Annotated in this window: 43 protein-coding genes (1 of these 43 only partly in view); 23 read left to right on the forward strand and 20 right to left on the reverse strand. The window is 72.3% G+C overall.

The features are described 5' to 3' along the window. Window positions 1-2,163: the 5' portion of an NACHT domain-containing protein gene (locus ACFW5B_RS13885; protein ID WP_386438145.1), read on the reverse strand. Its footprint begins 519 nt before the window's first position; the window shows 2,163 of its 2,682 coding nt (coding positions 1-2,163); its start codon is at window positions 2,161-2,163; its stop codon lies off the left edge, out of view. Window positions 2,164-2,221: 58 nt separating this feature from the next. Further along, complete coding sequence (locus ACFW5B_RS13890) at window positions 2,222-5,461, reverse strand: NACHT domain-containing protein (protein WP_386438148.1); 3,240 nt, start codon at window positions 5,459-5,461, stop codon at window positions 2,222-2,224. 739 nt (window positions 5,462-6,200) lie between these two features. Between ACFW5B_RS13890 and ACFW5B_RS13895 the strand changes: the two genes are divergently transcribed. Next, window positions 6,201-6,872, forward strand: a complete 672-nt coding sequence (locus ACFW5B_RS13895; RefSeq protein ID WP_386438150.1) for a M23 family metallopeptidase — start codon at window positions 6,201-6,203, stop codon at window positions 6,870-6,872. Here ACFW5B_RS13895 and ACFW5B_RS13900 read toward each other — a convergent pair. Continuing rightward, window positions 6,854-7,465 carry a TetR family transcriptional regulator gene (locus tag ACFW5B_RS13900; RefSeq protein WP_386438153.1) on the reverse strand — a complete coding sequence of 204 codons (612 nt, stop codon included), beginning with the start codon at window positions 7,463-7,465 and terminating at the stop codon, window positions 6,854-6,856. The two genes, ACFW5B_RS13895 and ACFW5B_RS13900, sit on opposite strands and share 19 nt — an antisense overlap. Window positions 7,466-7,608: 143 nt before the next feature. Here ACFW5B_RS13900 and ACFW5B_RS13905 point away from each other — a divergent pair, with 143 nt between their 5' ends. Further along, window positions 7,609-9,261, forward strand: a complete 1,653-nt coding sequence (locus ACFW5B_RS13905; protein WP_386438156.1) for an MDR family MFS transporter — start codon at window positions 7,609-7,611, stop codon at window positions 9,259-9,261. 278 nt (window positions 9,262-9,539) lie between these two features. Here ACFW5B_RS13905 and cseC read toward each other — a convergent pair whose 3' ends face one another. The 5 genes from cseC to ACFW5B_RS13930 all read right to left on the reverse strand — a co-directional run bounded on the left by cseC (window position 9,540) and on the right by ACFW5B_RS13930 (window position 14,684). After that, window positions 9,540-10,844, reverse strand: coding sequence for a two-component system sensor histidine kinase CseC (gene cseC / locus ACFW5B_RS13910; RefSeq protein ID WP_386438160.1), 1,305 nt, complete (start codon window positions 10,842-10,844; stop codon window positions 9,540-9,542). An 8-nt stretch (window positions 10,845-10,852) separates the two neighbouring features. After that, window positions 10,853-11,563 carry a two-component system response regulator CseB gene (gene cseB, locus ACFW5B_RS13915; RefSeq protein ID WP_386438163.1) on the reverse strand — a complete coding sequence of 237 codons (711 nt, stop codon included), beginning with the start codon at window positions 11,561-11,563 and terminating at the stop codon, window positions 10,853-10,855. Between the two features lie 9 nt (window positions 11,564-11,572). Beyond that, the gene (locus tag ACFW5B_RS13920) at window positions 11,573-12,133 is read right to left on the reverse strand and encodes a hypothetical protein (protein WP_386438166.1); all 561 of its coding nucleotides are present in this window, start codon (window positions 12,131-12,133) and stop codon (window positions 11,573-11,575) included. A 412-nt stretch (window positions 12,134-12,545) separates the two neighbouring features. Continuing rightward, the gene (locus ACFW5B_RS13925; protein WP_386438283.1) at window positions 12,546-13,151 is read right to left on the reverse strand and encodes a SigE family RNA polymerase sigma factor; all 606 of its coding nucleotides are present in this window, start codon (window positions 13,149-13,151) and stop codon (window positions 12,546-12,548) included. A gap of 573 nt (window positions 13,152-13,724) precedes the next feature. Continuing rightward, window positions 13,725-14,684 carry an A/G-specific adenine glycosylase gene (locus ACFW5B_RS13930; protein WP_386438169.1) on the reverse strand — a complete coding sequence of 320 codons (960 nt, stop codon included), beginning with the start codon at window positions 14,682-14,684 and terminating at the stop codon, window positions 13,725-13,727. 232 nt (window positions 14,685-14,916) lie between these two features. Here ACFW5B_RS13930 and ACFW5B_RS13935 point away from each other — a divergent pair, with 232 nt between their 5' ends. The 4 genes from ACFW5B_RS13935 to ACFW5B_RS13950 all read left to right on the forward strand — a co-directional run bounded on the left by ACFW5B_RS13935 (window position 14,917) and on the right by ACFW5B_RS13950 (window position 20,413). Then, complete coding sequence (locus ACFW5B_RS13935; RefSeq protein ID WP_386438172.1) at window positions 14,917-15,672, forward strand: hypothetical protein; 756 nt, start codon at window positions 14,917-14,919, stop codon at window positions 15,670-15,672. Between the two features lie 361 nt (window positions 15,673-16,033). Beyond that, the gene (locus ACFW5B_RS13940) at window positions 16,034-16,846 is read left to right on the forward strand and encodes a hypothetical protein (RefSeq protein WP_386438175.1); all 813 of its coding nucleotides are present in this window, start codon (window positions 16,034-16,036) and stop codon (window positions 16,844-16,846) included. Window positions 16,847-17,204: 358 nt separating this feature from the next. Beyond that, window positions 17,205-18,191 (forward strand): NAD-dependent epimerase/dehydratase family protein, encoded by a 987-nt coding sequence (locus ACFW5B_RS13945; RefSeq protein WP_386438177.1) that lies wholly within the window; start codon window positions 17,205-17,207, stop codon window positions 18,189-18,191. A 545-nt stretch (window positions 18,192-18,736) separates the two neighbouring features. Continuing rightward, window positions 18,737-20,413 (forward strand): GAF domain-containing protein, encoded by a 1,677-nt coding sequence (locus ACFW5B_RS13950; RefSeq protein ID WP_386438180.1) that lies wholly within the window; start codon window positions 18,737-18,739, stop codon window positions 20,411-20,413. A gap of 128 nt (window positions 20,414-20,541) precedes the next feature. Here ACFW5B_RS13950 and ACFW5B_RS13955 read toward each other — a convergent pair whose 3' ends face one another. Continuing rightward, window positions 20,542-21,252, reverse strand: coding sequence for a response regulator (locus ACFW5B_RS13955; RefSeq protein ID WP_386438182.1), 711 nt, complete (start codon window positions 21,250-21,252; stop codon window positions 20,542-20,544). 281 nt (window positions 21,253-21,533) lie between these two features. Here ACFW5B_RS13955 and ACFW5B_RS13960 point away from each other — a divergent pair, with 281 nt between their 5' ends. Together ACFW5B_RS13960 and ACFW5B_RS13965 are read left to right on the forward strand one after the other, a co-directional pair. Then, window positions 21,534-22,823 carry a globin domain-containing protein gene (locus tag ACFW5B_RS13960; RefSeq protein ID WP_386438185.1) on the forward strand — a complete coding sequence of 430 codons (1,290 nt, stop codon included), beginning with the start codon at window positions 21,534-21,536 and terminating at the stop codon, window positions 22,821-22,823. A 148-nt stretch (window positions 22,824-22,971) separates the two neighbouring features. Next, window positions 22,972-23,478: a pyridoxamine 5'-phosphate oxidase family protein gene (locus tag ACFW5B_RS13965; protein ID WP_386438188.1), complete on the forward strand. Its 507-nt coding sequence runs from the start codon at window positions 22,972-22,974 to the stop codon at window positions 23,476-23,478. A gap of 40 nt (window positions 23,479-23,518) precedes the next feature. On the opposite strand, the gene disA is transcribed toward ACFW5B_RS13965, so the two are convergent. Together disA and radA are read right to left on the reverse strand one after the other, a co-directional pair. Further along, window positions 23,519-24,643, reverse strand: coding sequence for a DNA integrity scanning diadenylate cyclase DisA (gene disA / locus ACFW5B_RS13970; RefSeq protein ID WP_386438191.1), 1,125 nt, complete (start codon window positions 24,641-24,643; stop codon window positions 23,519-23,521). A gap of 125 nt (window positions 24,644-24,768) precedes the next feature. Then, window positions 24,769-26,181, reverse strand: a complete 1,413-nt coding sequence (gene radA / locus ACFW5B_RS13975) for a DNA repair protein RadA (protein ID WP_386438194.1) — start codon at window positions 26,179-26,181, stop codon at window positions 24,769-24,771. A gap of 221 nt (window positions 26,182-26,402) precedes the next feature. Between radA and ACFW5B_RS13980 the strand changes: the two genes are divergently transcribed. Continuing rightward, window positions 26,403-28,166, forward strand: a complete 1,764-nt coding sequence (locus ACFW5B_RS13980) for a sigma-70 family RNA polymerase sigma factor (RefSeq protein WP_386438197.1) — start codon at window positions 26,403-26,405, stop codon at window positions 28,164-28,166. A gap of 51 nt (window positions 28,167-28,217) precedes the next feature. Here ACFW5B_RS13980 and ACFW5B_RS13985 read toward each other — a convergent pair whose 3' ends face one another. Next, entirely contained in the window at window positions 28,218-29,126 is a 909-nt protein-coding gene (locus ACFW5B_RS13985; protein ID WP_386438200.1) for a hypothetical protein, read from the reverse strand. Window positions 29,127-29,203: 77 nt separating this feature from the next. Here ACFW5B_RS13985 and ACFW5B_RS13990 point away from each other — a divergent pair, with 77 nt between their 5' ends. From ACFW5B_RS13990 to ilvD, 4 genes are all read left to right on the forward strand, one after another. Next, complete coding sequence (locus tag ACFW5B_RS13990; RefSeq protein WP_386438203.1) at window positions 29,204-30,130, forward strand: Ppx/GppA family phosphatase; 927 nt, start codon at window positions 29,204-29,206, stop codon at window positions 30,128-30,130. Between the two features lie 171 nt (window positions 30,131-30,301). Beyond that, the gene (locus tag ACFW5B_RS13995; RefSeq protein WP_386438206.1) at window positions 30,302-31,126 is read left to right on the forward strand and encodes a sugar phosphate isomerase/epimerase family protein; all 825 of its coding nucleotides are present in this window, start codon (window positions 30,302-30,304) and stop codon (window positions 31,124-31,126) included. Further along, window positions 31,123-31,773, forward strand: coding sequence for a TetR family transcriptional regulator (locus ACFW5B_RS14000; RefSeq protein WP_386438209.1), 651 nt, complete (start codon window positions 31,123-31,125; stop codon window positions 31,771-31,773). The genes ACFW5B_RS13995 and ACFW5B_RS14000 overlap by 4 nt, the downstream gene beginning before the upstream one ends. A 197-nt stretch (window positions 31,774-31,970) precedes the next feature. Then, complete coding sequence (gene ilvD / locus ACFW5B_RS14005) at window positions 31,971-33,821, forward strand: dihydroxy-acid dehydratase (RefSeq protein ID WP_386438212.1); 1,851 nt, start codon at window positions 31,971-31,973, stop codon at window positions 33,819-33,821. A gap of 119 nt (window positions 33,822-33,940) precedes the next feature. Here ilvD and ACFW5B_RS14010 read toward each other — a convergent pair whose 3' ends face one another. Further along, a complete protein-coding gene (locus ACFW5B_RS14010; protein ID WP_386438214.1) occupies window positions 33,941-34,882 on the reverse strand; it encodes a LysR family transcriptional regulator in 942 nt (313 codons plus the stop codon). 374 nt (window positions 34,883-35,256) lie between these two features. Between ACFW5B_RS14010 and ACFW5B_RS14015 the strand changes: the two genes are divergently transcribed. Further along, window positions 35,257-36,189 (forward strand): ABC transporter ATP-binding protein, encoded by a 933-nt coding sequence (locus ACFW5B_RS14015; protein WP_386438217.1) that lies wholly within the window; start codon window positions 35,257-35,259, stop codon window positions 36,187-36,189. Between the two features lie 14 nt (window positions 36,190-36,203). Then, window positions 36,204-36,998 (forward strand): ABC transporter permease, encoded by a 795-nt coding sequence (locus tag ACFW5B_RS14020; RefSeq protein WP_386438222.1) that lies wholly within the window; start codon window positions 36,204-36,206, stop codon window positions 36,996-36,998. 70 nt (window positions 36,999-37,068) lie between these two features. Here the strand turns inward: ACFW5B_RS14020 and ACFW5B_RS14025 are convergent, their stop codons facing one another. Both ACFW5B_RS14025 and ACFW5B_RS14030 read right to left on the reverse strand, forming a co-directional pair. Next, on the reverse strand, window positions 37,069-37,281 hold the full coding sequence (locus ACFW5B_RS14025) for a DUF397 domain-containing protein (RefSeq protein WP_386438225.1): 213 nt from the start codon (window positions 37,279-37,281) through the stop codon (window positions 37,069-37,071). Beyond that, window positions 37,263-38,105: a helix-turn-helix domain-containing protein gene (locus ACFW5B_RS14030; RefSeq protein WP_386438228.1), complete on the reverse strand. Its 843-nt coding sequence runs from the start codon at window positions 38,103-38,105 to the stop codon at window positions 37,263-37,265. The genes ACFW5B_RS14025 and ACFW5B_RS14030 overlap by 19 nt, the downstream gene beginning before the upstream one ends. 171 nt (window positions 38,106-38,276) lie before the next feature. On the opposite strand from ACFW5B_RS14030, the gene ACFW5B_RS14035 reads away from it, so the two are divergent. Beyond that, entirely contained in the window at window positions 38,277-38,501 is a 225-nt protein-coding gene (locus tag ACFW5B_RS14035; protein WP_386438230.1) for a hypothetical protein, read from the forward strand. Window positions 38,502-38,658: 157 nt separating this feature from the next. On the opposite strand, the gene ACFW5B_RS14040 is transcribed toward ACFW5B_RS14035, so the two are convergent. After that, entirely contained in the window at window positions 38,659-40,965 is a 2,307-nt protein-coding gene (locus ACFW5B_RS14040) for a PQQ-binding-like beta-propeller repeat protein (RefSeq protein WP_386438233.1), read from the reverse strand. 257 nt (window positions 40,966-41,222) lie between these two features. On the opposite strand from ACFW5B_RS14040, the gene ACFW5B_RS14045 reads away from it, so the two are divergent. The 4 genes from ACFW5B_RS14045 (at window position 41,223) to ACFW5B_RS14060 (ending at window position 44,684) form a co-directional block, all read left to right on the forward strand. Next, window positions 41,223-41,543: a peptidase gene (locus ACFW5B_RS14045; protein ID WP_386438235.1), complete on the forward strand. Its 321-nt coding sequence runs from the start codon at window positions 41,223-41,225 to the stop codon at window positions 41,541-41,543. An 87-nt stretch (window positions 41,544-41,630) separates the two neighbouring features. Beyond that, window positions 41,631-42,215: a hypothetical protein gene (locus ACFW5B_RS14050; protein ID WP_386438238.1), complete on the forward strand. Its 585-nt coding sequence runs from the start codon at window positions 41,631-41,633 to the stop codon at window positions 42,213-42,215. Between the two features lie 172 nt (window positions 42,216-42,387). After that, window positions 42,388-43,425, forward strand: a complete 1,038-nt coding sequence (gene sigJ, locus ACFW5B_RS14055; RefSeq protein ID WP_386438241.1) for an RNA polymerase sigma factor SigJ — start codon at window positions 42,388-42,390, stop codon at window positions 43,423-43,425. 128 nt (window positions 43,426-43,553) lie between these two features. After that, a complete protein-coding gene (locus ACFW5B_RS14060; protein WP_386438244.1) occupies window positions 43,554-44,684 on the forward strand; it encodes an NAD(P)/FAD-dependent oxidoreductase in 1,131 nt (376 codons plus the stop codon). Window positions 44,685-44,789: 105 nt separating this feature from the next. On the opposite strand, the gene ACFW5B_RS14065 is transcribed toward ACFW5B_RS14060, so the two are convergent. From ACFW5B_RS14065 to ACFW5B_RS14075, 3 genes are all read right to left on the reverse strand, one after another. Beyond that, on the reverse strand, window positions 44,790-46,214 hold the full coding sequence (locus ACFW5B_RS14065) for a M1 family metallopeptidase (protein WP_386438247.1): 1,425 nt from the start codon (window positions 46,212-46,214) through the stop codon (window positions 44,790-44,792). 72 nt (window positions 46,215-46,286) lie between these two features. Beyond that, window positions 46,287-47,846, reverse strand: coding sequence for a SulP family inorganic anion transporter (locus tag ACFW5B_RS14070; protein ID WP_386438250.1), 1,560 nt, complete (start codon window positions 47,844-47,846; stop codon window positions 46,287-46,289). A gap of 230 nt (window positions 47,847-48,076) precedes the next feature. Beyond that, window positions 48,077-48,478: a hypothetical protein gene (locus tag ACFW5B_RS14075; RefSeq protein ID WP_386438253.1), complete on the reverse strand. Its 402-nt coding sequence runs from the start codon at window positions 48,476-48,478 to the stop codon at window positions 48,077-48,079. A gap of 294 nt (window positions 48,479-48,772) precedes the next feature. On the opposite strand from ACFW5B_RS14075, the gene ACFW5B_RS14080 reads away from it, so the two are divergent. The 3 genes from ACFW5B_RS14080 to proC all read left to right on the forward strand — a co-directional run bounded on the left by ACFW5B_RS14080 (window position 48,773) and on the right by proC (window position 51,433). Next, on the forward strand, window positions 48,773-49,597 hold the full coding sequence (locus ACFW5B_RS14080; protein WP_386438255.1) for an ABC transporter ATP-binding protein: 825 nt from the start codon (window positions 48,773-48,775) through the stop codon (window positions 49,595-49,597). After that, a complete protein-coding gene (locus ACFW5B_RS14085) occupies window positions 49,594-50,382 on the forward strand; it encodes an ABC transporter permease (RefSeq protein WP_386438258.1) in 789 nt (262 codons plus the stop codon). Before ACFW5B_RS14080 ends, ACFW5B_RS14085 begins: the two co-directional genes overlap by 4 nt. 241 nt (window positions 50,383-50,623) lie before the next feature. Further along, window positions 50,624-51,433 (forward strand): pyrroline-5-carboxylate reductase, encoded by an 810-nt coding sequence (proC, locus tag ACFW5B_RS14090; protein ID WP_386438261.1) that lies wholly within the window; start codon window positions 50,624-50,626, stop codon window positions 51,431-51,433. A 55-nt stretch (window positions 51,434-51,488) separates the two neighbouring features. Here the strand turns inward: proC and trpS are convergent, their stop codons facing one another. Then, entirely contained in the window at window positions 51,489-52,505 is a 1,017-nt protein-coding gene (gene trpS / locus ACFW5B_RS14095; protein ID WP_386438264.1) for a tryptophan--tRNA ligase, read from the reverse strand. Window positions 52,506-52,888: the final 383 nt, after the last annotated feature.

The raw sequence follows: 52,888 nt of genomic DNA on the forward strand, positions 1-52,888 counted from the left end.
ACGCGCCGCGGCCGGGGTATTGGGCCGCACCATGTCCCGGGTGAAGCGCTGCACCCGCGCCCGTACCGCCGGGTCCAGCTCGGTGGCGTGCTCCAGACAGGCCGCCGCGAGCAGCTTGCGGTGCCGGGCCTCGGACGCCTTCACCCCGGGATGCGGGGCGAGCAGCCCGTCCAGCAGCGCCGCGCACTCATCGGGGCGGGCCAGCGCCACGGCCATCCGGATGACGTCCTCCCAGTCGTCGTGGTGCGCATGCTCCAGGAGCAGCCCGAAATCGTGCCGCTGCACGGCCGCGCGGGCGGCGAGATAGTCCTGGAAGGTGCGGTGGACGAAGTCGACGGTGCCGGGGGTGGGCTCGCGCAGCAGCCCGGTGCGGTTGAGCAGATGCCGGAACACCTCCTCGGGACCGCCCTGGCGGGCCGCGTCCGGTATCGCGGGCAGATGCCGGCCGAGGGTGTCGACCGCGGTCGCCTGGTCCATCTCCGAACGGCCGTTGACCAGCATCCAGTGAGCCAGCTTCTGCAGCAGCTGGACCTTGGGCTGCCGGGTCAGCTCCACCCCGTCGGTGGGCACCATCGCCCGCTCCCGGTCCCGGCGCTCCAGCAGCATCGACAGCGCCGCGTCGTACAGCTCCTTCCGGCCGTGCGGCAGATAGCCCCGACGGTCGCGGTGCAGGGCGCACAGCAGCCCGCACATCAGCGGATTGGTCGCCAGCCGCCCCAGATCGCGGGTGATCCGTACGGCATTGAGCAGGGTGCGTTCGTAATGACCGAGCCGGTCGAGGTCGGCCGGGCACCGCTGGGCCGCGGCACGGTGCCAGCGCTGGATGAACGCGGCCACGTCCTCGCGGCTCATCGGGGCCAGCGACAGCTCGCTGAACCCGTCGCCGGCCAGCCAGTTGCCGGGGACCGCGGACGGCCGGGAGGTGACGATCCAGACGTTGTCCGGGTAGCGCGCGGTCCACTCGCCCAGTTTGCGGCGCACCTGTTCGCGCTCGCTCTCGGGGGCCTCGTCGATCCCGTCGATCAGCAGCAGCGCCCGCCCCGCCGCGAGCACCCGCTCCGTCCAGCCGTCCGGCGCCGCCCCGGCGTCCCGGTGGCCGACGGCGCTCAGGAACGTGTCCGGGGAGGGCAGGCCCTCACGGGCGAAGCGGCGTACGGGCAGCAGGAACGGCACCCGGCCGCGCAGCCCCGCCAGCGCCCCGGGCAGCTCGTCCCGGGCGGCGGCGACGGCCAGCCACTGCAGCAGGGTCGTCTTGCCCGAACCCGCCACCCCGCGCACCAGGACCTTGCCACGGCCGGACAGCGCCTGCTCCGCCGGGAGGGGCGGATCGTCCTGCCCCGCGGCACCGTCCGGAGTGACCTCGCCGTCCTGGGAGCCGGGCTCGACCTGCAGCCCCAGATAGGCGGCGTCGAGCGGCCAGCTGTCGGGGGAGTGCGTCAGATCGATCCCGAAGATCGTCAGGTGGTTGTGGAGGGCGGCGGTGTCGTGGGCGTAGCGGGTCTCGAAGGCGGCGTCGAGGACGGCGGGGTCCGGTGCGGCGGAGGGGGCGGCGGTGTCCTGGAAGGCGTCGGTGGCCTCGGCGGCTCCCTTGGCGGCCGGGGCCCCGTCGATACGGATACGGCGTGGCGGTACGACCGCGGCGGCGCCCGGTCCGTGGATCAGCTCGGTGAGGGTGCGGGTCTGCTCGACCAGCGTCCGGGCGACGAAGGGCGACCGCCGGGTGAAGTGAAACAGCAGGTGCAGGGCGGCGACGTCCAGCAGCAGGCCGTGCAGCCGGGCCCCGTCGGGCGTCAATGGCCGGGTGACCCCGGGCACCGTCGCGCAGAGCCGCCGGGCGAACTCGGCCGGGAGGAGACGCGCGGCATCGAGATCGTCCATCTCGATCTCGGCGAGGGCGCTCAGGGTGCGGGCCAGGGCGGTGGCGACGGCCTGGTGCTCGGCGTCCGTGCGGTCGGCCGACGCCTGCTCGACGAGGGACGCGGCGAGGCCGTGCAGCTCATGTTCGCTGAGCGTCGGTTTCTCGCCGGTGAAGGAGAGCAGGCGGGAGATCCGCACGGGCCGGTCGACCGGCCCGGCGACCGGCCCGTCGGGGGCGAAGAGCCTGCGGATCAGCGGGTCGACGGCATGGGGGGTGAGGCGGGCGAGGATGTTCGTGGGATCCATGGGTTCCCCGTAACTGCGGTGCTGAAGAGGAATGTTGGGGGATGCGCTCTCGGCCAGCCTATGTGCGGGGGCGGGGGTAGCGGGTGAGTTTGATGTGTGGGGGGAGGGGGTGGGCGGGGTCCGGGCGGACGCCGGAGAGATAGACCTCCTGCAGTTCTGGCAGGAGTGACGCGGAGGACAGGTCGATGGAGCCTGCGGTGACGCCGTAGAGCTGGAGTTTTCGGACACCTGGGAAGGCCGGGACGGCCGCGCTCAGCAGCCGGCTCAGCTCGGATACCGGAAGGCGCGCCGGGTTGAGGATGCTGAGCGTTTTCACCTGCGGAAGCTGCAGGCCGGCCGGCAGGTGTACGGGGACGCCTTCTTCCGACAGGCCGAACGAGAAATTCTCCAGTTCGCTCAGTGACGCCAGCGCACGCCATTCGGCCGCGCCGAAGTCATGGGTGAGACGAGGAAGTTGGATGCTCTGCATCCGCGGCCAGCGGGTGATCCCGTCGAATTCGGCGCCAACGGGCTGGGTGAGGGCCATGACGCGCAAGGGAGCATTCACCGGGAGCACTGCAAAGCCGTGCGGCGGAAGTGTGCAGTGGAGCAGCAGGGAGTGGAGGTGACGCAGGCGATGCAGCCCGTGCGGAAACGGCAGGGTCTTCTTGGGCGGTCCGGAGACGCCCAGAGTGCGGAGGCGAAGGTCCGCGAGCGGGGCAACGCTTTCGACCGCCGGGCAGTCCCAGAGCGTCAGCCACTTCAGCGCGGGGAACTCACGGAGGAAAGCGAGATCGGCGATCTCCGGGTTCTCCGTGATGTTCAGGCTTTCGATCCGGTCGAGAGGTAACGCGCCGAGGAGTTCGGCAGCCGTGAAGGGGCCGCTCACCGAGACGCGCGGCCGACCGAGTGCCCGGAGCGCGTGCAGTTCGGCGAGGGATTTCGCGGTGAGGGTCACGTCGGCGTCGAGATGCCGGAGAACCTCCCGGGCATACGCTTCGGTATCGAATTGCGGCCATGACGAGGCGAGTTGGTGGCGAGCTCCGACTGCCGGGTGATCCCGAAAACGCTTCATCACCTCCAGCCCCGCGTCCGACCCAATGAGCCCCGCAGTCGCCACCACTTCCTGCGCCTCATCGTCCGCCAGCCCCTCCGGCCCGGGCAGCAGTTCCAGTACGAGCGGCCCCACCTCGGCCAGCAGCGTCGATTCCTCGCGGCTGCGCGGCGGCAGAATCCCCCGCGCCCGCTCGTTCACCTCATCCCGCACTCGCGGATCGACCTCCGTCGCGTGCTCCAGACAGGCCATGGCGAGCAGGTCGACACGCAGCCGTGTGGGGCGGTCGGCGATCTCGTGGCCGCGTGCCAGCAGCCCTCGCAGGAGCTCCACCCGCTCCCGCGGCCGCGCATGGGCCACCGCCATCCGGATCACGTCCTCCCACTGGGAGTCCGCCGACTGCGCCACCAGCAGCCCGAAGTCGCCGTCCTCCACGGCCGCCTTGGCGCCGAGGTAGTCCTGGAAGGTGCGGTGGACGAAGTCGACGGTGCCGGGGGCCGGTTCGCGCAGCAGGCCGCTGCGCAGCAGCAGATGGCGGAAAATGGCCGTCGCGTCACCCTGCTCGGCCGCGGCGGGCACGGCCGGGAGCGCCTCGCCGAGAATGCGTTCGGCGCGCTCCCGGTCGAGTTCGCTGCGCCCGTTGCGGATCAGCCAGTAGGCCAGCCGCTGCAGGAGCTGGATCTGCGGCTCGTCGCTCAGCTCGATCCCGGTGGGCGCGGCCATGTCGCGTTCCTGGTCGCGGCGGGAGAGCAGCATGCCGAGGGCGGCGTCGTACAACTCCTTGCGGCCGGTGGGCAGATAGCCGCGGCGGTCCCGGTGCAGTGCGCAGATCAGGCCGCACATGAGGGGGTTGGTGGCGAGCCGGGCGAGGTCCTGTTTGGTGTGCACGGCGGCCAGCAGCGACTGCTCATAGGCGTCGAGGTGCGCGGGGTCGTCGGCGTCGCAGCGGGCCGCGGCGTGCCAGCGGCCGATGAACGCGGCGACCTCGGTGCGGCTCATGGCGGACAGCGTCAGCTCGCCGAAGCCGTCCGCGGCGAGCCAGTCGTCGCGGACCGCGGAGGGGCGGGAGGTGACCAGCCACAGGTTGTCCGGGAAGGCGTCGGTCAGATCGCGCAGCCAGCGGCGGGTGGCCTCGCGCTCCCGCTCGGGGATCTCGTCCAGGCCGTCGACCAGCAGCAGCGCCCGCCCGGAGGCCAGGACGCGGTCCGCCCAGCCCTCGGGCTGCGCGCCGGACACGGGGCAGCCGACGGCCGCCAGGAAGCGGCCGGGAGCGGGCAGCGGCGCACCGTCGCGGGCGAGGGTGCGCAGCGGCAGGACGAACGGGATGCGCCCGTAGAGGTGGGGGAGGGCCGTCTCACCGGGGGCCTTGGTGCAGGAGACGGCCAGCCACTGGACGAGGGTGCTCTTGCCGGAGCCGGCGACGCCGCGCAGGAGTACCCGGTCGCGGCCGGCCAGCGCCTGGTCGGCGGGGAGGGGCGCCGGGGCCGGCGGCCCTCCCCGGGGGCCGGTCTCCGCGTCGAAGGGGCCGACGGCGGCCTCGCGCGTCGCGGGTGCCGTCGCCTCCAGACTCATGTACGCCGCGTCCAGCGGCCAGCGGTCCGGGGAGTGGGTGAGATCGATGCCGTAGATGGTCAGCCGGCCGTGTTTGCGGGCGATGTACGCGAGATAGCGGCGCTCGAACGCGGCGTCCGCGGCCCGTGGGGACGGATGGCGTTCGAGGAACTCGTCGATGAGCGTGATCAGGCTGTCCAGGCTGCGGCTCTGCTGGACCAGGGTGCGGGCGACGAACGTCGACCGCTGAGTGAAGAAGTGCACGATGTGCAGGCAGGCGATGCCGAGCAGGGTGGCGTGCAGCTGCTCGCCGTCCCGGGAGAGGCCGCGGACGGCGTCCGGGCTCGCCGCCGCCAGGCTTTCGGCGAGCGCGGTGGAGCCCAGGCGGACGGCCTGTACGTCGTCCATGTCGAGGTTGCCCAGGCCGCGCAGCGTGGTGGCCAGGGCCTCGGCCACCGCCCGCTCCTCGTCCTCGCCCACGGGGCGCTCGCCGGGCCCGGCGGTCCGTACGGCTCGGGCCACCAGCTCCGCCGCGACCTTGTGCAGGTCCCGGTCGGACAGCGTCCGCCGTTCGCCCGTGAAGCTGACCAGCCCGGAGATCCGTACCGGCTTCGCCACCAGGCCCGCGCCCGGCCCGTCCTTGACGAAGAGCTTCCTGACCAGCGGTGCGACCGCGCCGGAGGCGAGCCGGACACCCACTGCTGACGGGTCCATGTTCTGGTCCGTCCTCCCCCGTGGCCGATGCTGCCGTCGGGCCAGGCTAGAGCGGCCGCCGGGGCGTCGGGTGCGGACCGGCCAGGTTCGTGCGGGCCACACGGGACGCGCGGCGGTGCGGCGGTGTGGCGGCGGTCACGGATTTCCGGGCTCGATTCACGGTTAATTCGGACATTTTGCGGACTCGGGTAACCCGGGTCACAAAGCCCGGGTAACCCGCGTCACAAATGCCGGGTAATCCATGCCACAAAAGGCGGGTAAGCCAGGTCACAAATCTCCGGACTGCACGCACGGCGAGGCTCCGCGACCCGGAATCCGTCCCTCGAAAGGGGTGCGGAAAGGCGTTGGATCTTGATTATCGGTGACATGGCACACAGCCGATTCCGGCCCTACTAAAAGAATTAGGGGATGTGCGCCGCGGCGGTACGGGGGTTTTCCGGGGCCCGGTCGGGGGTGGCGCCCCTCGTGCGGCGGGGGCGAGGTGCACCCCGTGCGGCCCATGGTGAAAAGGCCTGTTCAAGGGGTGTGCGGCCGGATCGCACGGGACTGCAAGATGTCCGTTTTCGGGGGTTTCGTACGGAGCTGCGAGGGGCACGCAAGGGCGTCGCTCACCCGGCATCCCGTACGGGCCGGGTTAGTAGAAAGGCCGCTTGGCGGGGCGGCGGAGGCGGGTTACCAAGGAATGGCGATCCCGGTCCGCAGCCGGGAAACCAATCAATTCACTGGAGGAAAAACCCGCATGTCGAAGTTCGCCGCTCTCCGTAATGCCAAGAAGTCCGCGCTGCGCAATCGCGTCGCCGTTGTCGCCGCCGGTGTCGGCGTTACCGCCGCCCTGGGCGCCGGTATTGCCACCGCCGCCGACGCGGGTCTGCAGAACCTCACCTCGGGTGTCGGTTCGACCGTGACCGCCCAGGCCGACGCGCAGGCCAAGTCCGCCGCCGACGCCAAGGCCGCCGCGGCCAAGGCCAAGAAGGACGCGGCCAAGAAGGCCAACGCCTGGGTCAAGCCGGTCGAGAAGTACACCCTGGGCTCGACCTTCGGTCTGGCCGGCAGCCACTGGTCGCACAACCACAGTGGCCAGGACTTCGTCGTGCCGACCGGTACCCCGGTCCAGTCCGTCCACAAGGGCACCGTCGTCAAGGCCGGCCCCTACGGCGGCGGCGACGGCCCGGCGTACGGCAACGCCATCGTGGTCAAGCACGCCAACGGCGTCTACACCCAGTACGCGCACCTGTCACAGATCAACGTGAACGTCGGGCAGCAGGTCGGCACCGGCCAGAACATCGGCCTGTCCGGCAGCACCGGTAACTCCACCGGCCCCCACCTGCACTTCGAGGTCCGTACCGGTCCTGACTACGGGACGGGCATCGAGCCGACCGGATTCCTGCGGGCTCACGGCGACGCCGTCTGAGCTGAATCCGGCCGGGCTGGCCGGCGGTTCGGCGGGTTTGCCGCCGTGACCAGTTCAGTGGCGACCTCGAGGATGGCCTTGCGCTTCTCCTCGGGGTCGCCCTTCAGATTCTGCATCGCGAACATGCCCGCGTGCATGGAGAACAGCGCGGTGAGGCAGCGCACCTGATCCGTCAGCTCCGACTCGGGCTCCCTGAGCAGCCCGAAGAGGGTCAGCATCCGCGACCTGAAGTGCTCGCCGATGCTCAGGTCCCGCACCGCGGCCTGGTTCTCCTGCATGAAACGGAAGAGGGGCTCCGCCGAGCGCAGTGACTCGCTGTAGCGGCGGATCAGCTCCTGCTTGGTCTCCAGCGTCCGCGGCTGCCCCTCGGCCCAGGCGATCAGCTCGTCGATGGGCCGGCCCAGGTCCTGGAACAGGCCGATGACGATGTCTTCCTTCGTCTTGAAGTGGTAGTACAGCGCCGCCTTCGTGACCTCGAGCTTCTCGGCGATCTCCCGTAGCGAGGTCTTCTCGTAGCCCCGTTCGGAGAACAGCTCCAGAGCGACGTCCTGGATGCGCTGGCGGGTGTTTCCCCTGCGCGCCTGTGTGCTCATGGTGCTCTCTCCTGCGTCGTCGGTACTGGTCAGAGGGCTGCCCCGTGGGGCTCCAGAGAAACTTACTTGACGCCCGGCTAGTTGCTCGCCTACCTTCCTCACGGTAGCGAACTAGCCGGGCGGCAAGTAAGTAGGAGTGAGTGATGGGGAAGTCGCAGCATGCGACCCCGACGGGGGACGGACAGGCATCGGCCGTGCTGGAAAAACCGGCGGCGGGCCAGGGAAAACCGGGCGCGGCCCCGGAGAAGCAGCCCGCCAGTGTGCGGGTGGTGCTCTTCGCACTGATGATCGCGATGTTGCTCGCGATGCTGGACAACATGATCGTCGGCACCGCGATGCCGACCATCGTCGGTGAACTCGGCGGAATGGACCACCTGTCCTGGGTCGTCACCGCCTACACCCTCGCCACGGCGGCCTCCACACCGATCTGGGGCAAGCTCGGCGACATGTACGGGCGCAAGGGCGTCTTCCTGACGTCCATCGTGCTCTTCCTGATCGGCTCCGCGCTGTCCGGCATGGCACAGGACATGGGGCAGCTGATCGGCTTCCGCGCCGTCCAGGGCCTGGGTGCGGGCGGGCTGATGGTCGGCGTCATGGCGATCATGGGCGACCTGATCCCGCCGCGGGAGCGCGGCAAGTACCAGGGCATGATGGCCGGCGTCATGGCCGTCGCCATGATCGGCGGGCCGCTCGTCGGCGGCAGCATCACCGACCACCTCGGCTGGCGCTGGAGCTTCTACATCAACCTGCCGCTCGGCGCGATCGCACTGATCATGGTCACCGCCGTCCTGCATCTGCCCAAGAAGCGGTCGCAGACCCGGATCGACTACGTCGGCGCCGTGCTGCTCACCGTCGGCATCACCGCACTCGTACTGATCACCACCTGGGGCGGCACCGAGTACGACTGGCTGTCCGGCCAGATCATCGGCCTCGGCGTGCTCGGCGTGGTCGCGCTCGCCCTCTTCCTGGTGGTGGAGCGCAAGGTCAGCGAACCGGTCCTGCCGCTGCACATCTTCCGCAACGGCAACTTCTCGCTGATCACGCTGATCGGCTTCCTGGTCGGCTTCGTGATGTTCGGGTCGATGACCTTCCTGCCGCTCTTCCAGCAGTCCGTGCAGGGCGCCTCGGCCACCAACTCGGGGCTGCTGCTGCTCCCGATGCTGCTGTCCATGATGGCCGTGTCGCTGATCGCCGGGCGGGTCACCACCACGACCGGCAAGTACAAGATCTTCGTCGTGGCCGGCGGGGCACTGATCACCGCGGGCCTGGCCCTGCTGTCCCTGATGGACACCGGCACCACCCGCGTCACCTCGGGCCTCTACATGGCGGTGCTCGGCGCCGGTATGGGCTTCCTGATGCAGAGCACGATGCTGATCGCCCAGAACAGCGTCGAGATGAAGGACATGGGCGTCGGCTCCTCCTCGGCCACCCTCTTCCGTACGATCGGCGGCTCCTTCGGCGTCGCGATCTTCGGCGCGATCTTCACCCACCAGGTGCAGACGACGATGGCCGAGCGGATCGGCGCGGCGGGCGAGAAGATGACCAGCGGCGGCGCCCAGATGGACCCGAAGGGCCTGGCCCAGCTCCCGCCGATGATCAAGGACGCCTACGCGCACGCGGTCGCCACCGGCACCCACCACGTCTTCCTGTGGGGCGCACTGGTCAGCATCATCGGCTTCGCCGCGGCCTGGTTCCTCAAGGAGGTGCCGCTGCGCGGCGCCCCCACCACCCCCGCAGAACGCCCACAGGGCGAGGACACCCCGGCGGACCGGGCAGCGGTGATGGAGGCCGTCTGACCTGACCCCGAAAGGCCGGTGGGGGTGCACACGAGCAATCACGTGCACCCCCACCGGCCCATTTCCATCCCCACAACGGGGAGGGGCCGGACCGCAGGACGAAGTCCGGAGGCCCGGCCCCGCAGCCGACCGGCCCCGCGCAGCGGCACCGGCCCGCCGCAGGCGCCATGGTGGGAGAGCCGACAACGCGGGGCGATCCGCCGACCGGCAACGGGCAAGCCCCACGGCGGGAAGCCCGACAACGCGGGAAGCCCCACCGAGCGCAGCGAACGGCGCGACTACCGATCCGGCAACTGAATCACCGGAAAGCTCCCCGTATTCGTCGGCGCATTCTCCGGCAGCCACAGGACGGACACGGCCCCCGTCGAACCGTCGGTCAACTCATCCGCGTTGCGGAACGTGAGCCGGGCGCCCAGCACCCGGGCCTGACCGGCCGCGATCGTCAGCCCCAGCCCGTGGCCACGGCCGGCCCGGTCGCTGCTGCCCGTACGGAAGCGGCTCGGGCCCTCCCGCAACAACGCCTCGGGGAAACCCGCACCGTGGTCGCGCACCCGCAGCACCCGGCCCTCGACGGTCACTTCGATCGGCGGCTTGCCGTGCCGGGCGGCATTGGCGATCAGATTGCCGAGAATCCGCTCCAGCCGCCGCGGATCGGTGGTGACATCGGCGTCCCGTACGACATCGATGACGATGTCCTGGCCCAGGGCACGCACCCGGCGGGTGACGAACTCCCCGAGCACCACGTCCTGCAGCTCCGCCCGCTCCGCATGGCCGTCGAGCCGGGCCACCTCCAGCACGTCCTCGACCAGCGTGCGCAGCGCCTGCGCCCGGTCGCGTACCAGCTCCGAGGGCCGGCCGGGCGGCAGCAGCTCGGCCGCGGTCAGCAGCCCCGTCACCGGGGTGCGCAGCTCGTGCGCGATATCGGCGGTGACCCGCCGCTCCGCCTCGATACGCTCCTGGAGCGCGTCCGACATGGCGTCCACCGCCCACGCCAGATCATCGGTCTCGTCCCGCACCCGGCCGGTGCCGACCTCGTCGCGGATACGGACCGCGGTGTCGCCGTCCGCCAGCTTCCCGGCCGCCGCGGCCGCCTTCCGCAGCCGCTTCGACAGCCGACCGCCGACCAGCACCCCCAGCGCACAGCCGCCGACCACCACCGCCGTCGAGCCGATCACCAGCGCCTGGTCCAGATCGTCCAGCACGGCGAACCGGTCCGGGAAGCGGTCGTGGATGGACAGCACCCGCCTGTTGCTGAGCGGCGCGGCGGCCCACACCTCGGGGGCGGTCTGCCCGGTGTCCTGCAGGTAGGTGGCGCGCTTGTTCTTGGCCACCTCGTCACGCAGCGCCTGCGGCAGCGCCGGATCGTCGATCTTCGCGCCGAACTGGAGCCGGTTGGTGGACTCGAAGATCTTCTGCGTGAAATTGAGCCGCTCGATCTGCACATCCCGGCTGTTGTCGAGCATGGAATGCCGGGCGGCGTTGTGCACGACAAGGCTCAGCGCGATCGCGACCAGCGCTCCCACGAGCGCGATCGCGGCGCTGAGCTTCCATCTCAGGCCCGTCCGCAGGGCCAGTCTGACCAACGGAGGTGTCAGCCTCTCAGTTTGTATCCGAAGCCGCGGACCGTCTCGATCCGGTCCTGGCCGATCTTGCCGCGCAGCCGCTGGACATGGACGTCCACCACCCGGGTGTCACCGCCCCAGCCGTAGTCCCAGACCCGCTCCAGCAGCCGGTCGCGCGAGAGAACCGTGCCCGGCGCGTTGGAGAACTCCAGCAGCAGCCGCATCTCGGTGGGCGTCAGCGCGACGTTCCGGCCGTCCTTGCGCACCTCCATGCCCTCGGTGTCGACCTCCAGATCACCGAAGCGCAGCACCGCCTCCGCGGGATCGTCCGCATCGGCCGCCGCCGAGCCCGCCCGGTCCGGGCCGCTGGCATGACCGAACCGGCGCAGCACCGCCCGTATCCGCGCGACCAGCACCGCACCGTCGAACGGCTTGGTGACGTAGTCGTCGGCACCGGCCTCCAGGCCGAGCACCACATCGATCGAGTCGGCACGCGCCGACAGCATGATCACGGGCACCGTCGACTCATCCCGGATCCGCCGGCACAGGCTCACCCCGTCGAGCCCCGGCACCATCACATCGAGCAGCGCGATGTCGGGACGGTTGGCCCGGAACGCCTCCAGCCCCGCGAGCCCGTCGGGCATCGCGGTGACCACGAAGCCGTCCCGCTCCAGCGCGAGCTGGGTGGCCTCGCGGATGACGTCGTCGTCCTCGACGAAGAGGACATGGGTCTCGGCCATGCGGTTGTCTCAACCCTCCGATCCCGAGCCGTCGTCCGGCGTGTCGCCGTCGACGGTGGTCTTGCTGTAGTCGGTGTGATAGCCGTCGTGCTCGACGAAGCGGCCGCCCTCCCAGCGGTAGGGCATCACGTCCTCACCGGAGGGGCAGCACACCTTGTCGTCGGTGTCGTAGGTCTGCTTGGAGACTTCCAGCTCGCCCTTGTTGACCGCCGCGGACACCGACGGCTGCTCGTTCGTGTACACGTTTTCATACCCGCCCTTCGCACCGCCGCGCTTGCGAAAGACGTACGAGCCGATCCCGACGGAATCCGCGCAGGTCATCACGTTGATGATGACATCGGGGGACTTGCCGCCGGTGAGCGACGCATAGGTCACCTCGACCGGGTACTCGTCCGCGGCGCACGGCTTGGCGAGGGACTTCTTCACGAACGGACCGACCTTCGGGTCGCCCTTCAGCAGCTGGACCGCGTCGACCTTCTTGTAGTCCGCGGTCGAGGCCGGGCTGGGAGAGCTGCGCACCGGGCCCTTGGGGGGTACGGGGCTGCCGCTCGCGGAGCCCTCGCTGCGCACGCCCTCGCCCCCCGGATTGCATCCGGCCAGCAAAAGGCCGACGGCGGCCACGCCTGCCGTGACCGCTCCGCCTCTGGTCAACCCGCTGCTGGTCAACCTGTTCCTGGACAATCCGCTCCCGCTCACCGTGCTGCTCGCACAGCCGCTGATCCCGCTGCTGTTCCTGAAGTGATTGTCGCGCGTCGAGCCCGGAGCCGTAAGGCGCCCGTCGTTCTGCCCGTTTTCACCGGTAAGGATATTTTTCTTGTGGTATTTGGGGTTATGTCGCATGTGACGCCGTGTGCCGCATGCCGTCGTACCGTGCGGGGCGCCGTACGCCGCAGCGCTGCGCCGAGCGCCGCGTGCCGTCGCGTCGTGCCGTGCGCCACGTACCGTCGCGTCGTGCCGGGTGCCGCGCGCCGTGCGTGACCCGTCAGGCCGCGCACCGCTCCCGCTCCCGCTCGCCGCGCTCCAGTATGCGCGCGTCGATGTCGCGCATCTGCAGCTCCTGGCGCAGCCGCGCCAGCGCACGGTGCAGCGTGCTCTTGACGGTCCCCGTCGACATCCCGAGCGCCGCCGCGGTCTCCTCCGTGCTCATCTGCTCCCAGTGCCGCAGCACCACGACGCTGCGCTGCTTGGGCGCCAGCACCCCGAGGATGTCCATCAGCAGCGCACGGTCGGCGCGCTGCTCGGTGCCGTCGTCCACACTCGCGTCCGGAAGCTGCTCGGTGGGCACCTCCTCCAGCTTGCGCGCCCGCCACCACTCCGTCCGCGTGTTGATCATGACGCGGCGGAGGTAGGCGTCGGCCAGCGACTTGTCCGCGATGCCGTCCCAGCGGCCGTACGTACGGACCAGGGCCGTCTGCAGCAGATCCTGCGCGTCGACCGGATCGGGCACGAGGCGCCGGGCGCTCCGCAGCAGTGCCTCCTGCCGCGTACGAACGTACTCTTCGAAGTCCAGTACCTTGCCGCCGCTGGTCGCCATCTCGACGCCTCCGATCCGCTTGCGCTTCCCCACGTTGACCGTGCTGATGGTCATCTCCAGCACGAGGAAGACGCTACGGAGAGGGTGTTGCGACGTAATGTGCGTCGGCCCCACAGCGAATGCACGGAAAACCCTCGGTTGTGTAACAGCGCGCCTGGGGTCATACCTCGGACGGACAGGGGGCCCGCGGACGTCATACTCCGGGGGGAGAAACGCCCCCGCCGCAAGACCTATCGGCCACGACCACGACGGCAACCACGCCCGACGAGAGCCTTCTTCAGGCCGGATCGAGTCACCTTTCGGTCATGCTGCCCGAAAGGTGACAACCAATCAGACCGAGGACCGTCACGCCAGGAGGCGCGGCCGCCGAGGCGGCCGTGCCTTCTCGATCCGGCGTTCGTGACGGCCGTGGCACGGCAACGGCAAGAGCCGCGGCTGCCGACGTGACCTCGCCTTTTCGATCCGGCCCCCGTGACGGCCGCATAGCGTCAGCAGCAAGAGGCGCGGCCGCCGCAGCAGCCGCGCCTCCTCGATCGCGCCCGTGCGACGGCCGTGTCACGTCAACGGCAAGAGGCGCGGCCGCCGAAGCGACCGCGCCTCCTCCTTCCCGCCTGTGTGACAGCCCCGCTACGTCAGCGGCAACCGGTACCGGCCCCCGCCCAGCGGCTCGACCAGCCCGTCCGACACCAGCCCGTCCAGCGCCCGTGCCCGCTGCACCGGCTCGTCCCACACCGCGTCCAGCACCTGCTGCGGCACCGGCGCGACCGCCTCACGCAGCACGGCCAGCAGCTTGCCGCGCACCTGCCGGTCGGTCCCGGCGTACGACTGGGTACGCCGCGGCGGACCGTCGTGCGCCGGAGACCCGGCCTGCCGCCAGGCGCACTGCGCCGCGATCGGACAACGGTGGCACTCCGGAGCACGCGCCGTGCACAACAGCGCACCCAGCTCCATCGTCGCCGCCGCCCAGCGCGCCGCCAGCTGCTCGTCCTCGGGCAGCAGCGCACGGGCCAGCTTGCGTTCCGCCGCAGTGGTGGCGTTCGGCGGGTACTGCCGGCCGGCCACCGCGCGGGCGAACACCCGGCGCACATTGGTGTCCAGCACGGCGTGCCGCTGCCCGTACGCGAAGGACGCCACCGCGGCGGCGGTGTACTCCCCTACGCCGGGCAGCGCCAGCAACTGGCCGTGCTCACGTGGTACGTCGCCGCCGTGCCGCTCCTGTATCGCGGACGCGGCGGCGTGCAGCCGCAGGGCGCGCCGCGGATAGCCGAGCCGGCCCCAGGCCCGGACCGCCTCCCCCGGCGCCTCGGCGGCCAGGTCGGCGGGGCGCGGCCAGCGGGCCAGCCACTGCTCGTACACCGGCAGCACTCTGCTGACCGGGGTCTGCTGCAGCATGAACTCGCTCACCATCACGCCCCAGGCGCCCGCTTCGGGGCGGCGCCAGGGCAGATCGCGGGCGTGCTCGTCGAACCAGTCGGTGACCGGGCCGTGCAGCGCGGTCCCGTCGGCGGCTTCCGCGGCCGCGTCGGCGGCGGAAGCGGTCTCGGCGGCGGCGGTCGTGGCAGTAGTGGTGACAGGCGTCGAAGTCATGGCACCGCCGATCCTGGCACGTCCGACGCCCCCCGGGAAACGCACCGGGCCCGCCCCGCCGCACACCCACCCACACGCAGGACGGCCGGGGGGTCTTGGGGGGTGGCTGCTGGGGGGTATGGAGAGGGAGAGGCGCGCGGCGCGAGGCACCCCCGCACACGCCCCGGCGGGAACTGACTACTCTCAGTAATCGTTGCTGGAATAGAAGGAGGCGGCAAGCAAGGATGCGGGCATGGCGAAGGAGATGAACGAACCGGAAGGCGCGGGCGAGGCGACGAGGGCGGGGGGTGCTGCCGGGCTCGGCGGTGCGGCGGAGCCCGGCGATGCTGCGGGCCCGGGTGGCGCGGCTGGGCCGGGCCGTGCGGAGGGGGCGGGCGGCGGCGCGCCACCGGCAGTCGCCGCGGGGGCGGGCGGCGCGGAGGGGGTCGGGGGTCAGGCCTGCCCGGCAGCGATCCGGCGTGCGCTGGCCGCGCACACGACGATGACGCTCGCGTACGTGGACGAGGACGGGCCGCAGGCGTGCGCGGTGCTGTACGCGACCGATGCGGAAGGTGGAGCGGAGAGCGGGGCGAAGGCTGGTGGGGGGCCCGGCGAGGGGTCCGGTGTGGGTGATGGCGGGGCGCTGTGCGTGGGGGGCGGAGCGGGCGGTGCCGGGCCCGCGCTGTATTTCGTCACCGCGACCACGACGCGGCATGGGCGGGCGCTCGCGAAGCCCGGTGCGCGGGTCGCGTTCACGGCGCAGCGGGACGGTCAGGAGTGGAGCGGCCTGACGGGGCTGCAGGGGCGGGGGCGCTGCCGACCGCTGACCGGTGACGAGCGGGCGGCCGGCTGGCAGGTCTATGTCGAACGCTTTCCGTTCGTCGCGGCGAGCGACCGGCTGCGCGCCGCCCTGGAGCGGACCACGCTGTGGGAACTGCGCCCCGACTGGCTGCGCTTGATCGACAACGGGCAGGGCTTCGGTCACAAGCAGGAGTGGTCGGGGCGGTGACCGTGGTCCGGTGGTGGGGCGCGGCGATCGTCGGGGAGGTCTGGGCCGAGGGGAGGTCGGGTCGAGCTCGGGGGCGAGTTCGGGGTCGAGGCCGAGGTCGGGGTGGGGGCCGGCGGGGCTGGGGTTCATGATCAACGACCTTGTGGGGGCTGACGGTTGTGGGGCGTGACCGGTGATCGGCAAGGGGGATGTGGTGGAAGTGTGGGTGGAGTGGAGCAGATCGAGAGTTAACGGTGGATCAGGGGCGTTAGGGCCGGAAACGCGGGGGCGGGCTCGGATCCGGGCTGATCATGGGAAAAGTTGCAGCCGGATGCGGCGGGTACTGGCCGATGCGGGGGCCGATCTCTCGTAGAGTTTCCGCGTGGGATCACTGCGCAATCCGATCGGGCCGCTTCCCTCCTCCATTTACTGGCGGCGGAGGGCTGTTGCGCTGGCCATCGTCGCCCTGCTCGCCCTCTTGGTGGTGTGGGCGCTGAGCTGGGGCGGGGTCGTCGGCAAGAGTGACGATGAGGGCAAGGGGTCGCACGGCAAGGGCCCCGCGGAGTCCATCACGCCAGGGCCCTCCGGGAGCGGACCGGCGAACGGCCAAAAGCCGGGTGGGCGCGATGAGTCGGGTGAGGGCGACGGAGGGTCGGGCTCCGGTTCCGGTGGCGCGGGTGCCGCGGGCGGTGGTGAGTCCGGAGGTGACCCGGACTCCGGTGGTTCCGGTTCCGGGAGCGGGCCGATCGGGCAGGGCTCCGGTAAGAACGCCGTCGAGGCCGGGTCTCCGCTTCCCAACTGCGTTTCCGGCAAGGCGGAGTTGGATCTGCGCAGCGTCAAGCATTCGTACGCGCCGGGCGCGCGGCCGAAGTTCGAGCTGACGGTTGAGAATGCGGCCGGGGCGGCCTGCAAGGTGGACCTCGGGCAGAAGGCCACGGTGCTCACCATCAGCGACGCCGCGGGGGACGAGCGGGTGTGGGCCTCGAACGACTGCCCGTCGGGCACCGCGCCCGCGCTGCTGAAGGTTCCGGCCAAGGGGTCGGTGCAGCGCACCATCGAGTGGGACCGTCGGGCCAGCGGTCCGCAGTGCGCCACGCCGAGTTCGGCCATGGTGCCTTCCGGCAAGTACGAGATCGAGGCCAAGGTGCCGGGGCTGGAGTCGGCCCGTACGACGTTCGTTCTGGCTGAAGGCTGACGACCTGAGGGCTGACGGCCTGAGATCGCCAGGAGCGCCCTGGGGCGCCCGAGAGTGTCCGGAGCCCCTGGAGGGCAGTAGCGGCAAGTGCGGCGGCAGCTCCTGAAGTGGCAGCAGCGCCAGGCGCTGCGGTAGTGCCCGGAGCGGCGGTAGTGCCCGAAGTGGCAGCAGAGCCTGGGGCGGCCGCAGTGCCTGAAGTGGCGGTGGCGTCCGCAGCGGTAGCTGCGTCTGGGGCGGCTGTTGTAACCGGGTGGCCGAGGGCGCTGGATTGTTGGCCTCCGGTTGTTTCGCCCTGGGGGGATTCGCTGAGAGCGTGCGTGGCCGGACTCGGTCGGCGTTGTCCGGCACAGTCGTTGGCATGAAGCTACTGATGCTGGGTGGTACGGAGTTCGTGGGGCGGGCGGTCACCGAGGCGGCGTTGGCGCGGGGGTGGCAGGTCACGGTGTTCCATCGGGGGAGGCACGCGGCGCCGGAGGGGGCGACGGCGCTGCACGGGGACCGGGGGGATGCGGGCGGGCTCGCTGCCCTGGAGGAGGGCGAGTGGGACGCCGTCGTCGACACCTGGAGCGGGGCGCCGGCGGCCGTGCGTGACACGGCGCGGCTGCTGGCCGGGCGGGTCGGGAGGTATGCGTATGTCTCCAGTTGCTCGGTGTACGCGTATCCGCCGACTGCCCCGTACGACGAGCAGGCCGCGCTGGTGACCGGCTCCCCCGATGCCACGGACGCCGAGGACTATGCGCAGGCCAAGCGGGGCGGCGAGCTGGCCGTGACGGAGGCGTTCGGGGAGCGGGGGCTGCTGATCCGTGCGGGGCTGGTCCTCGGTCCGTACGAGAACATCGGGCGGCTGCCGTGGTGGCTGGGGCGGATCGCGCGCGGTGGGCCGGTCCTCGCGCCGGGGCCGCGGGACGCGGCGCTGCAGTACGTCGATGTCCGGGATCTGGCGGAGTGGACGCCGGAGGTGCTGGAGTCGGGGTCGGGCGGTGCGTACAACCTGGCCAGCGAGCCGGGGCACGCCACCATGGGGGAGCTGTTGGAGAGCTGCGTGAAGACCACCGGTTCGGACGCGGAGCTGTGCTGGACCGGGCCGGAGGAGATCCTCGCCGCCGGTGCCGTGCCGTGGACCGAACTCCCGATGTGGCCGGGGCCTGGTGAGGATCGGGACGCGGTCTATGGGGCCGATGTGTCCAAGGCGGTGGCGAACGGGTTGCGTTGTCGTCCCATCGGCGAGACCGTCGCCGACACCTGGGCCTGGCTCCAGCGGATCGGCGGGGTGGCGCCGCAGCGGCCGGACCGTCCGGTGGTGGGGCTGCCGGCGGAGAAGGAGGCCGCGATCCTGCGGGGGTGAGGGCACCGGTCCCCGCCGCAGGGAGAGGGTGCGCGCCGCGGCTGCGGCAGCCGGCTCGCCGCCAGTGAGGGTGTGGTCCTGTCAGCGAGGCAGCGATCCTGCAGGGGCGGGACCGCAAGGCCGCAGGGGCGGGACCGCATGGCCGCAGGGATGAGGCCGCGATCCCGCAGGGGCGATGTCGCGACACCCCGATCAGCCCCACAGCCACCGAATTCAGCCCCCACAGCCACCGAATTCGGCCGTCCTGTTCAGCCCCCGCTCCATCCACCGACCGGCCCCGCCGCCGGTGTGCCGGGAAGGGCCGGACATGAGCACGGGGGAGACTCGGCCCTTCCCGGCGTCACCATGGTCGGCCTTGGGGGTGCCGGGTCATCAGGGCCGAACAGCCCCCTCGTTGGGCCGGAAGGCCCGGCCGGGCGGCCCGCCGGGCGGCCCGGCCGGAGGCGGTGGCCGGCCGATGTGGTTTCCGGGCGGGGCGGCCGTGTCGCTCCCGTACGCTGCTGTTCAGGGACGGGGGTTCCGGGGCAGTTGGGGGCAGTGCAGTCATGTCCGAACCGAAGTGGCCCGCGCCGGAGGCGCGTTGGCCGCAGCTTCGCGCACCCGAGGACCGGATGCGGAGTCTGCTGGACGCCGTGATGGGTCTGGGGCGGGGGCTGGAGTTACCTCAGGTGCTCGGGGGGATCGTGGAGGCGGCGGTCGACCTCACCGATGCCGAGTACGGCGCGCTCGGTGTGGTCGGGGACGGCCAGCGGCTCTCGCGGTTCCTGCCGGTGGGGATGTCCGACGAGCTCATCGCGTCGATCGGCCCGTCGCCGTGCGGCCGGGGCATCCTCGGTGAGCTGATCCGCCGTCCCGAGCCGCTGCGGCTCACCGATCTGACCAGCCACCCCGGCAGTTACGGGTTTCCCGCGCACCATCCTCCCATGCGGACCTTCCTCGGGGTGCCGGTCCGGGTGCGTGACGAGGTGTTCGGCAATCTCTACCTGACCGAGAAGCGGGGCGGCGGCTCGTTCGACGCCGAAGACGAGGCGGTGGTGACCACCCTGTCCATCGCGGCGGGCGTCGCCATCGACAACGCGCGGATGTACCACGAGAGCCGCCGCCGGGAGCGCCGGCTGGAGGCGCTGGGGGAGATCACCCGGAGCCTGCTGTCCGGTACGGAGGCGAGCCAGGTGCTGCGGCTGATCGCCGAGCGTGCGATGGAGGTCGCCGGTGCCGACTGTGCGGCGGTACTGCTGCCGGTGCCGTCGGAGCCGGACCGTTTGACGGTGGCGGTGGCGCACGGGGCGGGCGCCGGCCGGATCGCGGGGCTGGCCGTGCCGGCCGAGGGGTCGCTGCCCGGCCGGGCGGCGCGTACGGGGCGGCCGGTGGTCAGCGCCGATCTGCGCAGCGACCCGCGGGCGCATCCGCTGGGGGCGGGCACCGGGGCGGACGAGGAGTACGGTCCGGCGGTCGCCGTGCCGCTGCAGGTGGACATCGGGTGCGGGGCGCTGCGGTTGTGCCGGCTGGCGGGCCGGCCGGCCTTCGACGAGACCGAGGTGGAGCTGGTCTCGGGCTTCGCCGATCAGGCCGTGATCGCCCTGGAACTCGGCCGCCGCCGGGCCGAGTCGGAGGAGCTGGCGGTCTTCCACGATCGCGACCGCATCGCCCGGGACCTGCATGACCTGGCCATTCAGCGGCTGTTCGCCACCGGGATCACGCTGCAGAGCGCGACCCGGCTCATCGACCGGCCCGAGGCGGTGGAGCGGGTCGGGCGTGCGGTCGATGATCTGGACACCACTATCAAGATCATCCGGTCCACCATCTTCGAGCTGCGCACGACCGGGGACGACTCCGGCGGTGCGAGCCTGCGCCGCGGGCTCACCGACGCCGTCCGGACGGCGTCGCGCACGCTGGGCTTCACCCCGTCGCTGCGGATCGACGGCCCGGCGGACACCGACGTCCCGGACGCCCTGGCCCAGCAGATACTGGCGGTGACCGCGGAAGCGCTCAGCAACGCCGCCCGGCACGCCCGCGCCCGGCGCCTCGACGTCGCCCTGTCCGTGACGGACGAGGTGACGCTGACGGTGGTGGACGACGGGGTGGGACTGGGCGCCGCGCCGCACACCGGCGGGCTGGCCAACATGCGGGCGCGGGCCGAGATGCACGGCGGCCGGCTGACGACCGGGTCACCGGAGTCCGGCGGCACCCGGATCGAGTGGCGGGTTCCGCTGGCGGGCTGAGCCCGGGGCGGGTGGGCGACGCCCCGGTCCGGGCCGGCGCTCTGCCGGTGACTCGTGTGGCGTCGTGTGCCGTCCCGTGGTGCACCGCCGGGCTCGGGTGCGTGGGAACTTCCGGGGCGCGGCGCCCCTCAGCCCCGCCCCTGCCCCCGCCCCTCCCGCAGGCGTTCCGCGACCATGGCTGCCTGGACGCGGCGGCCCACGCCCAGTTTGGCGAGGATGGCCGAGACGCGGTTCTTGACGGTCTTCTCGGCGAGGAACAGACGGTCGGCGATTTCCCGGTTGGTCAGGCCCGCGCCGATCAGCTCCAGTACTTCCCGTTCGCGGGGCGAGAGCCGGTCGAGTTCCGACGGCGGTGCCCCGGGGGCCTCCTGGGGGCCGCGCAGCCGTGCCATCACCCGGGAGGCCGTGCGCGGGTCCAGCATGGATTCGCCGGCTGCCACGGTGCGGACGGCGTGGATCAGGCCGGAGCCGTTGATCTGTTTGAGGACGTAGCCGGAGGCGCCCGCCATGATGGCGTCGAACAGCGCCTCGTCGTCGTCGAAGGACGTCAGCATCAGGCAGGCCAGCTCCGGCATCCGGGCGCGTAACTCCCGGCACACCTCGATGCCTTCGTGGTCGCCGTCGGGGCCGTCGCCGCCGCCGAGACGGACGTCGAGCACCGCGACCTGCGGGCGGGCGGCCGGTACCCGGGTGAGGGCCTGCCGGCGGTCGCCCGCCTCGCCCACGACCTCGATGTCCCCCTCCGCTTCGAGGAGGTCCCGCACCCCGCGGCGGACCACTTCGTGGTCGTCGAGGATGAAGACGCGCAGTGGTGCGGTGGGTGCGGCAGGCAGGTTCATTTCAGGTCTCGCTTGGTCGCCCGGCGGGTGGTGCGGGGTGCCGGTTCGCCGGTGGGGATCATCCCAGTGTGTCCGGTACCGGTGGGGTGGGGTACGGCGTGCCCGGTGCGGGCCCCGACGGCGATTGTCGCGGCGTTGCGCGGCGGGGCGAAAGGGCCGAACGGCCCTGGTGAGCGGGGCCGATGGGGCACTTCGGCCCGGTGCCATACTGGCGCCCGTTTTCCGGACGGCGGTGGCCTCGGCGTCCCGCCGGTCCGTCGTCGCAGCCAGGAGGTCCGCTCATGCACGCCTATACGGGCACCGTCGGCAACGAGTACCACGCACTGCTCGCCCGGCACGACGCGATGCGGCTGAGACGGCGGATGCTCGGCCAGGACCGGGCGCCGGAGCCGGACTTAGCGGCGGCGGAGCCCTATGACGGCGCCGCCGATCAGCGGCTGATCGTGCGGCATCTGTCGCTGGTGACCCCGTTCGCCGAGCTGATCGGCCGGCTCTACGACGAGATGTTCGCGCGGTGGCCCTCGCTGCGGAGGCTGTTCCCCGCGTCGATGGAGTTCCAGCGGGCCCATCTCGCCCGCGCCTTCCGCTACTTGACCGAGAATCTGCACCGCCCGGACGAACTGACCGCGTTCTTCACCCGGCTCGGCCGGGACCACCGCAAACTCGGGGTGCGGCCGGTGCATTTCGAGACGTTCGAGGCCGCGCTGTGCGTGGCGCTGCGGGACACCGCGGGGCCGGACTGGTCGGAGGCGGTGGAGCAGGCGTGGGTGCGGATGCTGCGGTTCGCCGTGGCGGCCATGGTCGACGGCGCGGAGGCCACCCTCGCCGAACCGGCGTACTGGCGGGGCACGGTGGTCAGCCATGAGCGGCGCCGACCGGACCTCGCGGTGCTGCGGGTGCGGTCCGGTGAGCCGTACCCGTACCGCGCCGGCCAGTACGCCGCCGTCGAGTCCCCGCTGTTGCCGCAGGCCTGGCGGCAGTACTCCCTGGCGGGCGCCCCGCGGGCGGAGCGGGAGCTGGAGTTCCATGTGCGGCAGACCGGTGCCGGTGGGGTCAGTGAGGCGTTGGTGGCGCACACCCGGGTCGGTGACACCCTGCGGCTGGGGCCCGCGCAGGGCACGATGACGCTCGACGACGACCGCTCGCGGGAGCTTCTGATGGTGGCCGGCGGCACGGGCTGGGCCCCGGTCAAGGCGCTGCTGGAGGAGCTGGCCGCGCGCCGGGGCGGCGGTACCGGACCGGTCCTGCCGGCGGTGCGGGAGCGGGGCGGGGTGCAGCTGTTCCTGGGCGCCCGCAGCCGCGACGAGTTGTATGACGCGCGGGTGCTGTCCCGGTGGGCGGACCGTTATCGGTGGCTCCATGTGGTGCCGGTGTTCGACGAGGGCGCGGGTGCGGGCGGCCGCGGTCCGGTGGCGGAGGCCGTGGCCCGCCGTGGTGACTGGTCCGGCCATCTCGCCTTCGTCAGCGGGCCGCCCGCGATGGTCGGTGCCACTGTGGCACGGCTGACCGCCGCCGGCCTGTCGCCCGAGCAGGTCCGCTACGACCCGGTCCTGGACTCCCCGGCTGCGTGATCGTGACGGCCTGAGCCCGACTGCCTGATCCCGGCCGCCCGGCCCCGTCTCCAGAGCCCCGCCGGGGGCCGAACGGCCCTTGGCGCGCACGGGCCGTCGCCCGTCTACTGGACCTCTCACCACGCGGGCGGACGGGAGGGAGCACCCGGTGAACACGGCGAACACAGCGAACGACCCATCACCCCGGCCCGGTGCCGGAGTCCACCGAGGGGCGGGCAGCGCCGGTGGCCCGCGGCACACCGTCCCGCTCGCCCGTGAGGAAGCGCTGCGGCTCCTGGGCAGTGTGTCGCTGGGCCGGATCGTGTTCAGTCAGGACGCGCTGCCGGCCATCCGCCCGGTCAACCACCTCGTGGACCGGGGTGAGGTCGTCATCCGTACGCATGGGGGCGCGGCGATCGCCGCGGTGACCCGGGAGGCCGGCACCGAGGGCGTTGTCGTCGCTTACGAGGCGGACGCCATCGACCCCGTGACGCACCTGGGCTGGAGCGTGGTGGTCACCGGCTACTGCCGGCTGGTCACCGATCCGCGGGACCTGGCGCACTACCGGGAGGTGCTGCACCCCTGGACGGACGGGCAGCGGGAGCACGCCCTGCGGGTCCGCCCGGTCCTCGTCACGGGCATCCGGCTCACCGCGGCGCTTCCCGCGGGGCGGTGAGCCGAGGGCGGTGCGCCGGAGGCACCGCTCCTGGGCCGCCTCAGACGTACCGCTCCAGGATCGACGACTCCGCCAGGCGGGACAGGCCCTCGCGGACCGAGCGGGCGCGGGCCTCGCCGACGCCGTCGACGGTCTGGAGGTCGTCGACGCTGGCCGCGAGCAGCTTCTGCAGGCCGCCGAAGTGGTCGACGAGGCGCTCGATGACCGTGCCGGGGAGGCGGGGGACCTTGGCCAGCAGGCGGAAGCCGCGGGGGGAGACCGCGGAGTCCAGGGTCTCGGGGGAGCCGCTGTAGCCCAAGGCGCGGGCCACGATGGGGAGTTCGAGGAGTTCGGTGTGGCTGAGGGCGTCCAGCTCGGCGAGCGCCTCGGCGACCGTGCGGGAGCGCTTGGCGGTCGGCTCGGGGACGTAGTCGCGGACGACCAGTTCGCGCTCGGGCTCGACGCCGGCGATCAGCTCCTCCAGCTGGAGGGCGAGCAGCCGGCCGTCGGTGCCCAGTTCGACGACGTACTCGGCGATCTCGGTGGCGATCCGGCGGACCATCTCCAGGCGCTGGGCGACGGCGGTGACATCGCGGACCGTCACCAAGTCCTCGATCTCCAGGGCGGAGAGGGTGCCGGCGACCTCGTCGAGGCGGAGCTTGTAGCGCTCCAGGGTCGCCAGCGCCTGGTTGGCGCGGGAGAGGATGGCGGCGGACTCCTCCAGGACGCGGCGTTCACCGTCGACGTAGAGGGCGATCAGGCGCATCGACTGGCTGACGGAGACGACGGGGAAGCCGGCCTGGATGGAGACCCGCTGGGCGGTGCGGTGGCGGGTGCCGGTCTCCTCGGTGGGGATGGAGGCGTCGGGGACGAGCTGGACGCCGGCCCGGAGGATCTTGGTGATGTCCTTGTCCAGTACGAGGGCGCCGTCGAGCTTGCACAGCTCGCGCAGCCGGGTCGCGGTGAACTCCACGTCGAGGACGAAGCCGCCGGTACACATGGATTCGACGGTCTTGTCGAAGCCCAGCACGATCAGTCCGCCGGTGTTGCCGCGCAGGATGCGCTCCAGGCCGTCACGGAGGGCCGTGCCGGGCGCGACGGCGCTCAGCGAGGCGCGCATCAGGCTCTCGGTGCCGGAACTGCCACCGGACCTGCCGGGAGTCGATGCCCGGTCGTTGGCTGCCACTGCACTCCTCCGTCACAAGGTCTGTCGGTCCGCAGGCCGCCCGGCCCTTGCTGTGGTTGACGTACCAGCGGAGAGTACGTGGCCGACAGGCAATTCTGCGGTGACGGGCGAGACCAGGGCAAAGTCTACCGGCGTGCGCCCTCTTCCTGTGGGGCGTCCCGGCGGACCCGCTTGGGCAGCACGCTGAGGGCCTGTCCGACGTCGGCGACCTCCAGGACCCGCATGCCCTCGGGGATCTTGCCGGGGTCGGACGGGACGAGGGCGTGGGTGAAGCCGAGCCGGGCCGCTTCGGACAGCCGGCGCTGGACGCCCGTGACCCTTCTGACCTCGCCCGCGAGCCCCACTTCGCCGATGGCGACGAGGTTCTTGGGCAGCGGGGTGTCGCTGGCGGCGCTGGCCAGGGCGAGGGCGACGGCGAGGTCCGCGGCGGGCTCGGTGAGCTTCACGCCGCCGACCGTGGCGCTGTAGATGTCGCGTTTTCCGAGGGCGCTGATGCGGCCGCGCTGTTCCAGGACGGCGAGCATCATCGAGACGCGGGAGGTCTCCAGGCCGGAGGTGGTGCGCCGGGGGGAGGGGATCTGGGAGTCGACGGTGAGCGCCTGGACCTCGGCGACGAGGGGGCGGCGGCCCTCCAGGGTCACGGTCAGGCAGGTGCCGGGCACCGGCTCGGCGCGGCGGGTCAGGAAGAGGCCGGAGGGGTCGGCGAGGCCGGTGATGCCTTCGTCGTGCAGCTCGAAGCAGCCGACCTCGTCGGTGGTGCCGTAGCGGTTCTTGACGCCGCGGACGAGGCGGAGCCGGGCGTGCCGGTCGCCCTCGAAGTGCAGGACGACATCGACGAGATGCTCCAGGAGGCGCGGGCCGGCGATGGCGCCGTCCTTGGTGACGTGGCCGACGAGGAGGGTGGCCATCCCGCGTTCCTTGGAGGCGCGGATCAGTGCGCCGGCGACCTCGCGGACCTGGGCCATGCCGCCGGGCGCCCCGTCGATCTCGGGGGAGGCGACGGTCTGCACGGAGTCGAGGATCAGCAGCGACGGTTTGACGGTGTCGAGGTGGCCGAGCACGGCCGACAGGTCGGTTTCGGCGGCCAGATAGAGATGCTCGTCGAGGGCGCCGATGCGGTCGGCGCGCAGGCGTACCTGGCTCGCGGATTCCTCGCCCGTGACATAGAGCGTGCGGTGGCTGTCGGAGGCGGCCTTGGCGGCGACGTCCAGCAGCAGGGTGGATTTGCCGACGCCGGGCTCGCCGGCGAGCAGCACCACGGCGCCGGGGACCAGTCCGCCGCCGAGGACGCGGTCCAGCTCGGGGACGCCGGTGGAGCGGGCGGTGGCCTGGGCGCCGTCGACCTGGCCGATGGGCAGGGCGGCGGTGGTGACCCGGCCGGGGGCGGTGGTGCGCACCGCGGGGGCGCCGCCGAACTCCTCGACCGTGCCCCACGCCTGGCACTCGGGGCAGCGGCCGAGCCATTTCGCGGTGGTCCAGCCGCATTCGGTGCAGCGGTAGGAGGGGCGCTCCTTGCCCGAGGATTTACGCGTTGCCATGGAGTCACCGTAGCGGCGGGGTCCGACAACGCCGCCGGGAGCTCCCGGAGCGGGGGCGCCGCCGTTGGCTGCGTGCGCCTCGCGGGTGGCGCATACGGAGCGCGCCGCCCATGTAAAGAGGTGTTCGTGTCCCCTTTTGAGGGAGATGGTCACCCGTAAGGGTTAAAAGTGTCCAACGTGAGCGAGGAGGGCTGCATCATCCGCCTACCGTCGCCGGGGTGATGAGCAGCAGGCCCGAGCACCCCACGCACTCCACCGGCGCACACCGGTCGCGCGGCGACGCGCGGCGCCGGAACCAGCCGCAGCCGCCCGAGCGGCCCGGCCCGGACGAGCGGCCCGGCGCGGGCGCCGCGCGCCCCCCGGACGTGAGCCGTGACGGCTACCGGCCTTATCTGGACGGGCTGTTCACGTACTGCCTGTCGGTGCTGTGCGAACACGACGCCGCCACCGCGGTGCTCGGCGAGATGCTCGCGCTCGCCGAACGGCACCGCGGCCGGCGTCCCGCCGACCCGGCGCTGCACCGCTCCTGGCTCTACGCCCTGGCCCGCTGGGCCTGTCTGCGCCGCCTCGCCGAGCGGACCGCGCCACCCGCCGGGACACCGGGCCCCGGGGCGGAGGCCGAGCGCCGGCAGCGTGAACTCGCCGTGCTGGCCTGGCCGGAGGCCGCGGGCACCACCCCCGAGCAGCGCGAGGCACTGGAGCTCTCGGTGCGCCATCAGCTCGCGGCGGACGAGGTCGCCGCGGTCCTCGGCGCCGACCCGGTCGCCACCCGCGCGCTGCTGGCCACCGCCTCCTGCGAGGTCGAGCGGACCCGGGCAGCGCTGGCCGTCGTCGAGTCCGGCCGCTGCCGTGAGGTCGCGCAGCTGGCGGGCGACACCCAGATGCTGCTGGGCCCGGCGCTGAGCCGGGAGCTGGTGCGCCATGTCGACGACTGCGACGGGTGCCGGCGGACCGCCGAGCGGGCCACCGCCCCGGGGACGTGGCCGGGCACCGCGCCGGCGGACCGGGGCACCCTGCCGCTGGTCACCGCGCCCCGGGACGCCGTGCTGTCCGCGCTGGCGGCGGCCCGGCGCGCCAAGTCGGGCCGCGCGGAAGGCGTGGCCGGTGCGGGGCGCGGCGGCCGGGCGGGTGGGGCAAACGGTTCTCCTCGCTATGACCGCAGCGGTTTCCCCGTGGGCCCGCCGAAGGACCCGGTGGCCCGCCGGCGCCGGCTGCGCAGCCGGGCGCTGACCACGACGGTGGTCGCCACGGTCGTCGCGGCGCCGGTGCTGGCCCTGTGGGCGGCGTACCGGGGCGGCCCCGCCACGGACGTGGCCGCGGACGACTCGCCCTCGGTGACGGCCAGCGACACCGAACCCGGGCCGCGGCTGGGCGGCCGCCCGTACGAGAACGCCGGCAACGCCCGGACGACGCCCGGACCCGGCTTCACCTCGGGCGGCGGGACACCCGATGTGTCCGTCGAGGTGGTCAGCGCGGACGGCACCCCGCAGCGGCCGGAGAAGCCGGACAGCCGACGGGAGTCGGGCCCCGGCCGGCTCACCGTCGCCGCCGGCCCCCGGGGCCGGACCACGGTCATCACGCTCGGCGCCGGCGGCGCCGCCCCGGTGCGCTGGCGGGCGATGTCGGGCGCGGCCTGGCTCCAGCTGAGTCATACGGCGGGCACCCTGCGGCCTGGCGAGACCGCGACGATCACGGTCGCCGTCGACCACGACCGGGAGCCCGCGGGCCGCTGGCGGGCCCGGATCGCCATCGAGCCCGGCGGCACCGCCGTCACGATGTCGGGCCGCGGCGCCATCGGTCCGGCCGCCGGCCCGCAGCGCCCGACGTCCCCGCGCCCGAAGCCGACCCGCCCGGCCCCCAAGCCGACGCCCACACCCACCCGTACGTCCCCGTCGCCCACCCCGACGCCGACGGGTCCCACGCCGAAGCCGACCGGCCCGGAGCCGTCCTCGACGCCGTCGAACACGACACACCCGGCCCGCTGAGCGCACGCCGGGGCCGCCGGGACCGTCCGTCCCGGCGACCCCGGCGCGTGGTTACTTCTGCTTCCCGGGCTTCTTCCCGGACGTCTCGGGCTTCGCGGCCTTCTCGGCCTTTCCGGGCTGCTTCGCGGGCCGGGGGTCCGCCGGATGCGGTGCCATCGGCAGCGTCGCGGCCAGCCGCTCCTCGCACAGCTCGGCGAGCTTGGCGTAGCCCTTCTTGCCCATCAGCTCGGTCAGCTCCGGCTTGTACGAGACGTACACCGGCTCGCCCGCGCCGTGCGCCGAGGTCGCGGAGGTGCACCACCAGTGCAGGTCATGGCCGCCGGAGCCCCAGCCGCGGCGGTCGTACTCGCCGATCGTCACCTGCAGGATCTGGGTGTCGTCCGGCCGGTCGATCCAGTCGTAGGTGCGCCGGACCGGCAGCTGCCAGCAGACGTCCGGCTTGGTCTCCAGGGGCTCGCGGCCCTCGCGCAGCGCGAGGATGTGCAGCGAGCAGCCCGCGCCGGCCGGGAAGCCGGGGCGGTTCTGGAAGATGCAGGAGCCGTTCCAGCGCCGGGTCTGCCGGTCGCCGTCCTCGTCCTCCTCGGTCCAGCCGGTGGTGGTGCCCACGTCGTGGTACTGCCAGAGTTCGGGCGTGAGGCGTGCCACATGTCCGGCCACCCGCTGCTCGTCCTCCTCGTCCGAGAAGTGCGCGCCGAGCGTGCAGCAGCCGTCGTCGGCCCGGCCGGCCTGGATGCCCTGGCAGCCGCTGCCGAAAATGCAGGTCCAGCGGGAGGTCAGCCAGGTCAGGTCGCAGCGGAAGAGCTGTTCGTCGTCCGCCGGGTCCGGGAAGGTGACCCAGGCACGGGCGAAGTCGAGCCCGACCTCGTCGGCCGGGGCCCGGTGCCCGTCGGCCGCCTGGGCGCGCCGCTTTTCTTCCTTCTTCAGCGCTTTTTCGTGCTTCGCCTTTTTCGTCTTCGACACGACTCCAGCGTAAAGGGGAGCGACGGGTGCGGACCGCGCCGACAAGTGGGGGCGGCGCGCGCAGTAAGTTTCCCCGTATGAGACTCGGTGTCCTCGACGTGGGTTCGAATACGGTCCATCTGCTGGTGGTGGACGCACACCCGGGCGCGCGCCCGCTGCCCGCCTATTCGCACAAGGCGGAGCTGCGCCTCGCCGAACTCCTCGACGCGTCCGGCGCGATAAGCGACGGCGGGGTGGAGCGCCTGGTGGCGACCATCCACGAGGCGCTCCAGGTGGCCGAGGACAAGGGCGTGGAGAGCGTGCTGCCGTTCGCCACCTCGGCGATCCGCGAGGCCACCAACGGGGAGGACGTGCTGCGCCGGGTCGCCCTGGAGACCGAGGTCGAGCTGCAGGTGCTGTCCGGTGAGGACGAGGCGCGGCTCACCTTCCTCGCCGCCCGCCGCTGGCTGGGCTGGTCGGCCGGCCGGCTGCTGGTGCTGGACATCGGCGGCGGCTCGCTGGAGATCGCCTACGGCCTGGACGAGGACCCGGACGTGGCGGTGTCGCTGCCGCTGGGCGCCGGCCGGCTGACCGCGGGCGATCTGCCCGGCGACCCGCCGGATTCCGAGGACGTCCGGACGCTGCGCCGCCGGGTGCGGGCGGAGATCGCCAAGGTGGTGAGCGAGTTCAGCCGCTACGGCACCCCCGACCAGGTCGTCGGCACGTCCAAGACCTTCAAGCAGCTGGCCCGGATCGCGGGCGCCGCGCGCTCCGCCGAGGGCCTCTACGTCCAGCGTGAGCTGACCCGTAAGAAGCTGGAGGAGTGGGTGCCGCGGCTGGCCGGGATGTCCGCGCAGGAGCGGGTGGCGCTGCCCGGGGTGTCCGAGGGGCGCTCGCGGCAGCTGCTCGCCGGGGCGCTGGTCGCCGAGGCGGCGATGGACCTGTTCGGGGTCGAGACGCTGGAGATCTGCCCGTGGGCGCTGCGCGAGGGCGTCATTCTGCGACGGCTGGACCACCTGCCGTAGTACGCGCCGTGGCGCGCCCGGCGTGCGTGAGACTCGTCACGCCGTGGCCGGCCGGGCCGCCCGGTGGCGCCGGTCGGGGCCTCCCCGTCCAGGGGGCGGGCCCCCGGCGGCGGACCGCGGCCGTCCGGACCTCCTGCCCCGCGCGCAGCCCCGGCCCGTACGCTGTCCTTCGTGACAGAGCCAGTGGTGCGCATCCCGGATGCGAAGGTCGCGCTGTCCACGGCTTCGGTGTATCCGGAGTCGACGGCGACGGCCTTCGAGATCGCCGCGCGCCTCGGCTACGACGGCGTCGAGGTCATGGTGTGGACCGATCCGGTCAGCCAGGACATCGACGCGCTGCGCCGGCTGTCGGACTACCACGGGGTGCCGGTGCTGGCCGTCCACGCCCCGTGTCTGCTGATCACCCAGCGGGTCTGGTCCACCGACCCGTGGGTCAAGCTCCAGCGGGCCCGTAACGCCGCGGAGAAGCTGGGCGCCTCCACGGTCGTCGTGCACCCGCCGTTCCGCTGGCAGCGCAGCTACGCGCGGGAGTTCGTCCGCGGGGTGTGGCGGATGGCGCACGAGACGGACGTGAAGTTCGCCGTCGAGAACATGTACCCGTGGCGCTACCGGGACCGCGAGATGCTCGCGTACGCCCCCGACTGGGACCCCACCAACGACGACTACCGCCACTTCACGGTCGATCTGTCGCACACCGCCACCGCGCGCAACGACGCGCTGGAGATGGTGGGGCGGATGGGCGACCGGCTGGCGCACGTCCACCTCGCCGACGGCAACGGCTCCGCCAAGGACGAGCATCTGGTGCCGGGGCGCGGCAGCCAGCCCTGCGCCGCCGTTCTGGAGCGGCTGGCCGCGAGCGGCTTCGACGGCCATGTGGTCGTCGAGGTCAACACCCGCCGGGCGATGTCCGCCGCCGAACGCGAAGCCGACCTGGCCGAGGCGCTGGCCTTCACCCGGCTGCACCTCGCCTCGCCGACCCGGGTCCGCGGCTCGTGACCGGTGGCCGGGACGACGCGTCCTCCGGGCCCGGCGAGCGGCCCGCACCGGCCCGCCGCCGGGGCCGCCCGGCCCGCGCCGCCGACGGGGCCGGCCCCGGCGCCCGGGAGCGCATCCTGGCCGCGGCCCGTACGGAGTTCGCCGCGCGCGGCTACGACAAGACCTCCATCCGCGGTATCGCCAAGGCGGCCGGGGTGGACGCGGCGCTGGTCCACCACTACTTCGGCACCAAGGAGCAGGTGTTCGCGGCGGCCATCGAGCTGACCGTCGCGCCCGCGCTGACCATGCCGGACGCGCTCGCGGGCGGCGGCGCGGACGTGGGCGAGCGGATGGCCCGCTTCATGTTCGGCATCTGGGAGAACCCGGTCAGCCGCCCCGCGCTGCTGGCGATCATGCGCTCGGCGCTGACCAACGACACCGCCGCGGCGGTGCTGCGCGGCCTCATCGAGCGCCGGATGCTCCAGCGGGTCGCGGGTGAACTCGACGTCCCCGACCCGGAGTTCCGGGTCCAGCTGGCCGCCGGGCACCTCATCGGGATCGCCGTGCTGCGCTATGTGATCAAGATGGACCCGGTCGCCTCCGCCGACCCGGAGGAGATCATCGCCATGGTCGCGCCGACCCTCCAGCGGTATCTGACCGGGGCCTGAGCCGGGGCTGAGCCGGTTCCGCGGGCCCCGCCCGCCGTCCACACTCCGGTCATGTGTCTCACATCGCGGAGTCACTGTCCGGATCTTGGATCAAGAGCGTAATCTCGGGTTCAGCTGCTCTATGACGCCACCAGGTAGGTGGCAGGCCCACCTACCTCGGCCGGCGGTCGCACGTCCGAACCGAGGGAGTGACCATCGTGCCTGAGCTGAGGTCCCGCACCGTGACCCATGGCCGCAACATGGCGGGCGCCCGCGCCCTTATGCGGGCCTCGGGCGTAGCGAGCGAGGACATCGGCAAGCCGATCGTCGCGGTCGCCAACTCCTTCACCGAGTTCGTCCCCGGCCACACCCACCTCGCCCCCGTCGGCCGGATCGTCTCCGACGCCATCCGCGAGGCCGGCGCCGTCCCCCGCGAGTTCAACACCATCGCCGTCGACGACGGCATCGCCATGGGCCACGGCGGCATGCTGTACTCCCTCCCCTCCCGCGACCTGATCGCGGACTCGGTCGAGTACATGGTCGAGGCCCACTGCGCCGACGCGCTGATCTGCATCTCCAACTGCGACAAGATCACCCCCGGCATGCTGATGGCCGCGATGCGCCTCAACATCCCCGTGGTCTTCGTCTCCGGCGGCCCCATGGAGGCCGGCCAGGCCACCCTGGTCGACGGCACGGTCCGCAAGCTCGACCTGATCAACGCCATCGTCGACTCGGTCAACGACAGCGTCTCCGACGAGGACGTCCTCCGCATCGAGGAGAACGCCTGCCCGACCTGCGGCTCCTGTTCCGGCATGTTCACCGCCAACTCGATGAACTGCCTCACCGAGGCCATCGGCCTCTCGCTGCCCGGCAACGGCTCGGTGCTCGCCACCCACACCGCCCGCAAGGCCCTCTACGAGAACGCCGGCCGCACGGTCGTGGAGATCACCAAGCGCTACTACGAGGACGGCGACGAGTCCGTCCTGCCGCGCAACATCGCCACCCACGCCGCCTTCGAGAACGCCATGGCCCTCGACATCGCCATGGGCGGCTCCACCAACACCATCCTCCACCTGCTCGCCGCCGCCCAGGAGGCCGAGCTGGACTACGACCTCAAGAACATCGACGAGGTCTCCCGCCGCGTCCCCTGCCTGGCCAAGGTCGCCCCGAACGTCGCCCCCGGCGGCACGTACTACATGGAGGACGTGCACCGCGCCGGCGGCATCCCCGCCATCCTCGGCGAACTGCACCGCGGCGGCCTGCTCAACGAGGACGTGCACTCCGTCCACTCCGCCTCGCTGGTCGACCATCTCAAGACCTGGGACGTGCGCGGCGGCTCCCCGTCCGAGGAAGCCGTCGAGCTGTGGCACGCGGCCCCCGGCTGCAAGCGCTCGGCGACCGCGTTCTCCCAGTCCGAGCGCTGGGCGTCGCTGGACGTGGACGCCGAGGGCGGCTGCATCCGCTCCGTCGAGCACGCCTACTCCAAGGACGGCGGCCTGGCGGTCCTCAAGGGCAACCTGGCCGAGGACGGCTGCGTCGTGAAGACCGCCGGCGTCGACGAGTCCATCTGGACCTTCGAAGGCCCCGCCGTGGTCTGCGAGTCCCAGGAAGAAGCGGTCGACAAGATCCTCACCAAGCAGATCAAGGAAGGCGACGTCGTCGTCATCCGTTACGAGGGCCCCAAGGGCGGCCCCGGCATGCAGGAGATGCTCTACCCGACGTCCTTCCTCAAGGGCCGCGGCCTGGGCAAGGCCTGCGCCCTGGTCACCGACGGCCGCTTCTCCGGCGGCACCTCCGGCCTCTCCATCGGCCACGCCTCCCCCGAGGCAGCCTCCGGCGGCACCATCGCCCTCGTCGAGGACGGCGACCGCATCCGCATCGACATCCCCCACCGCTCCATCGAACTCCTGGTGAGCGACGAGGAGCTGGCAACCCGCCGCGCGGCCCTCGGTGGCGTCTACGCCCCCAAGCAGCGCGAGCGCAAGGTCTCGGCGGCCCTGCGCGCCTACGCGGCGATGGCGACGAGCGCGGACAAGGGCGCGGTGCGGGACGTGGACTCGCTCGGCTGAGGCGGGCGCACACAGCAGGACCCAGCAGGACCCAGCAGGACTCAGCAGTGACGGCAGGACCCAGCGGTACGGTGCCGGCGGTCGCGAGATGCGGCCGCCGGCACCGTTTTCCGCTGTGGCTACGACCTGCCGGCCCGGCCCACGGGGGCCGCTGCCGGCAGCTCGCCGGAGTCCGTCACCGTGCGGAGCAGGCGGGCGAATTCCTGCTCGGCCAGCGAGAGCGAGGTCTCGCGGGCGGTGGCCAGCACGATGGTGCAGGCGGGCAGCCCGGGGTCGGGCCTGAGCAACGCCAGGTGCCCGTCCCGTAGTTCCCGGGCAACGCAGCGCTGCGGCATCACGGCGATCCCGAGACCGGCGATCACCGCCTGCTTGAGCGTGTCGTTCCCCGCCACCCCAGGGCACCGCGAGGGCGCCCGCCCCCAGAGAACCAGGGCGTCATCCTGGGCCCTGCGGGTCGCAGAGCCCTCTTCCCGGAACAGGAAGCGCTGCTGCGCGAGGTCGGACGGGGTCACCGCGCGCCCGGCCAGCGGATGTCCCGGGTGGGCGACAAGGACGAGCTGCTCCTCCAGGAGCGGCTCCACGCGGTGCTGCGGCGGCGCTCCTGCCCGGTCACCGGGCAGGACGGCCAGACGCACCTCGCCTTCCGTCAACTGCCGCAGAACTTCGGTGGTGTTGCCGGTCCGCAGCCGGCGCTCGACAGCAGGGAAGAACTCGGCGAACCGGCCGAACACCGGCAGCAGCAGATGACCGGCGTAGGCGCTCGTGCTGCCCACGACGAGGCGCCCCGAAGGGGCATCGGATGCCTGGTCGATGGCGGCGGTGACATCTTGCGCGAGCGACGAGATCTGCTGGGCGTACCGGAGGAGTACCTCGCCCTGTGTCGTCAGCCGCAGACGCGGACCGGTCCGGTCGAGGAGGGTGGTGCCCAACGAGACTTCCAGCTTGTGCACATGCTGGGAGACCGAGGGCTGGCTCATATAGAGCTTCCGCGCCGCGGCGGAGAACCCCCCGCACGCCACGACCTGCTCGAAGACCCACAGACGGTGCAAGTTGAGCTTCATGTACGTGCCTCCGCGGGCAGGGCGGTCAGCGGCGGTCGGGGCGCTGGGGAAACGGCCCGAGGGCCCACATGCTCATGGATGGGTATGACCGTCTCCGTGGTCAGGATATGAGCACGTAACAGAGACCGGCCCCGCTCGACCGCGCGGGGGAGCGATCTCCCATCCGTGCACTGCTCCGATGGCGCGTCCCACCAGACCTGACGCCGCATCGGAGTCCTTGCGGCCGGATACGCCTCAGGTCGCACCCCGCATCAGACCCCGAGCTCATGGCCACGGCCGATTACCGGCCGCGGGAGTGACGGAAACCCGCTGTTACGCGCCCTAGCGTGGTGCACCTGCACTCCGGAATCCACCCTTCCGTCCTGAGGAACACCATGATCGAAGTACGGGGACTGTCCAAGCGCTACGGCGACAAGACCGCCGTCGACAACCTCACGTTCACTGTTCGACCCGGTGTGGTCACCGGCTTTCTCGGGCCGAACGGGGCCGGAAAATCCACCACACTGCGCATGATCGTCGGCCTGGACCGGCCGACTTCGGGCACCGCGACCGTGTGCGGCCGGCCGTACCGCGCACTCCCCACCCCGCTGCACACCGTCGGTGCGATGCTGGACGCCAAGGCGTTCCACAGCGGCCGCACCGCGCGCAACCACCTGCGCGGGATCGCCGCCTCCCACCACATACCGGGTAAGCGGGTCGACGAAGCACTCGCCATGGTCGGCCTGACCTCCGCCGCCCGCAGGCGCGCCGGCGGCTTCTCCCTCGGCATGAGCCAGCGCCTGGGAATCGCGGCCGCACTGCTGGGAGACCCCCAGATCCTCATCCTCGACGAGCCGGTCAACGGGCTGGACCCCGAAGGCATCCAGTGGGTGCGGGAGTTCATGCGGTCCATGGCGGACGACGGCCGCACGGTCCTGGTGTCGTCGCATCTGATGAGCGAGATGCAGGACACCGCGGACCACCTCATCGTGATCGGCCGCGGGCGGCTGGCGGCGGACAGCTCCATGGCGGAGTTCCTCGCCCGCAGTTCCCACAACGGCACCGTGGTCCGCAGCCCGCACGCGGCACACCTCGTGCGTCTGCTGCGGCACGAGGGCGCCACGGTCGACGCCGCCCCCGGCCGTCCGGCGCCGGACGCGATGCTCGTACGGGGCATGGACGCGCAGCGGATCGGTGATCTGGCCGGGCGAAACGGGCTGTGGCTGCACGAGCTGGCGCCGCAGCGGGTCTCGCTGCAAGAGGCCTTCATGGAACTGACCGCGGACGCCGTCGAATACCGGGTGACGCACAGCGGAGAGGCCGCGTGATGAGGGCGACGACCATGACAGACAACGCCGCTGCCGCCTCAGGGAGTGACGGCACGGAAGGCCGGAGGGCGCGGTTCATCGATGCGGTCGCCTTCGAGTGGATCAAGGTCAGTACGGTCCGCTCCACCTGGTGGACGCTGTTCGCCGCCGCCGTCATCACGATCAGCATCGGGGCGTTCGCGGGCAGCAGTGCGGAGGGGGAGGAGGATTCCGTCCTTCGGGAGATCTTCGTAGGACTTCCGATCGGTCAGCTGGCGATCTGCCTTTTCGGTGCCCTGGCCGCCACCTCCGAGTACGGCACCGGCTCGATCCGCAGCACGCTCACCGCGGTACCGAAGCGGCCCCGGTTGCTGGCGGCCAAAGCCCTGGTGGTCGGCGGCGTCTCCCTGGTGACCGGGCTGCTGATCTCCTTCGCCACCCACACCGCCGGGACCGCGTCGCTGGGCGCGGGGGTCCCCCGTCCCGAGCTGTCCGACGGGTCCGTGCTGCGCGCCGTGGTCGGCGGCGGCTGCTACCTGGGCGTACTCGGAGTCTTCGCGCTCATCGTGGGCCTGGTGCTGCGCGCCTCCGCAGGCGCGATCACCGCCTGCGTCGGCCTGACGTTCATCCTCCCTCTCATGTTCCATGCCCTCGGCTCCCTCGGTGACCTGCTGCTCAAGTGGTGGCCCACCGAGGCGGGGCAGCAGATCCTCCACGTGGTCCCCTCCGACACGCGCCTGGCGCCACTGGCGGGACTCGGCTGGTTCGCGGTCTGCACACTCGTCGCGCTGGCCCTCGTGACCTCCCGGATCACCCGACGCGACGCGTGAAGAGCCTGCAACGGCCCCCGTCGCGGGCGAGCGACGGGGGCCGGTCTGTGCGGCGCGGGGCCTGGCGGCCTCAGGCGCCGTGGAGTGTGCCGGATTTCACGGCGGTGACGAAGGACGACCAGGCGGCGGCCTCGAAGGTGAGGGCCGGGCCGTGGGGGTTCTTGCTGTCGCGTACGGGGACGAGGGCTGGGAGGGCGTCTGAGACCTCGATGCAGGCGCCGCCGTCCGAGTTGCTGTAGCTGCTCTTGCGCCAGGTGACGTTGCTCAGGTCGATGGCTCGCACGGCACTTCCTCCAACATCCGCATGACGAACTTCCGCGATTCGGCCGGGCTCAACGCCAGGTCACGCATCGCATCGTACGCGCGTTGCAGACGCTCAACAGAAGTTGTTTCCTCGATGAGTTCGCCATGATGCGCATTCTCTGTGTAGGCAACAGTGCGTCCGTCCGGCAGCCGGAGAAACATCACGGTGGTGCTGTCCAGGCCGTGAAGGCCGGAATTGAAGGGCAGTACGTGGAGTGTGATGTTCGGTCGCTCAGCTGCCTGAACCAGCTGCTCAAGCTGCTTCCGCCACTCGACGGCGTCTTTGAGGGGCGTGCGCAGAACAGCCTCGGAAAGGATCGTACGAAAGGGCGGGGCGTCGTGTCCCTCCAGTAGACGCTGGCGACCCATCCGCGCTTCGATCTGTCGCGTCAGCTCCTCGCCCTTAATGCCGCCCTCTGTAAGAAGGTCATGTGCGTAACTAGGCGTCTGGAGCAGCCCGTGGATGGTGCTGACCCCGTAGTGCCACATGCTCAACGCTTCCGCTTCGAGCTTCATGTACCGCCGGTACCGCTCGCGGAACTGCGTAGGATCACCGGCCGCCAACTCCCATAGCGTCAGCAGCAGTCCAGCGGTGCCGTAGTGCTGGTCCAGGGCCTCGGCGACCTCGGGGCCGCCGATCGTCTGGCCGCTCTCCATCTTCCCGAACAGTGACCAGTCCCACCCCAGCGCGTCGCCGAGCTGGCGGAGGGTGTCGCCTTTCTGGGCCCGTAGTAATCGCAGCTCTTCTACGTAGCGCTGGCGGGGCTCCTGACTGCGACCGGTTACCGCGCGCCTCGGGGGCATGGCGACCTCCTCCGTGGAAGGTGTGGAACTTACGGTGCGTGGGGGCGAAATACATCCCGCAAGGGGTATTCACGCCCTTTTTGCGGTCCATTCTCGTAAGGGCCGGAACACGCACAGTAGTGGCGCTCCGGGGTCTCACGCAGCGAAACGGCAGACAGGAGCGGGCAACTTATGGCGAGGGAACGGCAGGCGGCGGCCGACGGGATGGCCGAGGCCGAAGTGGCGTGTGGCGAGCTGGCCGAAGTGCTCGCGCGAAGCGGCATCGTGTTGCCGTCACTGAGCGTCGACCCCGTGACGTACGGCTACGAACAGAGCCGTGTCCTGGTCGAGTTGGGGCGCTGCAACGTGGCGACGACGCGCAAGCTCATCGACGTACTGAAGCGGGCGGGCCGGTGAGCGGGTCCGTCCCGTACGTCTCGCCGGCGTGTCATGTCGGCAGGCATCCGGCGTGCGACAAGGGCGTCGCCGAGCCCGGTCCCGGGGCCGTCGCCGTGCCCGGGGTGCGGCGCGAGGCCTGTTCCTGCCGCTGCCATACGGGCGGCGGGCCGACGCGTCACCAGCCGGCCGGGTCCTTCGTCGCCGCCGAGAAGACCGTGCCGTCCGGTGCCGCCGCGTAGATCCGGCCGCGGGGGCCGTCCGTACGCGGGGCCGGGAGCGTCTCCACGAAGCCGTTGTGGCGGCCGTTCATCCGGGGCGGGGTCTGGCCCAGCAGTTCGCCCGACCTGGTGTCGACGGCGAGGAGGCGGCCGTCCGCCGCGGTGAAGTAGAGGCGGCCGCCGCTCACCGCCGGCGCCGAGCCGCGGCTGACCGAGGTCTCGGTGTCCCAGGTCCGCCGGCCGACGGCCTGGAGGGCGCCGCCCTCGGCCAGGAGGTAGACCGAATCGCCGTGCACCACTGCGGAGGCGCCGTCCAGGGGCGCGGTGAGCTTGAGGCGGCGGCTGTGCCCGGTGGCCGGGTCGTAGCGGATGACGGCGGTGGTGCGGAAGGAGAGCTTCGGGTCGGTGACGGTCAAATACAGCGCTCCCGACGCACCGGAGCCGGCCGGGGTGAGGATTCCGGGCAGGCGGCGGGCCCAGCGGACCGTGCCGTCGACCGGGTCGATGGCGGTGACCTGGGTGCCGTTCCCGTCGGGGGTGGGCTCGGCCGCGTAGGCGGTGTCCCGGTCGCCGAAACCGCCGAACGACGTGAAGAGCGGCAGCTGATGACCCGGGAACCGCTTCTGCCAGCGCTGCCGGTGGGTCGTGCTGTCCAGCGCGGTGACCGTGCCGTCGGCCGCGCTCAGCAGGATGCGGTCGCCGATGACCTTGGCCCCGCCCTCGTACCCGGAGACGTCCTTGGTCCAGCGGGTGGCGCCCCGGCCGCCCGGCGACGGGTCGAGGGCCAGCAGGCGGCTGCCGTCGTTGGAGAAGACGTACAGCAGCCCGCCGGAGAGCACCGGTGCGGTGCGGGACACGGCTTTCTTGGCCGCCTGTTTTCCGATGCCGGTGGGGTCCTTGCTCCGCCAGGCCACCCGGCCGGAGTCCGCGTCGAGCCGGGCGGCCAGGACGCCGGGCTGGCCGCAGAAGACGGCGCCGGAACCGGTGGTGCAGTGCGGGAGTTCGGCTTCGTGGCCCTTGGGGCGTTTGACGATGGTGGTGTGCCACGGGCGGAAGCCGGCGCCGCCGTCGTGTGACGGGTGGGTCTGGAGGGCGGGGTCCCGGCCGGTGCCGCCGGCGGAGAGCGCCTGGACGCCCGCGTACGTACCGGCTCCGGTGACAACGAGGGCGAGCGCGGCCCAGAGGGGCCAGCGGTGGCGGTCGTGGCGGCGGGAATGGGGGGAGTGCGCTTTCGGTCCCGCATGCCGCTGCTCCGGGATGCGCGCCGGGGGCGGTACCTCGTCGGGCAGCAGGCCTTCGGGGGCCATGCCTTCAGGCGCCATGCCTCCGGTGGTCGTACCTTCAGGCGCCCCACCTTCACCGGTCACGTCGCCGAGGGTCATGCCCAGGGGGGCCGTGCCTTCGGGGATCACGTCGCCGAGGAGACCACCCGTCGCTGCCCCGTCCGTCCGCAGCAGCTTCATCAGGGCGTCCGGAGTCGGCCGGTCCGCCGGGTCCTTCGCCAGGCAGCTTTCGACCAGGGGCACCAACTCCGGGGGGACGCCCGCCAGATCGGCCTCGTCGTGCACCACCTGGTACGCGACGAGATACGGACTCTCCGAGTCGAACGGGCCGCGTCCGGTGGCGGCGTGCACCAGCACCGACCCCAGCGCGAAGACATCCGCCGCCGGGCCCACCTCCCGCGGCCGCTGGAACTGTTCGGGCGCCATGAAGGGCGGCGTACCGATCAACTTGCCGGTCTCGGTACGCATTTCGCTGTCGGACGGCCGCGAGATGCCGAAGTCGATGACTTTCGGCCCGTCCGCGGCCAGCAGCACATTTCCGGGCTTCAGATCGCGGTGCACCACCCCGGCGCGATGGATGTCACGCAGCGCCTCGGCGAGCCCCGACGCCAGCCGCCGCACCTCGTCGACCGCCAGCGGACCCTTCCGCTTCACATGGTCGGAGAGCGTCGGGCCGGGAATGTGGAGGGTCGCCATCCAGGGGCGTTCGGCATCCGGATCGGCGTCCACCACGGGAGCCGTGAAGGCCCCGCTGACCCGCCGCGCGGCTGCCACCTCCTGCCGGAACCGTCCGCGGAACTCGGGGTCCTGGGCGAATTCGGCATGGATGACCTTCACCGCGAGCACCAGCCCGGAGGGCGAGCGCGCCAGATGGACCACGCCCATGCCTCCGGAACCGAGCCGCGCCTCCAGGCGGTATTGGCCGGCGTATTCCGGATGCTCCGCTTCCGGTCCGATGCCGGAATCGCGCAGCGATGGCATGGTTCCACCCCCGTGTCATTACCCGTGCCATTCGGTCGCAAGTGCGACGCGCGGAGCCTAGTCGATGGCGCGTACGAGGTGAACGAGGCTTACCGGCGTGCGCGTCGTGGAACCGCGCCGGGCGGTTGCACGTGTTGCTCCATGAGCCGTTCCGCGCAGGGCGCGTGGAGCCACTCGCGAGCGGGCTCGCTCCATGAGCCTCTTCGGCACCATCGACACCACCACCATCGTCACCATCGTCAACGGGGGAATGCGAAATGACTGCACAGGACCATCAGGGCGCCGCGGAAGCGGCCGAGGGGCAGACGCTCGCCGCCGCGGCGGGCGGTCTCACGTATCCGGTCGCGCCCGGCTACCGCGTCAAGGTCCGCCGGGGGCCCGGCACCGACTACCCGGTCGTCCGGCAGCTCGCCGAGGGTGCCACCGTCCAGATCCGCTGCCAGCAGTACGGCGAGAAGGTCAGCGGCCCGTACGGCACCTCGGACATCTGGGACAACATCGCGTCCGGTCAGTACATCTCCGACACGTACGTCCACACCGGCAGCAGCGGGAGGGTCGCGCCGCGCTGCGTGAACTGAGGCTGCGGGGGCGCGGGGCGGGGCGCCGCCGATGCCTCGGCGTCGCGGATCGCCGGGCGACGGGGCCCGCCGGGGATAATCGATGCCATGAGCGATGAGCAGCGGTCGTCGGCGGGCCCGGAGTCCGGCGGCGCCGTCTCCGGTGGCGCCGGGTCCGGCCGTGCCGTGTCCGGTGGTTCCTCGTCCGGCGGTCCCGAACCGGAGCCGATTCGGTTCTTCGGCACGACCTGGCTCCACCACGACCGTGGCTACGGGCTGCGCCGGGCCGGGGCCGCGGTGGGTTCGCTCGTGCTGGCCGCGGCCGGTGCGGCCGTGCTGCGCTTCGCGTTCCAGGGCCTGGAGATCGCCGATGTCGGCCCGTTCGTCGGCATCCTCGTCGTCGCCGGCTTCGCCATCTGCAGCGCCCTGGCGTTCCGCCGTACCTGGGACGGCTTCGTCCGCCGCCCCGACCCGGCCGCCGAGAGCGCGGCCGACCGGTCCGCGCAGAGCCTGATGTTCATCGGTTTCATCGGCTCGCTGCTCGCGTATTTCTGCCGCAGCCTTGTCGAGGCGCCTGGGGAGAGGCTGCGCCGCGCGGAGTACGCCGCGGCTTGCGAGCGCCACGAGCGTCGCCGCAGCAGCCGCACCGGCAATCCGGCCGCGCGGAAGCCGAGGCCGAAGAAGCGGCGCTGAGGGTGCTGCGCCCCGGCGGCGCGCTCGCCTCGTGGAGGAGGCCTACGCACTCGACCTGACCGTCACACTCCGGCCGTCCGCGCCGTCCTCAGGGTGCGGGGCCGGCTCGGCCCCGTGCCGTACGTGCGGCGAAGTCCCGTGACGGCAGGAACGGACAGCAGAGGAACGGACGATGACGGAGCAGGAGACGGGCACCGCGGCGGACACGGGAGCGGAAGCGGGCACGGAGACAGAAACAGGCACGGAGACAGGGGCAGGAACGGGCACGGGGACAGCCGCGCCCGCCGGTGACCGGCTTGCGCAGTTCGAGGAGGAGCGTGGCCGGTTGTGGGCCATCGCCTACCGGATCATGGGCACGGTCGCCGACGCCGACGACGCGGTGCAGGAGGCCTGGCTGCGGTGGCAGGCGTTGCCCGGTGGGCAGTTGGTGGACAGTCCGCGCGGCTATCTCACCACCGTCGTGAGCCGCATCTGCTACGACCTGCTGGGCTCGGCCCGCGCCCGCCGCGAGACGTATGTCGGTCCCTGGCTGCCGGAGCCGCTGCTCAACGGCACCGGCGGGCCGCTGCCCCTGGGCGGCGCGGTCCCCGGGGGACCCGGCGGCCCCGAGGACCGGGTCACCCTCGACGAGTCCGTCGGGATGGCGCTGCTGACCGTCATGGAACGGCTCACCCCGGCCGAACGCACCTCCTTCATCCTCCACGACGTCTTCGCGGTCCCGTTCCCGGAGATCGCCGAGGCGGTCGGCCGCACCCCGGACTCCGTGCGGCAGTTGGCCTCCCGCGCCCGCAAGCGGGTACGGGCCGAGGCCCCGCGCCGGACCGTCGACCGGGCCGAGCACCGCCGGACCGTCGAGGCCTTCCTCTCCGCTGTTATGGGCGGCGATTTCGAGGCGCTGCTGGCCGTCCTCGACCCCGAGGTGGTGTGGCGTACGGACGGGGGCGGCAAGGTGTCCGCCGCGCGCCGGCCGATTCTGGGCCGCGAGAAGGTGGCCCGCTATGTGCACGGGCTGGTCACGCGCGGCGCCCGGCAGGTGGGGCTGCGGGTCGCGCTGGCGGAGGTCAACGACGCCACCGGGCTGGTCTTCGTCGACCCGGCGGGCGAGCAGTCGGGGGTGTTCGCCTTCACCGTGCACGACGGGCGGATCACGGAGGTGGACGCCGTCGTGAACCCGGAAAAGCTCGGCCACCTGGACCTCGGCCGGCTGTGATCGGGGGGCATGCCCTCAGCCAACAGGCGCCCTCCGGCCGGCCCGATGTCACACCCCGCCACCCCACGTCGTCCCCGTAGTGGCGCCGCCCTCCCACCGCGGCGCCCGGACCGACCTCAGGAGGCAGCATGAAGACCGTCAGCAAGCCGGGGGGTTCCCGGGGCCGCACGGCGCGGGGCAGGGCCGTGGTCCTCGGCGGAGGCTACGCGGGAACGATGGCCGCGCTTCGGCTCGCCCCGTACGCGCAGGTCACGCTGGTCGACCCCAGCGACCGGTTCACCGAACGCGTCCGGCTGCACGAACTGGCCGCCGGACGCCCCGAAGTGAGCCACTCCCGGGCCCGGATGCTGCACGGCACCGGCATCGAGCACCTCGCCGCCCGCGCCACCTCCCTCGACCCGGACGCCCGCGCCGTGCACACCGACAGCGGCCGCACCCTCCTCTACGACCGGCTCGTCTACGCGTTGGGCAGCCACACCGACCCGCGCGGCATCGGCGAGCGGGCCTTCACCGCGGAGAGCGCCGCCGCCCTCCACAAGCGGCTGCTGGACGGGCCGGGTGCGCTGACCGTGGTCGGCGGCGGTCTGACCGGGATCGAGATGGCCACCGAGATCGCCGAGTCGCACCCGGAGTGGCGGGTCCGGCTGCTCACCGGCGGGGAGATCGGCGGCGGTCTGTCGGTCCGCGGCCGGGCCCATGTCCGTACCGTCCTCGGCCGGTTGGGGGTCCGCGCCGAGGAGGGCCGGCGGGTCACCGACGCGGACGATGTCGACGCGGACGCCGTGCTGTGGGCCGGGTCGCTGCGGGCCGCAGGAGGTCTCGCGCACGACGCGGGAGTGGTCACCGACCCGGTCACCGGACGACTCCGGGTCGACGCGCGGCTCCGTTCGGTCAGCCACCCCGACATCTACGCCGCGGGCGATGCGGCCGCGGCCCGTACGCCCCGGGCCGGCGCCCTGCGGATGGCCTGCGCCACCGCGCTGCCCACGGGCTCGTACGTCGGCGGAGCGATCGCCGCCGAACTGCGCGGCGCCGAGCCCCGCCCGCTGTCGTACGGCTTCTTCGTGCAGTGCGTGAGCCTGGGGCGGCACGATGCCCTGATCCAGTCGGTACGGGCGGACGACAGCCCGCGCGAACGGGTGCTGACGGGCCGCCCGGCCGCCACGGTCAAGGAGCAGGTGGTCCGCAACTCCGTCCGCGTCCTGCACCTGGCGGCCCGCCGGCCGGGGGTCATCCCGCTGATCCCGGGCATCGGCTGAGCACGGCGGCCCGGCTCCCCGGTTCCGAGCAAGATCCGCCAACTGGCGGATACGGGCCGGGCGTCGCGCTCCTCACGTCTGGTCGGGCACCACGCCCCCGCCCCCTCAGTCCTCCCGCTTCGGCTTCCCCTTCTCGTACAGCCAGGTCTTGAAGAGCGGCTCCAGGTCCACGTCCGTCTGCTCCTGGCAGAAGTCGAGGAAGTCCTGCGTATCGGCGTTGCGGTAGCGGTACTCGGCGGGCCACTCGCGCAGGATTGTGAAGAAGGTCTTGTCGCCGACGGCGTTCCGCAGCTCCTGGAGGAACATCGCGCCCCGCTCGTAGACGGGGGTGCCGGTCACGTTCTTCGCCCGGCCCGGGTCGGCCGGCGGGAAGGCCCAGCGGGCCGGGTCCTCGGTGTCGTCGTAGAGCGCGTCGAACTGCTCCTGCGGGGTCTTGCCGCCCTTGCGCTCCGTCCACAGCCACTCGGCGTAGGTCGCGAAGCTCTCGCTGAGCCAGGTGTCCGCCCAGGTCTTCGGCGTCACCGAGTCGCCGAACCACTGGTGAGCCATCTCGTGCACCACGGTCAGGGTGTCCGGCGCGCCCGCGTAGACCGGCTTGGTCTGGGACTCCAGGGCGAGCCAGTCGACCCGCTTCGGGGTGTCGTCGACGATCGCGCCCGCGGAGGAGAAGGGATACGGCCCGAAGAGCTTGGTCTCCCACGTCGTGATCTCCGGCAGCTTCGCCAGCGGCCCCTTGCTGGCCTTCGCCTCCGCCGGGTCCACCGCCACGTACAGCGGCAGCCCGCCGGGCGTCCGGGAGGTGTGGACCTCGAACCGGCCGATGGTGGCCGTGGCGAGATAGCTGGCCATCGGCCGGCCGTTGTGCCAGCGGAAGGTGGTGTGGCCCTCGGCGGTCCGCTCCGAGCGCAGTTCCCCGTTGGCGACGGCGGTGTAGCCCTTCGGCACGGTGGCCGTGAAGTCGTAGGTGGCCTTGTCCCGGGGGTGGTTGTTGCCGGGGAACCACGTCATGGAACCGGCGGGCTCACCGGAGACGAACGCCCCGTCGCGGGTCTTGACCCAGCCCTCCGTCGACTGGTCCGGGTCCTTCATCTCCTCCGGTGTGCCTTCGTAGGCGACGCGGGTACGGAACTCCGCGCCCTTCCGCAGGCCCTCGGGCGGCCGGACGGTGAGCTTGTGGCCCTTGCGGGAGAACCCCGCGTCCTCGCCGTCGACCTGTACGTCCGTCACCCGCAGGCCCTGCAGGTCGAGCTGGAAGGACCGCAGATCCGCACGGGCCTCGGCGGTGATGTCGGCGGTCGCGTCCAGGTGCCGCTTCCGGACGTCGTAGTCGAGGTCGAGCCCGTAATGGCGCACCTGGTAGCCGCCGTTGCCGAGCGACGGGAAGAGGGGGTCGCCCACTCCACCGCTGCCCGCCGCCCCCCGTACACCACCGGTGCACGAGGAGAGCAGCAGGGCGACGGAGAGGGCGGCGGTCGCACCACATCTGCGAAGGGGCCGGCGGTTCACAGCGCTCCCGGGGTCGGCGGTCATCAGCGTCCCGACCTTACGGTCATTTCCGCTGGCCCACCGGCCCTCCGCACACGGGTGTCCTAAAGCGGTGTCCTACGGTGCGACGGACGGCGCTTCCTGCCGGGGGACGCGACGCTGTTCCTCCCACGCCCCGAGCGCGGCCGCGCAGGCGTGGTCGAGATGCCGCAGCCCGGTCAGGTCCAGCTCGACCTCCCGGTCCTTGGGCAGCGCCTCCAACTGGTCGAGCAGCTTGGGCAGCCGGAGGAAGGTGGCGTTGCCGAGGGCTCGTACGCGGACGGGGCGCCGGGGGTCCGGTCCGGACGGCCCGTCGTGGCCCGCCGCCGGCTCGTCCAGCCCGGCGATCTCCAGGTGGACGTGCGAGGTCTCCCACGCCGACTTGGCGACCGCCATCAGCAGCCCCAGCAGCACCCCCTCGAACATGTTGGTGGCCACGATCGCCAGCGCCGTGGCGGCGAGCACCACGGCCTCACCCCGGTGCTCCCGCCACAGCGGACGCCACTGCTTCACCGGGATCAACTTGCAGCCCGCATGCACCAGTACGCCCGCCAGCGCCGCCAGCGGCACCACACCCAGCGCCACCGGGAAGGCCGCGGCGAAGACCAGCAGCCACACCCCGTGCAGCACCCGGGAGGCCTTGGTCCGCGCCCCGGCGAACACATTGGCGGAGCTGCGGACGATCACCGCGGTCATCGGCAGCGCGCCGAGCAGCCCGCAGACGGTGTTGCCCGCGCCCTGCGCCATCAGCTCCTTGTCGTAGTCGGTCTTCGGCCCGTCGTGCAGCCGGTCCACCGCGGCCGCGCTGAACAGCGACTCCGCCGACGCGATCAGGGCGAACGCCAGCACCGTGCCCACCGCACCGGCCAGCGCACCCGCCTCCGTCAGCCGCGCGAAGTCCGCGCCGCCCGGCGGCTGTACGACGTCCAGCAGGCCCGAGACCTCGACCCGGGCCACCGGAAGGTCCAGCACGAACACCACGACGGTCGCCAGCGCCACCGCCACCAGCGGCGCCGGCAGCACCCGCGCCGCCCGCCGCCACTTCGGCCACAGCACCAGCAGCGCGATGGTCCCGGCGCCGACCGCCAGTGCCGCCAGCGCCGTGCCGGACCCGGCGGTGTCCGCGGCGAGACCGGGCAGCCCGCCCAGGTTCGCCGGCCCGTTGCCCGGGGCGCGGGCGTCGACCAGGGCGTACAACTGCCCGGCGATCAGCACCAGTCCGATGCCCGCGAGCATGCCCTGGACGACCGCCACCGAAATGGCCCGGAACCAGCGCCCCAGCCGGAGCGCCCCCATGACCAGCTGGAGCACTCCGGCGATCAGCACCAGCGCACCCAGCGTGCCGAGGCCGTACTCCTGCACGGCCTCGTAGACGAGCACGGTCAGCCCGGCGGCCGGACCGCTGACCTGCAGGCTGCTGCCCGGCAGTAAACCGGTGAGCAGCCCGCCCACGATCCCGGTGACCAGGCCCAGTTCGGCCGGTACCCCGGAGGCGACGGCCACCCCGACACACAACGGGACGGCGACGAGGAAGACGACCAGAGAGGCGGTGAAGTCGGCGCGCCAGACCGAGAGCGCCTCACGTGACGGTATGGAGGGGCGGGAAGCGCGTTGTCGGGCAAGGGGGAACCTGCGCATGGGGATGCCTCCAGCGAGTGCGAGATGCGGTGGCGCACGGGTACGCACGGATACGCACGAGCGGACGCGAGGCGGTACGGGCGGCCGGCCGGCGGTCCACGGCACGGGCGTCCGTGCGTCGGCGATCGCCGGCTGCCGCGCACTGCCACGCGGTGCGCGCCAAGGGAAGTGACGGCTGGATCCGTCGGATGCGCGGGCCGGGGGAGGCCCTGGGGAACAGCTCTCGGCGCTCAGCAGCGGAACACGCCGTGGTGGACCGGTAGTTCACCGGACCTCGACACGGGGACGGCCTGCCGTCCGGTCAGCGGGGCGGCCAGCGGCAGCCGGCTCCCGGTCCGTACCGGGGCGCCGGTCGAGACGGTGCTGACCGGTGGCGTGGGCGCGGACACCGCGGCCGTGGACCGCCCGTCGCGGCGCGGCGGGCAGCGGTCGCCGCCGGATTCCGGGTTCTCGGAGGGGTCCGACGCCGAGGGGGCGGGGCCCGGGGGGCCGGTACGGCCGGCGGCGTTCAGGGCCGTCGTGGCCGTCGCGCGTTCTCCGTACACGCCGTCCGCGCCCATCGGCAAGGCCAGCAGAACGGCCATGACGATCAACAGGAGCCGGCCGAAGCCGTGGACCCGGATCTTCGCCATCGTCGCCCCTTCCGGCGCGCCTGGACAGGTCATCCCATTGTGTCCAAGTGGCTATGCAGGATCGCCGGTCGGTTTGTAACCACCCTGTAAACGCGGAGTTATCGACCAGGAACGGCCGGTTTCTTTCACTACCGCGCCCGCCGGTGCGCGCAGATCCCCCTCACGCGCCTCTTGCGCACCACACCTGTCCGGATCACTACCCCGGTGGACCGGCCGCCCCCGTGGCGCCGCATGTTCCGTTCCGGCCGCTCCCCGCCCTTGACGCCCGACACCACCCGGCGCACTATTCATCGCATGATGAATTATGGCGGTGACCCCGCCGTCCACGCCCGCGGTCTCACCGTCGTCCGAGGCGGCCGCACCGTCCTCGACGCCCTCGCCTTCGACGTCCCCCGCGGCCAGGTCACCGGCCTGCTCGGCCCCTCCGGCTGCGGCAAATCCACCCTGATGCGCGCCATCGCCGGCACCCAGGCCAAGGTCACCGGCACCCTCGACGTCCTCGGCCACCCCGCGGGCGACCCCCGGCTGCGCCCCCGCATCGGCTACGTCACCCAGGACCCCTCCGTCTACGACGACCTCACGGTCCGCCAGAACCTCGACTACTTCGCCGCCGTCCTGCACCCCGGCCGTTCCGCCCGCGCCCTGCGCCGCGAGCGCGTCACCCGCACCCTGGAGGACGTCGACCTCACCCGCCACGCCGCCGCCCTCGCCGGCACCCTCTCCGGCGGCCAGCGCAGCCGGGTCTCCCTGGCCGTCGCCCTCCTCGGCGCCCCGGAACTCCTCGTCCTCGACGAACCCACCGTCGGGCTGGACCCCGTCCTCCGCCGCGACCTCTGGCAGCTCTTCCACACCCTCGCCGCCGACCGCGGCACCACCCTCCTCATCTCCTCGCACGTCATGGACGAGGCCGAGCGCTGCCACCGGCTGCTCCTGATGCGTGACGGCCGCCTCCTCACCGGGGGCACCTCCCCGGCGGAGTCCGGGGGAGTCACCCCCGACGCCCTCCGCGAGCGCACCGGCGCCGCCACCGTCGAGGCCGCCTTCCTCCACCTGGTCGACGAGGCCGCGGCGGCCACCCGGCCACCGCGCCCCACCACCACCCAGGAGACCGCGCGATGACCACCGCACCCCGCACCGTCGGCGCCCCGCACCCCGCCCCCACGCCGTTCTCCCCGTCCCGCACCCTGGCCACCACCGCCCGGGTCCTGCGCCAGCTCCGCCACGACCCGCGGACCATCGCGCTGATGCTCGTCGTCCCCTGCGTGATGACCGCCCTGCTGCGCTACGTCTTCGACGACCGCCCCGCCACCTTCGACGGCATCGGCGCCGCCCTCCTGGGCATCTTCCCGATGATCACGATGTTCCTGGTGACCTCCATCGCCACCCTTCGCGAACGCACCTCCGGCACCCTGGAACGCCTGCTCGCCATGCCTCTCGGCAAGGCCGAACTCATCGGCGGCTACGCCCTCGCCTTCGGCTTGCTCGCCATCGTGCAATCCGCCCTCGCCACCGGCCTGTCCGTCTGGTTCCTCGGCCTCGACGTCACCGGCTCGCCCTGGCTGCTCCTCCTGGTGGCCGTCCTCGACGCCCTCCTCGGCACCGCCCTCGGCCTGTTCGTCTCGGCCTTCGCCGCCTCCGAATTCCAGGCCGTCCAGTTCATGCCCGCCGTCCTGATGCCCCAGCTCCTGCTCTGCGGCCTGTTCACCCCGCGCGACACCATGCACCCGGCCCTGGAGGCGCTCTCCGACGCCCTCCCCATGTCCTACGCCGTCGACGGCATGAACCAGGTCGTCCACCACCCCGACCTCACCGGTGACTTCCTCCACGACACCGCCGTCGTCACCGGCTGCGCCCTCCTCGTCCTCACCCTCGGAGCAGCGACCCTCCGGCGCCGCACGAGGTAGCGCCGCCCGCTGTGGGCAATCGTGCCGCTGGGCGATGGGGGTCCCCTCGCTCCTTGGAGCTTGGGGGAGGGTGGGCACCGCGGCACCCCCACGGCGGGGCAGCCGACCCCGAACCAGCCCCCACAGCGGGGCAGCCGACCCCGAACCAGCCCCCACAGCGGGGCAGCCGACCCAGAACCGGACCCAGCACGGTGCGAGGATGGCCCGAAACCCCCAGCGCACCCGAAAGGCCCCCCGCACGATGACCCAGAAGGTCGCAGTACTCGGCACCGGAAAAATCGGCGAAGCCCTGCTCAGCGGAATGATCCGGGGCGGCTGGGCACCCTCCGACCTCCTGGTGACCGCCCGCCGCCCGGAACGCGCCGCCCAGCTCCACGAGCGCTACGGCGTCGAAGCGGTCAGCAACGCCGAGGCCGCCGCAGCCGCCGACACCCTCATCCTCACCGTCAAGCCCCAGGACATGGGCACCCTCCTCACGGAGCTGGCGCCGCACGTCCCCGCCGACCGCCTCGTCATCAGCGGCGCCGCCGGCATCCCCACCTCCTTCTTCGAGGAGCGGCTGGCCGCCGGCACCCCCGTCGTCCGGGTCATGACGAACACCCCCGCCCTCGTCGACGAGGCGATGTCCGTCATCTCCGCCGGCACCCACGCCACCGGCACCCACCTCACCCGTGCCGAGGAGATCTTCTCCGGCGTCGGCAAGACCCTCCGCGTCCCGGAGTCCCAGCAGGACGCCTGCACCGCGCTCTCCGGCTCCGGCCCCGCCTACTTCTTCTTCCTGGTCGAGGCCATGACCGACGCCGGCATCCTCCTCGGCCTGCCCCGCGACAAGGCCCACGACCTCATCGTCCAGGCCGCCATCGGCGCGGCCGTGATGCTCCGCGACAGCGGCGAACACCCCGTCACCCTCCGCGAGAACGTCACCTCCCCGGCCGGCACCACCATCAACGCCATCCGCGAGCTGGAGAACCACGGCGTACGCGCCGCCCTCATCGCCGCCCTGGAAGCCGCCCGCGACCGCAGCCGCGAACTGGCCTCCGGCAACGGCTGACGCACGGCCACCCCGGGGCGCGGCCGCCGACCGCGCCCCGGGGTGGCTCGGCACCTCACCCCGCGGGCAGCAGCCCCACCGCCTCGAACGCCGCATCCACCCGCGGCCGGGCCAGCGCCCGCGCCCGCTCGGCACCGCGCCGCAGCACCGCATCCACGGACGCCGGATCGGCGGCCAGCTCCGCATGCCGCTCCCGCACCGGCCGCAACGTCTCCACCACGGCCTCCGCCACATCCTTCTTCAGCGCACCGTACGAGTCGTACCCCTCGGCCAGCCGCCGCGGATCGCCCCCGGTGCACGCGGCCAGCACATTCAGCAGATTCGCCACCCCCGGCCGCTGCTCCGGGTCGTACGCGACCTCCGGCTCCGCGTCCGTCACCGCCCGCAGCACCTTCTTCCGCACCACCTCCGGCTCGTCCAGCAGATAGACGACCCCCGCCGTCCGGGCGCGCGACTTCCCCATCTTCGACGTCGGCTCCTGCAGATCCATCACCCGCGCCGCCACCGCCGGCAGCGTCGTCCGCGGCACCACGAACGTCGCCCCGTACCGCTGGTTGAACCGCACCGCCAGATCCCGCGTCAGCTCCACATGCTGCCGCTGGTCCTCCCCGACCGGCACCTCATGCGTCCCGTACGCCAGGATGTCCGCCGCCATCAGCGCCGGATACGTCAGCAACGACAGCCGCACCCCGCCCTTCGCCCGCTGCGCCGCGGCTTTCTCCTTGTACTGGATCATGCGCCGCATTTCCCCGTCGGAGGCCGTGCACTCCATCAGATACGACAGCCGCAGATGCTCATCCACCTGGCTCTGCATGAACACCGTGCAGACCTCCGGATCCAGCCCCGACGCCAACAACAGCGTCGCCGCCTGCCGACTGAGCCGCCGTACCCGCGCCGGATCGTGCTCCACGGTCAGTGCATGCAGATTCACCACACAGAACAGTGCGTCCGCCCGGTGCTGGTCCTCCTCGGCCCACCGCCGCACCGCCCCGAGGTAGTTCCCCAGCGTCAGATGCCCCGTCGGCTGCACCCCGCTGAAGATCCGCGTCCGCCCGCCCGTCGTCATCGCCATCTCGTCCGTCCTTCTCTCCCGCACTGCGCCCGGCAGTACGCGTCGAGACCGCCGACCTCACCGGCCGGCTACGAGAGGGAGATACGCAAACGGCCGCCGAAGCGGCGGCCGTGGTCATGCATGCACTGTGGTCGGCCGCCGTCAGGCGGGCCACCACTGCTGTACGAGCGCATGCGTAGTCATGCGCCCCAAAGTACCCCCCGAGACCCGCGTCGGCACGGGTTTGAACAAGCCCGACCCCTCGTGTAGTGTCCTCCGAGTTGCCACGGAGCCGACGGCCCCGGGCAGCCATCCCGCCGCTTCGCGGCACACCACTACTGCACGGCCCCTCACCGGGAACAATTTCGGCGTGCCGAAATTCGGACCGTGACGTGATTATGCGT

This window comes from Streptomyces sp. NPDC058773 (assembly GCF_042746015.1).
Taxonomy (GTDB): domain Bacteria; phylum Actinomycetota; class Actinomycetes; order Streptomycetales; family Streptomycetaceae; genus Streptomyces.

Coding starts and splice junctions, on each gene's coding strand:
- ACFW5B_RS13890 (WP_386438148.1), bottom strand. CDS start 5,461: ATGGACCCGTCAGCAGTGGGTGTCCGGCTCGCCTCCGGCGCGGTCGCA.
- ACFW5B_RS13895 (WP_386438150.1), top strand. CDS start 6,201: ATGTCGAAGTTCGCCGCTCTCCGTAATGCCAAGAAGTCCGCGCTGCGC.
- ACFW5B_RS13900 (WP_386438153.1), bottom strand. CDS start 7,465: ATGAGCACACAGGCGCGCAGGGGAAACACCCGCCAGCGCATCCAGGAC.
- ACFW5B_RS13905 (WP_386438156.1), top strand. CDS start 7,609: ATGGGGAAGTCGCAGCATGCGACCCCGACGGGGGACGGACAGGCATCG.
- cseB (WP_386438163.1), bottom strand. CDS start 11,563: ATGGCCGAGACCCATGTCCTCTTCGTCGAGGACGACGACGTCATCCGC.
- ACFW5B_RS13925 (WP_386438283.1), bottom strand. CDS start 13,151: ATGACCATCAGCACGGTCAACGTGGGGAAGCGCAAGCGGATCGGAGGC.
- ACFW5B_RS13930 (WP_386438169.1), bottom strand. CDS start 14,684: ATGACTTCGACGCCTGTCACCACTACTGCCACGACCGCCGCCGCCGAG.
- ACFW5B_RS13935 (WP_386438172.1), top strand. CDS start 14,917: ATGGCGAAGGAGATGAACGAACCGGAAGGCGCGGGCGAGGCGACGAGG.
- ACFW5B_RS13945 (WP_386438177.1), top strand. CDS start 17,205: ATGAAGCTACTGATGCTGGGTGGTACGGAGTTCGTGGGGCGGGCGGTC.
- ACFW5B_RS13950 (WP_386438180.1), top strand. CDS start 18,737: ATGTCCGAACCGAAGTGGCCCGCGCCGGAGGCGCGTTGGCCGCAGCTT.
- ACFW5B_RS13955 (WP_386438182.1), bottom strand. CDS start 21,252: ATGAACCTGCCTGCCGCACCCACCGCACCACTGCGCGTCTTCATCCTC.
- ACFW5B_RS13960 (WP_386438185.1), top strand. CDS start 21,534: ATGCACGCCTATACGGGCACCGTCGGCAACGAGTACCACGCACTGCTC.
- radA (WP_386438194.1), bottom strand. CDS start 26,181: ATGGCAACGCGTAAATCCTCGGGCAAGGAGCGCCCCTCCTACCGCTGC.
- ACFW5B_RS13980 (WP_386438197.1), top strand. CDS start 26,403: ATGAGCAGCAGGCCCGAGCACCCCACGCACTCCACCGGCGCACACCGG.
- ACFW5B_RS13990 (WP_386438203.1), top strand. CDS start 29,204: ATGAGACTCGGTGTCCTCGACGTGGGTTCGAATACGGTCCATCTGCTG.
- ACFW5B_RS14010 (WP_386438214.1), bottom strand. CDS start 34,882: ATGAAGCTCAACTTGCACCGTCTGTGGGTCTTCGAGCAGGTCGTGGCG.
- ACFW5B_RS14015 (WP_386438217.1), top strand. CDS start 35,257: ATGATCGAAGTACGGGGACTGTCCAAGCGCTACGGCGACAAGACCGCC.
- ACFW5B_RS14020 (WP_386438222.1), top strand. CDS start 36,204: ATGACAGACAACGCCGCTGCCGCCTCAGGGAGTGACGGCACGGAAGGC.
- ACFW5B_RS14030 (WP_386438228.1), bottom strand. CDS start 38,105: ATGCCCCCGAGGCGCGCGGTAACCGGTCGCAGTCAGGAGCCCCGCCAG.
- ACFW5B_RS14035 (WP_386438230.1), top strand. CDS start 38,277: ATGGCGAGGGAACGGCAGGCGGCGGCCGACGGGATGGCCGAGGCCGAA.
- ACFW5B_RS14040 (WP_386438233.1), bottom strand. CDS start 40,965: ATGCCATCGCTGCGCGATTCCGGCATCGGACCGGAAGCGGAGCATCCG.
- ACFW5B_RS14045 (WP_386438235.1), top strand. CDS start 41,223: ATGACTGCACAGGACCATCAGGGCGCCGCGGAAGCGGCCGAGGGGCAG.
- ACFW5B_RS14050 (WP_386438238.1), top strand. CDS start 41,631: ATGAGCGATGAGCAGCGGTCGTCGGCGGGCCCGGAGTCCGGCGGCGCC.
- sigJ (WP_386438241.1), top strand. CDS start 42,388: ATGACGGAGCAGGAGACGGGCACCGCGGCGGACACGGGAGCGGAAGCG.
- ACFW5B_RS14060 (WP_386438244.1), top strand. CDS start 43,554: ATGAAGACCGTCAGCAAGCCGGGGGGTTCCCGGGGCCGCACGGCGCGG.
- ACFW5B_RS14065 (WP_386438247.1), bottom strand. CDS start 46,214: ATGACCGCCGACCCCGGGAGCGCTGTGAACCGCCGGCCCCTTCGCAGA.
- ACFW5B_RS14070 (WP_386438250.1), bottom strand. CDS start 47,846: ATGCGCAGGTTCCCCCTTGCCCGACAACGCGCTTCCCGCCCCTCCATA.
- ACFW5B_RS14075 (WP_386438253.1), bottom strand. CDS start 48,478: ATGGCGAAGATCCGGGTCCACGGCTTCGGCCGGCTCCTGTTGATCGTC.
- ACFW5B_RS14080 (WP_386438255.1), top strand. CDS start 48,773: ATGATGAATTATGGCGGTGACCCCGCCGTCCACGCCCGCGGTCTCACC.
- ACFW5B_RS14085 (WP_386438258.1), top strand. CDS start 49,594: ATGACCACCGCACCCCGCACCGTCGGCGCCCCGCACCCCGCCCCCACG.
- proC (WP_386438261.1), top strand. CDS start 50,624: ATGACCCAGAAGGTCGCAGTACTCGGCACCGGAAAAATCGGCGAAGCC.
- trpS (WP_386438264.1), bottom strand. CDS start 52,505: ATGGCGATGACGACGGGCGGGCGGACGCGGATCTTCAGCGGGGTGCAG.